The organism is Marinovum sp., from assembly GCF_048263515.1.
Classification (GTDB): domain Bacteria; phylum Pseudomonadota; class Alphaproteobacteria; order Rhodobacterales; family Rhodobacteraceae; genus Marinovum.
Window position 1 is genome coordinate 1 of record NZ_JBLXEC010000026.1, and the last position, 52,243, is coordinate 52,243.

The window sequence follows — 52,243 nt, forward strand, 5'->3', positions numbered from 1 at the left end:
CGAAGATGATCCGAACGATACGCCCGGGTCAGCCAAATCGCCGTGCCGGTGGGCGGCCCGGCGATGCGCGGCGGCCTCTGGCCGCTGTTAACGCGCTTGGGCTTCAGAGTGGCGGAGGACAAGTTTGACCCAACGTCCCGGGCTCGCCCCGGGACCTCACGGCCAGCCCAGCCGTACACCCGAGACGCTTCTACAGAGGCCCCAGCGCAGCGGCCGGGGGAACCTGCCGATATTCCCCGACCGGCCCTTGTCACAGGGGGGCGGTCCTTGTATAGGGCGCAGGTTCCCGACGGGAATGTGAGGGCGGGGTGATTCCCCGCCCTCAAGGTTCGATGAGGGTTTGCGATGGTCGCCGTCCTCCTCTCAACCTCAACGCCAATGAAGGCTAAGACCAATGCAAAGCCAAAACATTCGCATTCGGCTCAAGGCGTTTGACTATCGTGTGCTCGATGCCAGCACGCAAGAGATCGTCAACACCGCCAAGCGGACCGGCGCCAATGTGCGCGGACCGATTCCGCTGCCGAACAAGATCGAGAAATTCACCGTTCTGCGTGGCCCCCACGTGAACAAGAAGTCGCGCGACCAGTTCGAAATCCGGACCCACAAGCGCCTGCTCGACATCATTGATCCGACCCCCCAGACCGTGGACGCGCTGATGAAGCTCGACCTCGCCGCTGGTGTGGACGTCGAGATCAAGCTGCAAGCGTAAGGAGGGCATGAACATGATGCGCTCTGGTATCATTGCAAAGAAAGTCGGGATGACCCGCCTCTTCCAGGAAGACGGCAAACAGATCCCCGTGACCGTGCTGCAGCTCGACGGCCTTCAGGTCGTGGCGCAGCGGACCGCTGACGAGCACGGCTATACCGCCGTTCAGCTTGGCGCCGGTTCGGCCAAGACCCACCGGGTCTCCAAGGCGATGCGCGGCCACTTCTCGAAAGCCAACGTTGCGCCCAAGCGCAAGGTGGCCGAGTTCCGCGTGGCCCCCGAAGCCCTGATCAACGTCGGTGAGGAAATCACCGCCGATCATTACTTCGAAGGCCAGTTCGTCGACGTGTCGGGCACCTCGATCGGTAAGGGTTTTGCCGGTTCGATGAAGCGCCACAACTTCGGCGGCCTGCGGGCCACCCACGGTGTCTCGATCTCGCACCGGTCGCATGGTTCGACCGGTCAGTGTCAGGACCCGGGCAAGGTCTTCAAAGGCAAGAAGATGGCCGGTCACATGGGCGCCGTCCGTGTCACCACGCAGAACCTGCAGGTCGTCAAGACCGACGCCGACCGTGGCCTGATCATGGTCAAGGGCGCGGTTCCGGGCTCCAAGGGGGGCTGGGTCACCGTGCGCGACGCCGTCAAGAAACCGTTCCCCGAGAACGCGATCCTGCCTGCCGCGCTGAAGTCTGCTGCCGAAGAAGCTGCGAAAGCGGCTGAAGAGGCCGCCGCCGCCGCCGCCGCAGAAGCCGAAGCCGAGGCAAAGCGCCTGGCCGAGGAACAGGCCGCAGCCGAAGCCGAGGCTCTGAAATCCGCTGAAGCGGACATCGAAGCCGAGAAGAAGGAAGGCGAGGAATGAAACTCGACGTGATCAATCTCGACGGCGGTTCCGCCGGTTCGGTCGAGCTGGACGACGCGCTCTTCGGCCTCGAGCCCCGCGCCGACATCCTGCATCGTGTGGTCCGCTGGCAGCGTAACAACGCGCAGCAGGGGACCCACAAGGTCAAGACCCGTTCGGAAACCAGCTATTCGACCAAGAAGATCTATCGCCAGAAGGGCACCGGCGGCGCACGCCACGGTGACCGCAACGCGCCGATCTTCCGCAAAGGTGGTATCTACAAGGGCCCGACCCCGCGGTCGCACGGCCACGATCTGCCCAAGAAGGTCCGCAAGCTCGGCCTGATGCATGCCCTGTCGGCCAAGGCGAAAGCCGGCCAGCTGGTCGTCATCGAAAACGCCGCGTCCGAAGGCAAGACCAGCGCGCTGGCCAAGCAGGTCAAGAACCTGGGTTGGAAACGCGCGCTGATCATCGACGGTGCAGAGGTCAACGAAGGTTTCGCGCAGGCCGCGCGCAACATCGAAGGCCTCGACGTTCTGCCGTCGATGGGCGCAAACGTCTATGACATCCTCAAGCGTGACACCCTGGTGCTCACCAAAGCGGCTGTCGAAGCACTGGAGGCTCGTCTGAAATGAGCGCGAAAGCAGAACATTACGACGTGATCCGCAAGCCGATCATCACCGAGAAATCCACCATGGTGTCCGAAAACGGCGCAGTGGTCTTCGAAGTGGCGATCAACGCTGCCAAGCCGCAGATCAAGGAGGCCGTCGAGGCGCTCTTCGGTGTCAAGGTCAAGGCCGTGAACACCACGATCACCAAAGGCAAGGTCAAGCGTTTCAAAGGCCAGATCGGCAAGCGCAAAGACGTCAAGAAAGCCTATGTGATGCTCGAAGAGGGCAACACCATCGACGTGACCACCGGTCTGTAAGGACAGGGTCAGACGTCAGGACTACGCGACCCCGGCTGCGAGAGCGGCCGGGGTCTTTTCGTTTGGATGCGCGTCATCGTCCGGACGGTGGCGGTGGGTTGGAAACCCACCCTACGGGGCGGCAGGCGCCGGGGCATGAAAAAAGGGGCCCGAACCGGACCCCTTCACTCGTTAACCTACAGAGGGTAACTCTGCATCGGACCCTTGCGGAAAACTCAGTCCCACCAGCCTTCGTCGACTTCTTCCATCTGCTCGAGCTCTTCCTCGGTCTTCCGGGTCACGAGCACATAGGTCTTGTCGTCGACCGGCGTCAGGCGAACGTCGCTCATCGGGATCAGCACGTGCTTGTCACCGATGTCGAGGAAGCCACCGATCTCGGCCACCACGCCGACCATCTGGCCGTTGCGGTCAAGCACGATGTCTTCGATCTCGCCGATGTCGTTCCAGTCGGGGCCGACGCCTTCCGACTCCCAGTTGCCCCAGGTGTCGTCGTCCATCGGGCCGTTGATGGTGTAGATTTCGCCGCCGGTGATGTCACGCGAACGGATCAGCTGAGCGTAGTCCAGCGGCGCGTCAGCGGCAGCGTTCATGGTGCTGTCGGTCGCATCGGTGGTGGTCGTGGTCTCCGTCGCGGTGCCGGTTTCGGTCATGGTCTCGGTCTCGGTGGCCGCGGCGTGCGATTCAGCGAGGACGGGGCCAGCGGTCATGGCGGCAGCGAGGGCGATCATGCTCAGACGGGTCATATATAGTCTCCTTCAAGTTCATATTCACAAGGACTACGAACTCGACCGGTGGTTTGTTCCAAAAGGATTTGGGAAAGAAATCCGGAGGGAGGCTTCGTCCGACGATGTTAAGGGGGTTCGGTTTGTCCGCGCAGCGTCGGGCCGCGGTGCGGCGAACCGACCCCGGTTCTGCAGCGCTTTATCTCAGCCAAGTCCGGAAGAGATCGGATGGCCGCGCATGTGTCAGCCAAATCGCCGTGCCGGCGGGCGGCCCGGCGATGCGCGGCGGCTTACAGCCGCTGTTAACGCGCTGGGGCGAAATATCGTCGTTCAACGCAAGCCGCGCATGATCAGTGAGCGGTTGGGCGACGCAGGCCGACTCTGGTCGCTGATACCGCGCTGGAGCATCAGCCTGAGGTGGCGTAGAACCTGCATGGCCAGTCGCAGGGCCGGCGATGCACGGTGGCCTGCGCCCGCTGTTGACGCGTGGGCCCTAAGCCCGCAGTCACGCACCGCCCTACGCCCATCAGGCCCAGCCGCTCCAGCGCCACTTGACCCCACCCCTGCCATCCCCTATCAGACCCCATCCGCACCGCCCCAGATTCGTCTGGGGCTGTGTGTTTTTGTCGTCTCGGTGTTTCGCACAGGTCGGCAAAGCCAGCATTCCCCGTCCCGGGCTCGACCCGGGACCTCATGGGCCAGGAGGCTCCGGTATCCAAATCCGGGGCGCAACGGGCGGGGGCGAACGGCGCACGAACCGGGGACCTTCGGGGCCCTATACCCTGGCGCGCAAGCGCCCAAACATAGCGGGGCGGCACACGTCTCGCATTGCTAAACGGAAGACAGAAAGCATGGCACTCAAGTCGTATAAGCCGACGACGCCGGGCCAGCGCGGGCTGGTGCTGATCGACCGTTCGGAGCTGTGGAAAGGACGCCCCGTCAAAGCCCTCACCGAGGGTCTGACGAAGTCGGGCGGCCGGAACAACACCGGACGTATTACCTCGCGCCGCCGTGGTGGCGGGGCGAAACGCCTCTACCGGATCGTTGATTTCAAGCGCAACAAACATGACGTCGAAGCCGTCGTGATGCGCATCGAATACGACCCCAACCGCACCGCGTTCATTGCCCTCGTGCAATATGTCGACGGCGACCAGGCCTATATCCTGGCCCCGCAGCGCATTGCGATCGGCGACAAGGTCGTCGCCTCTGCGAAAGCCGACATCAAGCCGGGCAACGCGATGCCGTTCTCGGGCATGCCGATCGGTACCATCGTTCACAACATCGAGCTGAAGCCCGGCAAGGGCGGTCAGATCGCACGCGCCGCTGGCACCTATGCCCAGTTCGTCGGCCGTGACGGTGGCTACGCCCAGATCCGCCTGTCCTCGGGCGAGCTGCGCCTCGTGCGTCAGGAATGCATGGCCACCGTCGGTGCCGTGTCGAACCCCGACAACTCGAACCAGAACTTCGGTAAAGCCGGCCGCATGCGCCACAAGGGCATCCGCCCCTCCGTGCGTGGTGTCGTCATGAACCCGATCGACCACCCCCATGGTGGTGGTGAAGGCCGGACCTCGGGTGGTCGTCACCCGGTCACGCCCTGGGGCAAGCCGACCAAGGGTGCGCGCACCCGCAACAAGAACAAGGCGTCGCAGAAGCTCATCCTGCGCTCGCGTCACGCCAAGAAGAAGGGTCGCTAATTCATGTCGCGCTCTGTATGGAAAGGGCCTTTCGTCGATGCTTACGTGCTGAAAAAAGCCGAAGCGTCGCGCGAGTCGGGCCGCAACGAAGTCATCAAGATCTGGTCGCGCCGCTCGACGATCCTGCCCCAGTTCGTGGGCCTGACGTTCGGCGTCTACAACGGTCAGAAACATATCCCTGTCAACGTCAGCGAAGACATGATCGGTCAGAAGTTCGGTGAGTATTCGCCGACCCGGACCTATTATGGTCATGCCGCCGACAAAAAAGCGAAGCGGAAGTAAGTCATGGGCAAGGAAAAGAACCCCCGCCGCGTGGCCGACAACGAAGCAATGGCAAAACTGCGCATGCTTCGCACCAGCCCGCAAAAGCTCAACCTCGTCGCCGGTCTGATCCGCGGCAAGAAGGTGGAAAAGGCGCTGACCGACCTGGCGTTCTCGAAGAAGCGGATTGCCGCGGACGTGCGCAAGTGCCTCCAGTCGGCAATTGCCAACGCCGAGAACAACCACGGTCTTGACGTCGACGAGCTGATCGTTGCCGAAGCCTATGTCGGCAAGAACCTGATCATGAAGCGCGGTCGTCCGCGTGCCCGTGGCCGGTTCGGCAAGATTCACAAGCCGTTCTCGGAAATCACCATCAAGGTGCGTCAGATCGAGGAGCAAGCCTAATGGGTAACAAGACCAATCCGATCGGCATGCGCCTCCAGGTCAACCGCACCTGGGACAGCCGCTGGTACGCCGATACCAAGGATTACGGTGATCTTCTTCTCGAAGACCTGAAAATCCGCGACTTCATTCACGAAGAGTGCAAGCAGGCCGGCATCGCCCGTGTGATCATCGAACGTCCGCACAAGAAGTGCCGCGTCACGATCCACACCGCGCGCCCCGGCGTCATCATCGGCAAGAAAGGCGCGGACATCGAGACGCTGCGCAAGAAGATTGCCTCGATGACCGACAGCGAGCTGCACCTCAACATCGTGGAAGTGCGCAAGCCCGAGCTTGATGCCCGCCTGGTCGGCGAAAGCATCGCACAGCAGCTCGAGCGCCGCGTCTCCTTCCGTCGTGCAATGAAACGTGCGGTGCAGAACGCCATGCGCATGGGTGCCTTGGGCATCCGGGTCAACGTCGCGGGCCGCCTTGGCGGCGCCGAGATCGCCCGGACCGAATGGTACCGCGAAGGCCGCGTGCCGCTTCACACCCTGCGGGCCGATATCGACCACGCACATGTCGAGGCGACCACGCCCTACGGCATCATCGGGATCAAGGTCTGGATCTTCAAAGGCGAGATCATGGAACACGACCCGCAAGCGCGTGATCGCAAGGCCCAGGAAATCCAGGATGGCCCCGCCCCCCGCGGCGCCGGTGGCCGGAGGAACTAAGCCATGCTGCAACCCAAACGCACAAAATTCCGCAAGATGTTCAAGGGCCGGATTTCCGGCGAGGCAAAAGGCGGCAGCGATGTGAACTTCGGGACCTATGGCCTCAAGGCGCTTCAGCCTGAGCGTGTGACCGCACGCCAGATCGAAGCGGCGCGTCGTGCCATGACCCGTCACATGAAACGCCAGGGCCACGTCTGGATCCGGATCTTCCCGGACACCCCCGTGACCTCCAAACCCACCGAAGTCCGGATGGGTAAGGGTAAAGGTTCCGTGGATTTCTGGGCCGCCAAGGTCAAGCCGGGCCGCGTGATGTTCGAGATCGACGGCGTGTCGGAAGATGTGGCACGTGAAGCGCTGCGTCTCGCGGCGATGAAGCTGCCGATCAAGACCCGCGTCGTGGTTCGCGAAGACTGGTAAAGGTCGCGCGCGCACGACCAGTGCGCGCCGTCACTTGGTTGAGATAAAAAGGCCCCCGCCGAGACATCGGCGGGGGCCTTTTCATTTGCGGTGCCCATGGGTCAGTGAAACGTCATCCCGGGCTTGACCCGGGACCTCCTGAGGCCGGGCGCGGGGTTGGTGGCTGCGCTTGAGGAAGGAGTGGCCGGGAGATCCCGGGTCAAGCCCGGGATGACGGTCGCACCAGCGCTCCCGTAGGGTGGGGTTTCACCCCACCGCCGCTACAAGCCAGGCCCCGCAGGCTGGGCCAACCCTGCCCACCACCGGTCAATCGAATTTGCGCGACGGCGCCAGCACCTTGGCCTCGCCGATCAACACCTTCTTGCCGTCGACCGAGCAATGGCAGTCCAGCGTCACCCGGCGCTTGGCGTGGTCGATGTCGACCACCTTGACCTCGGCATAGACCATGTCGCCGGGGCGCACCGGGGCGAGGAACTTCAGCGTCTGCCCCATGTACACCGTGCCGTGGCCGGGTAGCTGCTCGCCGATCACGGCCGAGATCAGCCCGGCGGTCAGCATGCCGTGCGCAATGCGCCCCTCGAAAATCGTATCCTGCGCGTAGTCGTCATCCAGATGCACCGGGTTGCGATCGGTGGAGACCTGGGCAAAGAGCTCGATATCGAGGTCCGTCACCTGTTTGCGCAGGTGACGGGTCATGCCCATCTCGATGTCTTCGATGCAGATCGTGCCGCGGGGCATATTGTCCAACATGAGGCTCCCTTTCGAGGTCTTTGAGTAATTAAAGCGCGCCGCCGTGGCAACATTCGCAATATAATTACTTCGCAACCGCAGAAAATCAAGCCTTATTGGGTCAGCGAAGGCGACCTATTGTGTAGGTCGGATTGATGTTTTCCTTGGCGACATAAGCCTTTAGCGCCTCTGCCTCGGGGTCCTGCGACGTTTTGGTCTCTTGGGCGGCAAGGCCGCCAGAGATGAACAGGGAATCGAGGTCTTCGCCCATGGCGCCGTCGATATCGGTATGCGGCCCGTCACCGATGCAGAGGATCGCGGCGTCGGTGACACCGGGGCGCACCTCGGCCAGGCGGCGGCGGGCAAGGTCGTAGACCGGCGGATGCGGTTTGCCGAAATAGAGGCTGGTACCGCCCATCTCGGAATAAAGCGCGGCAATCGCGCCGGCGCAATATTCCCGGGTCTCGCCACGGTCGACCACGATATCGGGGTTGGCGCAGAGCAGCGGCAGGTCCTTCTGCTTGGCGAACAGCAAGTCCGGGCGTAGCTCGGCGGGGTCGGCATGGGCATCAAACGGACCGGTGCAGACGATGCCCTCGGCCTCTCTCAGCGGCACGCGGGTGATCTCGACCGGGTCCTCGATCAGATGCAGCGGCCCGAAGAAGCGTTTATCGCCGGGTGTGCCGATGTGATAGACCTTGGACCCCACGGCACCGGTGAACATCGCCGCGCGGGCGCTGTCGCCGGAGGTGGCGATGGTGTCCCAGGCGTCGTCGGGCACCTGCAGCTTGCGCAGCTGGTCGGCGACCTCGTCGCGCGGCCGGGGCGCATTGGTCAGCAGCACGACGGTGCCGCCGCTGGCGCGAAAGGCCTGCAGCGCGGCGACGGCCTCGGGAAAGGCCGCGATGCCATTGTGGACGCAGCCCCAGAGATCGACGAAGGCAGCGTCGTAGCGGTCGGAAATCTCGGAGAGCGTTTGGATGATCCGGGTCATGGGGGCCTCGTTTGAAAAGATGACCATGACTTAGGGCAGATCGTCCGGCCGGGCCAGCCCGGAGGCGCATGTCGCGGCAGGGGAGCGCCCGCGCAGGTGGCGGGCGCTCCTGTGTCAGGTGACAATTTCAGCGCGCGTAGGGGTCCTTGAGCGCCGGCAGGACACGCCCGGCGCATTCGCCGAAGCCTATGGTAAAGCCCTCGCCCCGGGCCACGCCGGTCAGGGTCAGCCGGTCACCGTCTTCGAGGAAGCTGCGGGTGTCGCCGCCGTCGAGGGTCAGAGGCTCCTTGCCACCCCAGCTCAGCTCCAGCAGCGAGCCGCGCTGATGCTTTTCAGGCCCGGAGATGGTGCCGGAGCCCAAGAGATCACCTGGGTTCATCGGGCAGCCCGAGGTGGTGTGATGCGCCAGCTGCTGCGCCGAGGAATAGTACATGAAGTTGTAATTCGCGGTGGCGATGGTGCTGGGCGTCTTGCCCTCGGGCGTCAGGGTCACCGTCAGGTCGATGTCATAGAGCATCGGACCGCAGTCGCGCAGATGCGGCAGCAGCTCCTTCTCCCGCGCCGGGGTGTCGCAGCGGAACGGCTCGAGCGCGGCGCGGGTGACGATCCACGGGCTGATGGTGGTGGCGGTGGCCTTGGCCTGGAAGGGCCCCAGCGGCTGGTATTCCCAAGCCTGGATATCGCGCGCCGACCAGTCGTTGAGCAGCACGTAGCCAAAGATCATCTCGTCGGCTTCCTTGACCGTCACCGGTCCGTCGGATTCGACACCGACGATGGCGCCCATCTCGAGCTCGAGGTCAAAGCGCGCACAGGGCGCAAAGCGCGGTGCGTCGTCGTTCGGGCCCTTGAGCTGCCCCCAGGGCCGGCGCACGTCGGTGCCCGAGACCACCACCGAAGAGCCACGGCCATTGTAGCCGATCGGGATATGCAGCCAGTTCGGCGGCAGCGCGTTCTCGGCGCCGCGGAACATGGTGCCGACATTGGTGGCGTGATGCCGGCCGGCGTAGAAATCGGTGTATTCCGAGACGAGGAAAGGCATGTGCATCCGCGCCATCGACTGGTCGACGAGGAACGGCTCGACAGAGGCCCGCGCCGAGCTGCCCTCGGCCAGAAGCCCGGTCAGCACGTTGCGCAGCCGGTCCCAGAGCTCGGGTCCCTGTTCCATCACCTCGTTCCAGAACGGCACGTCGAACAGCGGATCGGTGCCGAAGTTCAACAGGCCCACGGATTCGGCGGCGCGGCAGTCGAGGATCTGGCTGCCGATGGCCACGCCGCAGCGCGGTTCCTCGTCGCCGGTGGAAAAGACGCCATAGGGCAGGTTGTTCAGCGGAAAGGGGCAGTCGGGCGCATTGGCGCTCTCGACCCAGCTTCTCATCAGGGGCATGTTCGGTCCTTTGGTCTTCTGTCACGCTGCGCGCGGGGCGCAGCCTAGGGGGCGTCGGGTTGTTGATCGGGCATCGCGCTGGCGATGGCCGGGATCTGCTGGCATCTGGCGTCAATCTCGCCCAGCCGCGGGAACGCGGCAAGGTCGAAGTCCCAGCGGCGGGCATTGTAGACCTGGGCCACGAGGCAGAGATCGGCAAGGCCGGGTGTGTCGCCAAAGCAGAAGGGCGTGTCAGGGCGGATCAAGCGGTCAAAGGCGGTGAAGCCCTCGGACATCCAGTGTTTCATCCAGTCGACGGCGACGTCCTGATCATGGCCCAGCGCCTTGAGCCGGTTCACCACCTTGAGATTGTTGACCGGGTGCACATCCAGCGCGATCTGATGCGCCGCGGCCCGGGCCTGGGCGCGGGCGACGGCGCCCTCGGGCAGCAGCGGCGGCTCGGGGTACGTCTCGTCGAGGTAGTCGAGAATGGCGAGGCTCTGGGTCAGCACGGTGCCATCGTCGAGAACCAGCGCCGGCACGCCCTGGCCGGGGTTCACCGCGGTGTAATCGTCGCTGCGCTGCACGCCCGCGACCAGGTCGACCGGCACGATCTCGTAGTCCAGCCCCTTGAGGTTGAGCGCGGCGCGCACCCGGATCGAAGTGGTCGAGCGCCAGTAGGAATAGAGTTTCATGAACGGTCCACCAGGGTTTCAAAGCCGCCGAAGATGATGCGTTTGCCATCCATCGGCATGTCGTCGGTATTGCCCATGCGCGGGTCTTCGAAGGCGGCGGTCATGCCGGTGTCGCGGGTCTCCTTGTCGGGGAACTCCATCCACGAAAACACCGCCACCTCGTCGTCCTCGAGCATCACGGCGCGGGGAAAGGAGGTGAGCTTGCCTTGCTCCAGCCCGTGACCCACGCTTTCCACCACGCGCGTCGCCCCATGGTCGAGGAACACCTGCGCCAGCCGCTCGGCCCAGATGCGATAGTCCTCCAGCCGGTCCTTCTTGACCGGGATCACCAGCCCTTCGATATACATCGCCACTACCTTTCGTCGTTGCGCCGCTCGGCCCGGTTGCGTCGGTTGACGGCGTAGATCAGCGCCGCAAAGCCCGCAAGCACCGGCAGGATCAGCAGGAGTTTCAACAGCGCGCCATCCATCACCGGCCCTCCGCCGTCAGAGTGTCAGTCACCGCCGTCCCCTCCGCAACCGCCGCTGTCGTCCAGGTCGGTGGCCTCTGCCTGGCTGTCGACGCCGCCCTTATGGCCCCCGGCACACGCCCGCGCGGCGATGACCCAAAGGACCACCACCCCGGCACTCAGCCAGAGCAGGGTCTCGCCGTTCATTTGCGCCCCGGCGTGCCGTCGAACTTCTTCTCGAGCGAGGTCCAGCAGTCGATGTAATCGTCCTGCAGCGGCGCTTCCTTGGCGGCAAAGGCGGTCAGATGCTGCGGGAACCGGGTCTCGAACATGAAGGACATGGTGTTGTCGAGCTTCTCGGCCTTGAGCTCGGCATTGGACGCGCCTTCGAATGCATTCCGGTCGGGTCCGTGCGGCAGCATCATGTTGTGCAGCGACATGCCGCCGGGGACAAAGCCCTTGGGCTTGGCGTCGTACTGACCGTAGATGTTGCCCATCAGCTCAGACATGATGTTCTTGTGATACCACGGCGGACGGAAGGTGTCTTCCGCCACCATCCAGCGCTCGCGGAACAGTACGAAATCGATGTTCGCGGTGCCGGGCACGCCGGAGGGCGCGGTCAGCACGGTGAAGATCGACGGATCGGGGTGATCGAAGAGGATCGCGCCGACCGGGCAGTAATTGCGCATGTCGTATTTGTAGGGCGTGTAGTTGCCGTGCCAGGCCACGACGTCGAGCGGGCTCTGCCCGATCTCGGTCCGGTGGAACTGGCCGCACCACTTGACGGTGACGGTCGAGGGCACTTCGCGGTCTTCAAACGCTGCCACCGGCGCCTTGAAATCCCGCGGGTTGGCCAGGCAATTGGCGCCGATCGGGCCGCGGCCGGGCAGTTCGAACTTCTGACCGTAGTTCTCGCAGACAAAGCCGCGGCAGGGGCCTTCGAGCACTTCGACCCGGTAGACCAGTCCGCGCGGAATGATGGCGATTTCCTTGGGCTCGAGATCGATGATCCCCAGCTCGGTGGCAAAGCGCAGCCGGCCCTCCTGCGGCACCACCAGAAGCTCGCTGTCGGCGGAAAAGAAATACTCGTCGACCATCGATTCGGTGACGAGGTAGATGTGGCTCGCCATGCCGATCTGGGTGTTGACGTCGCCCGCCGTGGTCATCGTGTGCATGCCGGTAAGCCAGGTGTGTTCTGCGCCATGCGGCAGCGGATCCCAGCGGTACTGGCCCAGCGAGACGACATCGGGGTCGACATTGGGCGCGCTCTTCCAGTTGGGCAGGTCGATGCGGGTGTAGCGGTGCGAATGCTTCACCGAAGGGCGGATGCGATAGGTCCAGGTCCGCTCCGGCGGATCGGCGGTAAAGGCGGTGCCGGAAAGCTGCTCGCCATAAAGCCCGTAGTTGCATTTCTGCGGCGAGTTCATGCCTTGGGGCAGGGCGCCGGGCAGGGCCTCGGTCTCGAAGTCGTTGCCGAAGCCCGGCATGTAGCCCGGGGTGGTGCCGACCGGCGTGTCGGCCTGGGTCAGCGAAGAAGTCTGGGGGGTGTCTTTCATGGCGAGTCCTCCTGTCGCCCCGGAGATAATAGTTGAATTTGTAACTAACAACGCTTATTCGGCCCGGCATGGACAAAACCGACACTTTCGATCTGCAAGAGTTTCTGCCCTACCTGCTCAACCAAGCGGCCGAGACCGCCTCTGACGGCTTTCAGAAGATCTACAAGGACCGTTACGGCATGCTGCGCACCGATTGGCGGGTGCTGTTCCACCTCGGCATCTACGGCCGGATGACGGCGCGTGACATCGGGCGGACGGCGCAGGTGCACAAGACCAAGATCAGCCGGGCGGTGGCGCGGCTCGAGGCGCGGCGCTTCCTGCTGCGGCAGGAGGATGAGACCGACCGCCGGGTCGAGCACCTGACGCTGACACCGGCGGGGCAGGCGGCCTATCGCGACCTGCGCGGTGTGGCCGAGGCCTATGACGCCGAACTGGTCGCCAGCCTCGATCCCCAGGAGGTGGCGGTGCTGCGCAAGGCGCTGCTGCATCTCTCGCGGCGGTGATCAACTGGTCGGGGTGTAGCGCAGGATGCCGGCCACGCGTTCCTCGCCGCCCCGGTCCGAGGGATGCGCCTGACCGTCATGCACCGGCACTTCGGCGAAATCGAAGGGGCTGACGTCGGCGAGACAGGCGGCATTGACGGCAATCTCACCCTCGGGAAAGCGGCGCGCGTGATGGGTGTAGATGCCGCAGGTGGCGCAGAAATAGTGCCGGGCGGTCTGGCTGCCGAACTGGTAGAGCGTCAGCGCCTCCTGTCCAGCGTCGATCCGGACGCTCCGGGCGGTCAGCGCCACGGCCCCGCGCCGGCGGCAGAAGCTGCAATCGCAGCGGCTGGCGCTGGCCAGCCCATGGGCCAGCTGGACGGAAAAGCGCACTTTGCCGCAATGGCAGGCGCCGCTGTGGCTGGTCTCTGTCATGGCGGCAGGCTAGCCTTGGCCGAGGTCCCCCGGCAATCGGAAACCACCATGCTGCAAACCCCCGGCTTCCTGCGCGCGATGAAACCCGGCGAAGAGCCTTCGGTCGATGCGCTCTTGCGCGCGGCCTTTGGCGGCGAGGACGAGGTGCGGCTGGTGGCCAAGCTGCGCAAGGCCGGGGTCATGGCGGGTGAAAGCGTGCTGCCGGGGCCCGAGGGCAGTAACGGCCCGGTGGGCTATTTCGCCCTGTCGCAGATGCGCCAGCCCAAAGGCTGGCTCTGCCTCGCGCCGGTGGCGATCCATCCCGACTGGCAGAGGCGCGGCCAGGGCCGACGGATGATCCGCATGCTCACCGGCTGGGCCGAGGCCGCGGGGCAGACCATCGTCGTGCTGGGCGAGCCTGACTTCTACGAGAGCTGCGGCTTTTCCCGGGCGCGCGCAGCCGGGCTGACTTCGCCCTATCCGACTGATCACACGCTCCTTCTTGCCCCGGGCGGCGGGGTCCCGCGCGAAACGCTTGTCTACCCCGCGGCCTTTGGCTGAACGGCACGTCGGGGCTTGCCAAATCGGCACCGGCAGGCGCAACTGCGCACCATGTACAAAGCCAAGGCCGAAAATCCCCCCCTTGCCATCGCCCTGATGCTGCTTGCGACCGTGTTCATTGCCTCGGCCACCGCCTTTGCCAAGGCGCTGGGGTCTGGCACCCTGGGCGGCATCCTGCATCCGTTGCAGGTGACCTTCGGGCGGTTTCTCTTTGCCGGGTTGTTCTTTACCGGCATCGTCGCAGTGATGCGCCCGAGCTTTACCCGGGTGCACTGGGGCCTGCATGTGCAGCGGACGACCTGTGGCTGGGCCGGGGTGACGTTGATGTTTGCCGCGGTGGCGGCGATCCCGCTGGCGGATGCGACGGCGATCTCCTTCCTCAACCCGGTCTTCGCGATGATCCTCGCCATCCCGCTTCTGGGCGAAAGGGTCGGGCCGGTGCGCTGGGCCGCGGCTGCGCTGGCCTTCTGCGGCGCGCTGATCCTGCTGAGGCCGGGGACCGGCGCCTTTCAGTCCGGCGCGTTGCTGGCCTTGGGGGCGGCGCTGACGCTGGGGCTCGAGGTGGTCTTCATAAAGCGGCTGGCCGGGCGCGAGGCGCCGCTGCAGGTGCTTCTGATCAACAACCTGATCGGGCTGACCATCGCCACGGCGGTGATGCTGCCCTATTGGATCACACCCTCGCCGGCACAGTGGTTGGGCATGGCGGGCGTCGGCCTGTCGATGGCGCTGGCGCAGAGTTGCTTCTTCAATGCGGTGGCGCGGGCCGATGCCAGCCTCGTGGTGCCCTTCAGCTATGCCACGCTGATTTCGGCCGCGGTGATCGATTTCGCGGTCTTCGGGATGAAGCCGGTGCCGATCTCGATGCTGGGCGCGGCGGTGATCGTCGCTGGCGGCGTGCTGCTGGCCTGGCGCGAGGGGCTGGCGCGCAAACGTCCGACCGCGCCGCAGCCGGAGCTGCGCTGAGGCCTCAGTCCGGCACGTTGTCGATGCCGCCGCGGCCCCAGGGCTGACAGCGCAGCAGGCGACGGATCGTCAGCCAGCTGCCGCGCAGCGCGCCGTGCTTTTCCAGCGCTTCCAGCGCATAGGCGGAGCAGGTGGGGTGATAGCGGCAGTTGTGGCCGACCCAGGGCGAGAAGATCAGGCGATAGGCCCGCACCGGCAGCGACACCAGGTAGGCCAGCGGGCTCACGCGCCGCCTCCGTGGACCTTGCGCAGGGCATAGCGCAGGTCGTTCTGCAGATCGGTGAAATCCCGTTCGGCGGTGGCGCCGGCCTTGCCGATCAGCACGTAGTCCCAGCCGGGCTGGCCCTGATCGGGCAGGATCAGCCGCGCGATCTCTCGCAGCCGGCGTTTGGCGCGGTTGCGGGCGACGGCATTGCCGACCTTCTTGGAACAGGTGAAGCCGACGCCGATCGCCGGGTCATCGTCACCGCGGCGGCGCGCCTGCAAGAGAAACCCGCCGGTGCCCTGACGGCGCGCCCGCGCGGCCGCCAGAAAGGCGGCGCGTTTCCTCAGCACCCTGAGGTCAGGCGGGACGTCCGGACATGACAAAACCGCCGGGGCATGGTCTCCCCGGTCGGCATCGCTGCCAGGATCGGGGGCCTCCGACGGTGTCATCTTGTTCGCAGTCGACGAGCGCTTAGGCGCTCAGCGACTTCCGGCCACGGGCGCGGCGCGCGTTCAGGATCTTGCGGCCGGCTTTGGTGGCCATGCGCGCACGAAAGCCATGGCGCCGTTTGCGCACGAGGTTCGAGGGTTGATAGGTGCGTTTCATCGCTCCGTCTCCAAGTTCTGGGCCATCTCTGGCGATTCCGGGCCGCACACCATCACGGGCCACGCGGATTCGCGTGCGGCGGCAAACTGAAGCCCGTGCTATAGGGGGCACAGCCTGCCAAGTCAAACCCCGCATCGCCGGTTTCGCAGGGGGCTGCAACATTTTTTGTCGCAGGGGCAGCGAAATGTTTCAGTTCGGTCAGATCAGGGGTGAAACGCCCCCGATCCCGTCACCTTGCATCAAGCGACCGTGATTGCGCTGTCAGCGGGCTGGCCCCGGCCTCATGTTTCAGAGGACAAACAGCAGACCACATCCGGGAAACCCCAGCAGAATGACCGATATGACATCACCTTCGCCGACCTCCAAGGCCCGCCCCGCCGTTCTGCGGTACCTGCCGCTTATCGTGATCGCGCTGGTCGCGCTGATCGGCGCCCTGACCCTGCGGGATTACCTGACCTTCGAGACGCTGCGCGAGAATCGCGAGCTGCTGCTGGGCTGGCGGGACAACAACTATCTCTGGATGGCGCTGGGGTTCATCGCCGTCTACGTGGTGATCGTCGCCTTTTCGCTGCCCGGTGCGGCGGTGGCCTCGGTCACCGGCGGGTTTCTCTTCGGGCTCTTTGCCGGCACGCTGTTCAACGTGGCCGCCGCCACCACCGGCGCCATGGCGATCTTTCTCGCTGCGCGCTGGGGGTTGGGGCAGGCGCTGACCGCGAGGCTCGAAGCCTCTGACGGCACGCTTGGCCGGCTGAAGGAAGGGCTGCGCGAGAACGAGATCAGCGTGTTGCTGTTGCTGCGCCTGGTGCCGGCGGTGCCCTTCTTTGTCGCCAACCTGCTGCCGGCGCTGGTCGGCGTGAAGTTCCGCAACTTCGTCTGGACCACCGCCCTAGGCATCATCCCCGGCGCGGTTGTCTTTACCTGGATCGGCGTCGGCCTTGGCGCGGTGTTCGATCGCGGCGAAAGCCCCGACCTGAGCCTGCTGTGGGAGCCGCACATCCTCGGCCCGCTGCTCGGCCTCTCGGCGCTGGCGGCGCTGCCCATCCTGATCAAGGCCGTGCGCGGCAGGAAAGAGATCTGAGCCATGGAAAAGATCAAGACCGATATCCTGGTGATCGGCGGTGGCTCTGGCGGGCTCTCGGTGGCGGCGGGGGCGGCGCAGATGGGCGCCTCGGTGGTGCTGCTCGAAGGCCACAAGATGGGCGGCGACTGTCTGAACTATGGCTGCGTGCCGTCGAAGGCGCTGATTGCCAGCGGCAAGGCCGCCTATGGCCAGGCCCATGCTAGCCCTTACGGCGTCGCCGACGTGGTGCCCCAGGTGGATTACGCCGCCGCCAAGGACCATGTGCAGGGCGTGATCGCCCAGATCGCCCCGGTCGATTCGGTTGAACGCTTCGAAGGCTTCGGCGTGCGGGTGATCCAGGAATTCGGCCGCTTTGTCTCGAAAACCGAGGTGCAGGCTGGCGATCACCTGATCACCGCGCGACGCATCGTGATCGCCACCGGCTCTTCGCCGCTGGTGCCGCCGATCCCGGGGCTCGATGCCGTGCCCTACGAGACCAACGAGACGCTCTTTGACCTGCGCGAGCGGCCCGAGCACCTGCTGATCATCGGCGGCGGGCCGATCGGCATGGAGATGGCGCAGGCGCATCGCCGGCTGGGCTGCGACGTGACCGTGATCGAAGGCGCCAAGGCGCTGGGCAAGGACGACTCCGAGACCGCAACGATCGTGCTGGACCAGCTCCGCGCCGAGGGCATCGAGATCGCCGAAGACGCGCTGGCCGCCGAGGTGCGCGGTCAGGCCGGGGCCATCGAGGTCGAAGTCAAGGACGGCCGCGTCTTCAAGGGCTCGCACCTGCTGATGGCGGTGGGGCGCAAGCCCAATGTCGGCAGTCTCGACCTCGCAAAGGCGGGGATCGAGACCACGAAAGCGGGCATCAAGGTCGACGACAGCCTCAAGACCAGCAACGCCCGCGTCTATGCCATCGGTGACGTCGCCGGCGGGCTGCAGTTTACCCATATGGCGGGCTATCACGCCGGCGTGGTGATCCGCTCGGCGCTGTTTGGTCTGCCGGCCAAGGTCTCGACCGCTCATATCCCTTGGGCGACTTATACCGCGCCAGAGCTGGCGCAGGTCGGGCTGACCGAGGCGCAGGCGCGCGAGGAACACGGTGACAAGCTCGAAGTCACTCGATTCCACTTCGACCACAACGACCGGCTGATCGCGGAACGCAAGACCGCCGGCCTGATCAAGGTGATGGTGGTCAAGGGCCGGCCCGTCGGCGTCTCGATCGTCGGGCACCAGGCCGGCGAGCTGGCGAATCTCTGGTCGCTGGTGATCGCCAACAAGCTCAAGATGAAGCACGTGGCGGCCATGGTGTCGCCCTATCCGACCGTGGGAGAGATCAACAAACGCGCGGCGGGGGCCTATTTCTCACCCCGATTGTTTGATAACCCCACGGTCAAGCGCGTCGTTGGACTGGTCCAGCGCTGGGTGCCTTAAGGGGTTGGTCGCCAATGCTCAATTCGCTGTCCGGGCGGTTTCTGATCCTCACCACCGTCTTCGTGATGCTGGCGGAGGTGATGGTCTTTGTCCCCTCGGTGGCGCGGTTCCGGCAGGATTACCTGCTGGGCCATCTCGAGCGGGCGCAGATCGCCTCGCTGTCGCTTCTGGCCAACGACATGATCGATGCGGACCTCGAGGAAGAGCTCTTGCGCAATGCCGGCGTCTACAACGTCGTGCTGCGGCGCGACGAGGCGCGGCAGCTGATCCTGTCGTCGCCGATGCCGCAGCCGATCTCGGCCACCTATGACCTGCGCGATGCCCCGGCGCTGACGTTGATTCTCGACGGGCTGCGGCGGCTGGTTGACCCCGAGCCGCGCATTGTGCGGGTGATCGGCAACCCGCTGCGCGACGCCGGCCTGCTGATCGAGGTGTCGATGGACACCGCGCCGCTGCGCACCGCGATGATCGACTACGGTCTGCGCATCCTGTTCCTGTCGGCGGTGATCTCGGTGGCCACCGCATTCCTGCTCTTCCTTGCGGTCCGGGTGTTTCTGGTCAAGCCGATCAAGCGGGTGGTGGGCCAGATGAAGGCCTATGCCGCCGCGCCCGAGGATGGCCGCCGCATCATCCAGCCCTCTGCTGGCGTGCGCGAATTGCGCGAGGCCGAGGATGCGCTGAAGATGCTCGAGACCGAGCTGACCCATGCGCTCAAGCAGAAGGAGCGCCTGGCGCAGTTGGGCGGCGCGGTGGCGCGGGTCAGCCACGATCTGCGCAACATCCTGACCTCGGCGCAGCTGTTCACCGACCGGATCGAGATGTCCGAGGACCCCGGCGTCAAGCGGCTGGCGCCGAAGCTGGTCAATTCGATCACCCGGGCGGTCAACCTCTGCGAGGCGACCCTGGCTTTCGGCCGCGCCGAAGAGCCGGCGCCGGTGCTGTCCCGTATGCCGCTGGCCGAGCTGGTCTCAGACGTGGTCGAGAGCGAGCGACTGGCCACCGGCGACTATGACCTCAGCTATTCCGAGGACGTGCCCGCCACGCTGCATATCCGCGCCGACAGCGAGCAGCTTTACCGCGTGCTGTCGAACCTCGTGCGCAATGCGCGGCAGGCGATCATGGCCACCGGCAAACCCGGCGAGATCAACATCTGCGCCGAAGAGGGCGAGGACGTCTGGCTGATCCGCATCACCGACACCGGGCCCGGCCTGCCGCCCAAAGCGCAGGAGCATCTGTTCAAGGCTTTCCAGGGCGGCGCCCGCAAAGGCGGCAGCGGTCTGGGGCTGGCAATCTCGGCCGAATTGATCCGCGGGCATGGCGGCACGCTGGCGCTGGTGAGCACCGGGGCAGAGGGCTCGGTGTTCGAAATTCGCCTGCCGAGCGGAACTCTGTAAATTTCTTCAATTTCGCTCTTGCAGACCATTTGGCCCTGACTTATACCCCGCCTCCACGGACCGATAGCTCAGCTGGATAGAGTACCTGACTACGAATCAGGGGGTCGGGGGTTCGAATCCTCCTCGGTCCGCCACTTCACCCCGAAACGGGGTGAAACGCGGAAATTTCCGGAACATCTCGAAGATCGAAGCAGGCTTTGCCCGGTGGCGTTTTTGCGCGCCTGTGGTGGTTTGCAATGTCGTGCTTGTGGCCTCACGCGCCCTGCAAGGCGCGCGATTCCTTTGGTCTTCGCCGCGGTCGCGCGCTCAGCTTTCCTGCGCCTTCGGCGGGCAGGGCAGGGCGTAGGGGCGCAGTTTTTCATAGTAGGGCAGGGCGGCCTCGCAGACGGCCTGCAGGTGCTCTGACAGCGCCGGCAGCGGCCCCTCCGGCCCGGCAAAGCCGGTCGAGCGGTGCACGGCATCATACCAATGCGCGGCCCAGATGCCGTCACGCGCATGGCCGCCCTTGGGCCAGTGCAGCATGGCCGGATCAAACGGCAGGCCGAGGCCGTCACAAAGCTGGCGCAGCATTACTTCGGGCGCGCGGCGGATGTCGGCGCTGTCGATCACCAGCGCCGGTGCCCCCATGCCACGCACCTCGTCGAAGATCTCGGCCTGCTGGCGAAACCCGATGTCTTCGAGCCCCGGCCGTTCGAGCTTGCGGTCGAAGCTGGCCAGCACCCGGGCGGGGTGCCGGATCAGGAAGACATGCGTTACTTCGGCGAACCAGCTGCGGTCGATGCCGGGCAGCATGTGCTGGCTCATGTGCTTCTGATAAAAATGCGGCTGGCCGCCCGGCGTTGACGCAATACAGCGTCGCGCAACCACGGCGGGATTGACTTCCCCATGGTCAAGAATGGCGTCCCGCATTGGATGATCGCGGCCGCTGCGGTCGAGATAGGCGGCATAAAAAGGTTCGTCCCAGACATCGAAATCGCCACGGGCGCCAAAGGAATACATCAGCGCTGTCGAGAGATTACGCGGCCCCGACCACATCGCGATATTCATTACATCCCTCCCGGTTTTGCTTTGTTTCTAAGGCGCTATGATCATCCCTCCGCAACGGTGCGCGACATTCGCCCGATCTGCAATCACCAAATTCAACGCAGGGCGCGCCGGGTTGGTGTGCAGCAATTCCGGGCCGAGGCGCTTTGGCGCTGAATGGCGTCAATGGCAAGATTTGGCTGATTTTCCCCCTCCCCAAATCCGGGGATAACCTTTCACAGAGTAGTCGCCTATATGTTGTATCTGATCAGCGTCGGCCCATTTCGGGCATGGGACTGGTGCAATGAAAGGGTCTGGAAAGCCGCCGTTAACCATTTAATTATTGACGCCGTGTCACAAATATCGGAATTGACTGCCTATTCACGATGAATTAACGCTCACATATGTCGTTATGACAACTATCGGAGAGAACATGTCGGAAATCGATCTGGACGGAATGTCTCTGAAAGAACTGAAGCAGCTGCAAAAGCAGGTGAACAAGGCAATCAGTACTTTCGAGGACAGAAAGAAGAAAGAGGCGCTGGCTGCACTTGAGGCCAAGGCGGCGGAAATGGGCTTTTCCCTTTCCGATCTGACCACTGGCAAAGGCGGCAAGATCTCTGCGCCGAAGTACCAAAATCCCGATGATGTCTCGCAAACCTGGACCGGTCGCGGCCGCAAGCCCGGCTGGTTTTCCCAGGCGCTCGAGAACGGGACTTCGCCCGAAGACATGCTTATTTCCTGAGACCTTTTGTCGAAAGACAGGGCCCGGGAGTGAGACACGGGCATTTAACAAAGCAAAAAACCCCCGGTGCCAGGCACCGGGGGTTTTTGTTGATCGGGCGTCAATAAACCGCTCAGCCGATGGCAACGGCCTTTACGTCGTCATCGATGAAGGGCGTGTATTGCGCGAAGTTGTCGGCAAACATCTGCACCAGCTTCTGGGCCTGCGCGTCATAGGCGCCGGGATTGCCCCAGGTGCGGCGCGGATCCAGCAGCACCTCGGGCACGCCCGGCACGCCGGTGGGCACGTCGAAGCCGAAGTTCGGGTCCTTGCGGAACTGCGCATCGGCCAACGAACCGTCCAGCGCGGCGGTCAGCAGCGCGCGGGTCGCCTTGATCGGCATCCGCGAGCCTGTGCCATAGGCGCCGCCGGTCCAGCCGGTGTTGACCAGCCAGCAGGTCGCGCCGTGCTTGGCGATCTTCTCGCGCAGCAGGTTGCCGTAGGTCTCGGGGCGGCGCGGCATGAAGGGTGCACCGAAGCAGGTCGAAAAGGTGGGCTCGGGCTCGGTCACGCCCCGCTCGGTGCCCGCCACCTTGGAGGTGAAGCCCGACAGGAAGTGGTACATCGCCTGCGCCGGCGTCAGCCGCGCGATCGGCGGCAGCACGCCGAAGGCGTCGCAGGTCAGCATGATGATGTTCTTCGGGTGGCCACCAAGCGCGCTGGACGAGGCGTTGGAGATGTACTCCAGCGGGTAGGCGCAGCGCATGTTGGCGGTCAGGCTGTCGTCGTCGAAGTCCAGTTCCTTGGTCTCGTCGTCATAGACCATGTTCTCGATCACCGTGCCGAACTTGGACGTCGTGGCATAGATCTCGGGCTCGGCCTCCGGCGAGAGGTTGATGGTCTTGGCATAGCAGCCGCCTTCGAAGTTGAAGGTGCCGCGATCCGACCATCCGTGTTCGTCATCGCCGATCAGCACGCGCGCGGGATCGGCCGAGAGGGTGGTCTTGCCGGTGCCCGACAGGCCGAAGAAGATCGCGGTATCGACCGGGTTGCCCACGGCATGGTTGGCGGAGCAGTGCATCGGCATGATGCCCTTTTCCGGCAGCAGGTAGTTGAGCAGGGTGAAGACCGACTTCTTGTTCTCGCCCGCGTATTCGGTGCCGCCGATCAGGATCAGCTTGCGGTCGAAGTTCATCGCGATCACCGTGCCCGACCGGCAGTCGTGGCGTTCGGGGTCGGCGGTGAAGCTCGGGCAGTTGATGACGGTGAAATCGGCGGAGAATTCGTCGAGGTCCTCGCGCTCGGGGCGGCGCAGCATGTGGCGGATGAAAAGGCCATGCCAGGCCAGCTCGGTGACCATGCGCACATCGATGCAATGCGCCGGATCGGCACCGCCGACGAGGTCCTGGACGAAATAGTCACGGCCCTTCATGTGGGCCAGCATGTCCTCGTAGAGCGCGTCAAAGCCCTCGGGCGACATCGCGGCGTTGTTTTCCCACCAGATGGTGTCGGCCACGCTCTCGGTCTTGACCACGTGCTTGTCCTTGGGGGACCGGCCAGTGAATTTGCCGGTCGACACGAGAAAGGCACCGCCTTGCCCCAATGTCCCTTCCTCGCGCCGCAGAGCCTCTTCGATCAGCGCGGGTTCCATGAGGTTGTAATAGACATTGCCCAGACCTTCGATCCCTTGATCTTCGAGCCGGAACTGCGGGTTCACCCGTCCAAATGTCATTGTCTATCTCCATGTATCCGTGCGTCTCGCGCCGGAAAGTCCTGATGCTGACGGCAGAAAGGGCCGCCCCCGCGGCCCGTGTCATGGCCCCGGTCATACGGGTGTAACATGGGGGTTCTTCCGGTGAACAGGACGCAGGGACACAGTTAGCGCCACCAAGTTGCGGTTTAGCGCAATCATCTTTCGCGCATCCCGGACCACTTCCCCGAGGTGAGGCAATTTAGCCATTCCTTCGTACTTTTCGGGTCTGCTGGCGGCGGTCTGGTGGCCCGATTCGCAGTTAAGGATTGATTGCACCTCTGCAATCAAGGCATAATGGTGAAAAAAATTGGCACCGAGCAGTATAAGGACAGACAAATGTCTAAGATCGCCCTTGTGGACGACGACAGAAATATTCTGACATCCGTCTCGATGACCCTCGAGGCCGAGGGCTTCGAAGTCGAAACCTACAACGATGGCCAGACGGCGCTTGACGCCTTCAACAAGAAGATGCCCGACATGGCGGTGCTGGACATCAAGATGCCCCGCATGGACGGCATGGACCTGCTGCAGCGGCTGCGGCAGAAATCCACCATGCCGGTGATCTTCCTCACCTCCAAGGATGACGAGATCGACGAGGTTCTGGGCCTGCGCATGGGGGCCGACGACTACGTCAAGAAACCCTTCTCGCAGCGCCTGCTGGTCGAACGCATCCGCGCGCTTCTGCGCCGCCAGGACGCGGTCGAGACCGGTGCCGTTGGCGATACCGAGGAAACCAAGGTGATCGAGCGCGGCGACCTGCGGATGGACCCGCTGCGCCACGCGGTGTCCTGGAAGGGCAAGGATGTCTCGCTGACCGTGACCGAGTTCCTGCTGCTGCAGGCCCTGGCCCAGCGCCCCGGTTTCGTGAAGTCGCGCGATCAGCTGATGGACGTGGCCTATGACGATCAGGTCTATGTCGACGACCGCACAATCGACAGCCACATCAAGCGCTTGCGCAAGAAGATGCGCAGCGTCGACGATGATTTCTCGGCGATCGAGACGCTTTACGGCATTGGTTACCGGTACAACGAAGAGTAATGGCTCTGGTCGAGGAAATGGGCGTGCCCGAGACAGGCTCCAAGCGTCGGGGTGACGTGGTGCTGGGCGACGACTGGGTCGCGCCCGACGGCACCGTCGAGCAGGAGCTGCAGGACAGCCGCGCCCGGCGCGGGCTGTTCTCCTTGCGCAGCTCGCCGCTCACGCGCAAGATCATCATGTTCAACCTGATCGCACTCAACGTGCTGGTCGGTGGCATTCTCTACCTCAACTCCTCGCGCGACGGTCTGGCGGCACAGCGCGCCTCGGGCCTCGTCAGCGAGGCCGAGCTGATTGCCGATGTCTTCGAGGCGCAGCTGCCCGGCACCGCGCCGGTCAACCTCGTCACCGGCGACGGCGTCGATGTCGGCGCCACGCTCGAGGGGATCGACCTGCGCCGCGGCGCCGAGGTCTTTGTCTTCGATCCGGCACAGTCCGTCGTTGGCCGCTCTGCCTCGGACCGGGTGGCCCCGACCGAGGACGAGGGTCGCACCGTCATCACCGACATGCTTGGCACGATCTGGGATGCGGTGGCTCGACTGGTCACCGAATCGGAAGAAGAGCGCCTCGCCGCCTTTGAAGAGCATCTGGTCGACCTCGCAGGCCCGGCGCTGGACGGAAATACCACCGTCCGGACCACCGAAAGCACCGATGGCGGAACCGTCTTTACCGTCGGCACCCCGATTGAGCAGGACGGCGTGCCGATCGGCGCCATCGTCCTGGTCTCGGCCTCTGGCGAGATCGACAAGCTGGTCCGAACCGAGCGCGAGCGGGTGCTGCAGATGTTCCTCGTCGCCACCCTGGTCTCGATCGGCCTGTCGCTGGTGCTGGCCTCGACCATTTCCAACCCGATCTCCGACCTCGCCGAAGCCGCCGAACTGGGCCGTGACCGCGACCGGCGCAAGGACGCCAAGGGCCGCATCCGCATCCCCGACCTGACCGCGCGGCCGGACGAGATCGGCCGCCTGTCGGGTGCGCTGCGCGGCATGGTCACCGCGCTCTACGACCGGATCGATGCCAACGAACAGTTTGCCGCCGACGTGGCGCATGAGATCAAGAACCCGCTGGCCTCGCTGCGGTCTGCCGTGGGCAGCCTGCGGATGGTCAAGCGCGAGGATCACCGCGACAAGCTGCTCGACGTGATCGAACACGACGTGCGCCGGCTCGACCGGCTGGTCAGCGACATCTCCGATGCCTCGCGGCTCGACAGCGAGCTGGTCAAGGAAGAGCAGACCGCCTTCAACCTGCTCGACCTGCTGGGCAATCTTGGCGAATACCTGGGCAAGGAAGCGCAGGCCAAGGAGATCGAGTTCATCACCGATCTGCCGGACAAGCCGATCATGGTGCATGGCCTCGAGGCGCGGCTGGCGCAGGTCTTCGTCAACCTGATCACCAATGCCATCAGCTTCTGCGAGGCCGGCGATGCGATCCGCGTCTGGGCGCGGCAGCGCGAAAACCGGGTGCTGATCGTGGTCGAGGATACCGGCCCCGGCATTCCCGAAGAGGCGCTGACCAAGGTCTTCAAGCGGTTCTATTCGCACCGGCCCGAGCATGACTTCGGCAACAACTCCGGCCTTGGGCTCGCGATCTCCAAGCAGATCGTCGAGGCGCATGACGGCGTGATCTGGGCCGAGAACATCCGCCCGACCGAGGCCGACATCACCTCGGAACCGCTGGGCGCCCGCTTCGTGGTGGGGCTTCCGGTCTGAGCCATGTCCCTGATCCTGCATGCAAGCACCGTGGCCTTCGAGGGCCGCGGTGTTCTCATTCTGGGGGCCTCCGGCAGCGGCAAATCCGCCCTCGCGCTGGAACTGATGGCGGTGGGCGCAGGCCTCGTGGCCGATGACCGCACCGAGGTCACGGTGCAGGCGGGCCAGCTCATCGCCTCCTGCCCTCCGACAATCTCCGGCCGGATCGAGGCGCGCTTTGTCGGCCTCCTGAAGGCCGCGCCGCATCCGCCGGTGTCCCTGGCCCTCGCCGTCGATCTCGACCAGACAGAACGAGACCGTCTGCCACCGTTACGGCAGCGCGAGATCGCCGGCGTCCGGCTCTCGTTGCTTCACAAAATCGAAGAGGGCTATTTCCCTGCTGCAATCAGGCAGTATCTTGTGCATGGTCGCGCCGACTGATCCCCCGCGTCCCAGGAGACCCTGTTCCATGCCGTCCGATGCGCTCAATCGTCTCGTACTTCTGACCGGTCCGTCCGGCGCAGGACGGTCTACTGCGCTCAATGCACTGGAAGATCTGGGCTTCGAGACGATCGACAACCTGCCCTTGGCGCTGGCGCCGACGCTGCTCGATGGCGGGCTGGCCCGTGACATGGCACTGGGAATCGATGTGCGCACCCGGGACTTCTCGCCCGCCGCCCTGACCGCGCTGCTGGCGAATATCGCCAATCTCACCGGCCAGAGCGCCGAGCTTGTGGTGCTCGAGGCCGAGGCCGGGGTGCTGGCCAACCGCTACAACGAGACCCGCCGCCGCCATCCGCTGTCGCCCGACGGCACGCCCGAGACCGGCATCGCCAAGGAGCTCGAGCTGCTGGTGCCGCTGCGTGACCAGGCCACCGTGCTGATCGACACCTCGGCCCTGTCGCCGCATGACCTGCGCGCCGAGATGCAGCGCATCTTCGGCCGCAGCGGCAGTCATGACCTCGCCATTTCGGTACAGTCGTTTTCCTACAAGCGGGGGTTGCCGCTGGCGGCCGACGTGGTCTTTGACTGCCGCTTTCTCAAGAACCCGCACTGGCAGCCCGACCTGCGGCCGTTGACCGGCCAGGACAGTCGCGTGGCCGAGCATATCGCCACCGATCCGCGCTTCGCGGTGTTCCGCGACAAGGTCTTCGATCTGCTGATTTTCCAGCTGCCGGCAGCGCGTGACGAAGGCAAGGCGCATTTCACCGTGGCCTTCGGCTGCAGCGGCGGCAAGCACCGTTCCGTTGCCCTCGCGGAAAGCATTGCCCGAGGGCTTGCAACGGCGGGCTGGCGGGTGTCAATTAGGCACCGAGAGCTTGAGCGGCGCGCGCTGGCGCCGCTGGACCCTGTCCACAGATGACAGGGAAATGAACGGGAGACCGGCGAACTTGATCGGCATCGTGATCGTGGCGCATGGCGGTTTGGCCAGGGAATACCTGGCCGCAATCGAACACGTGGTCGGAGAGCAGCCCGGGATCCGCGCGATCTCGATCGAGCCCGACCATGTCCGTGACGACAAGCAGATGGAAATCTGCCGGGCCGCCGATTCCGTCGACCAGGGTGGCGGTGTCGTCATCGTGACCGACATGTTCGGCGGTTCGCCCTCCAACCTCTCGCTCATGGCCTGCGCGCCGGAGAACCGCCGCATTCTCTACGGCGCAAATCTGCCGATGCTGATCAAGCTGGCCAAGAGCCGCGATCTGGGTGTCGCCGATGCCGTCAGGCGCGCGACCGAGGCGGGACGCAAATATATCGACAGTCAGAATATCTCATCGGATCAGCCTATATGACACAGACCGTGACCCGCAGCCTGAAGATCGTCAACGAGAAGGGGCTGCATGCCCGTGCCTCGGCCAAGCTGGTCGAGGTCGTCGAAGGCTTCGACGCCAGTGCCGAGGTGTCGCGCGACGGCATGGGCGCCTCGGGGGATTCGATCATGGGGCTTTTGATGTTGGCAGCCTCCAAGGGAAGCACTATTGAGGTCCAGACCTCCGGCCCGGACGCCGAGGCCCTGGCCGATGCGGTCGAGGCCCTGGTGGCGGACCGCTTCGGAGAGGACTGCTAGGGCCGGCTCACGGCCTCGCGGGAAGGACGCTGGACGCAACCATGGTGGAAACTGCGCAATCCTCGGCCGGGCCCAAGGCGCCTGCGGCGGCCCCGCCGGTGCCGTATGACAAGCGCAAACTGTCCTATGCCAATACCTTCACCAACCCCTGGAAGGCCAATACCATCCGCACGATGGAATGGCTGACCGGCAAGCTGCCCTTGCTGCGCCTGGTGCGCCGGTTCGAGCGCGAGGGACCCAAGGAAGGCCCGGCCTTCTTCAGCCAGGCGCTGGCGCTGATGGGGATCGAGTTGCAGACCCCGCCAGAGCAGATCGCCCGCATTCCCGCCACCGGCCCGGTGATCATCGTCGCCAACCACCCGCACGGCCTGGTCGACGGCATGGTGCTGGCCGACCTGGTGGGCCGGGTGCGCACCGACTACAAGATCCTGACGCGCAACCTGCTCTCCGGTGTCACCGAGATCGAAGACCTGATGATCCCGGTGCCCTTCCCGCATGAGGAAAATGCCCGCGTCGAGAGCCTCGAGATGCGCAAGGCGGCGATGGATCACCTGCGCCAGGGCGGGGTGATCATCCTCTTCCCCTCGGGCGTGGTGGCCGCCAGCGAGACGATGTTCGGCAAGGCGGTCGAGGCGGTCTGGAACCCCTTCACCGCCAAGATGATCACCCGCTCCGGCGCCACCGTGGTGCCCATCCATTTCCCCGGCCAGAACTCCCGCGCCTATCAGATCGCCAACCGGATCTCCCCCACGCTGCGTCAGGGCCTGCTCATCCACGAGGTCATGCATGCCTGCAACCGCCCGCAGGCCCCGATCATCGGCAGGCCGATCTCGCCCGAGGAAATCCGCAACTGGGACAGCAAGCCCCGCCGCATGATGGCCTGGCTCCGCGACCATACCATGCGCCTCGGCGACAGCCCGGACTGAGCCGTCAGCCCAGGCCAGAGCCGGCCGCCGTCTCAGGCGCTCCGTCCCCATCTTCTTCTGTTTGAAAATACCCTCGGGGGGGGCCGGGGGGCTGGCCCCCCGGTGCAACCTGAAACCCAGGAACGACCCCCGCAAGCCTGGCGCATTCAGCGCGTCGGTACCGGGCTCTCACCGCGATAATCGTAGAAGCCGCGCTTGGTCTTGCGCCCCAGCCAGCCGGCCTCGACGTATTTGGTCAAGAGCGGGCAGGGCCGGTACTTGGTGTCGGCCAGCCCGTCGTGCAGCACGTTCATGATCGCAAGGCAGGTGTCGAGCCCGATGAAATCCGCCAGCTCCAGCGGCCCCATCGGGTGGTTGGTGCCCAGCTTCATCGCCATGTCGATCGAGGTGACGTTGCCGACGCCTTCATAGAGCGTATAGACCGCCTCGTTGACCATCGGCATCAGGATGCGGTTGACGATGAAGGCCGGGAAATCCTCGGCCGAGGCGGCAGTCTTGCCCAGGCGATCGACGACCGCAAGGCAGGACTCATAGGTGTCCTTGTCGGTGGCAATGCCGCGGATCAGCTCGACCAGCTGCATCACCGGCACCGGGTTCATGAAGTGGAAGCCCATGAACTTTTCCGGCCGGTCGGTGCGGCTGGCCAGCCGGGTGATCGAGATCGACGAGGTGTTCGAGGTCAGGATCGTCTCGGGCTTGAGGTGCGGCAGCAGGCTGTCGAAGATCTTCTGCTTGACCTCCTCGCGCTCGGTCGCCGCTTCGATCACCAGGTCGGTCTGCGCGACCTCCGGCGTTTCCAGCGTGGTGCTGATCCGGGCCATGGCCGCGGCCTTGTCGTCGGCGCTCAGCGCGCCCTTGGCGACCTGCCGTCCGAGGTTCTTGTCGATCCGCGACACCGCCGCATCCAGCGCATCCTGCGAGATATCCGTCATCACGACGTCATAGCCCGCAACCGCCATCACATGGGCAATGCCGTTGCCCATCTGGCCCGCGCCGATCACGCCGATCGATTGAATGTCCATGAACTGCCCTCGTTTTGCTCGCCAGACAATAGGCAGCAACACTGACCAAGGGCAAGGGGAGGCGGGGCGGGCTGACTGGTTAAACATCGCCTCAAATCCACCGTTTAGGCATTTCGAAATCGAATCGGGCGATGTTGTGTGTGGGTGAGAAAATTTGAGGTGGGTGTGATGACCTATGAACTGAACGGGGGCCCGGCCCCCGACTATCTTCCGTGTCGCTATGGGGCCTCGCGGCTGATGTTTCGCGGACCGCGTCGCCAGCTTGACGGCGACTATGTCGCCTTCTTCGGCGGCACCGAGACCTATGGAAAATTCATCGAGACGCCCTATCCGGCGCTGACCGAAGAGGCGCTGGGTCTGACCTGCGTAAATTTCGGCTGTGTCAATGCCGGTGTGGATGCCTTCGTTAACGACACCGCCCTGCTCGAGGCGGCGGGCCAGGCGCGCGCCACCGTGGTGCAGATCATGGGCGCGCAGAACATGTCGAACCGGCTCTACAGCGTGCATCCGCGGCGCAACGACCGCTTCGTCAATGCCTCGGCGATGCTCAAGGCGGTCTACCGCGAGGTGGATTTCACCGAATTCCACTTCACCCGCCATCTGCTGGGCGAGCTCGAGGCGATCAGCCCCGACCGTTTCCGCATGGTGCGCGAAGAACTGCAGCAGGCCTGGCTGGCGCGGATGACCCTGCTGCTCAGCCGGATCAAGGGCCCGGTGGTGCTGCTCTGGCTGGCCGAGCGGGCGCCGTCGAACGACGACACCGATGGCAGCGATCCGATGTTCGTCACCGCCGGCATGCTCGACGTGCTGCGCGACCGGGTGGCGGGGGTGGTCGAGGTTGGCGCCTCGGATGCGGCCCGGGCCAGGGGCACCGAGGGCATGCTCTTCGGCCCCACCGAGGAAGCCGCGGCGCGCGAGCTTCTGAACCCGGCGGCGCATGACGAAGCGGCCTCGGCGCTTTCGGGCACCCTGGCCGCGGTGCTGAACCGCCGCCACTGACGCGCAGGATGTCCCAGGTGACAGGCCCGGCCGCAAGGCCGGGCCTTTGTCATGTCGCACAGCCGACCCCCCGGAAAAGCCCAGCGCGGTCATTGCCGGGGGAATGGCTTTGTGGCAAGAAGAACTGACGTTCCTGAACCGACGAGTTTAGACATGACCGACTATGCCCAGCGCCGGACCTTCATGGTCGATACCCAGATCCGCCCCTCCGACGTGACCAAGTTCCCGATCATCGATGCGATGCTCTCTGTCCCGCGCGAGGTCTATACCCCGCGTGACAAGCGCGAGGCGGCCTATGTCGGCGAAAACCTCGAGTTCGCGCCGGGCCGGGTGATGCTGGAGCCGAGGACCCTGGCCAAGATGCTGGACGGCCTGGCCATTTCCGGCGGCGAGCTGGTGCTCGATATCGGCGCGGGCTACGGCTATGCCGCCGCGGTGATCGCCCGCATGGCCGAGGCGGTGGTCGCGGTCGAGGATGATGCCGACCGGGTGTCCGAGGCACAGGGCGCGTTGTCCGACCAGGGCGCCGACGGGGTGATCATGCACGAGGCGCCGCTCGATGAAGGCGCGCCGGAGCATGGGCCTTATGATGTGATCGTGATCGAAGGCGGGATCGAGCAATTGCCAGACGCAATTGCCGCCCAGCTCAAGGAAGGCGGCCGGATTGCCGCGCTCTTCATGGAGGGCGCACTGGGCACCGTGCGGCTCGGATACAAGCAGAACGGCGAGATCTCGTGGCGGTTTGCCTTCAATGCCGCCGCCCCGGTGTTGCCGGGATACCAGAAAGCCGCAGAATTCGCGCTGTGATCGCGGATCACGGCCCATGAAGCGACGGAAGTTTCGTCAGGGGTCGTTATAGTGGCGGGCAAGAGCAGGAGACAGGTGATGATCCGCAATGCAATGGGGCGGGCCGCACGACGCGGTGCCCTGACCTTGGCACTGGTGCTCGGCCCGGTGGCCGCGACCGCAGACACGCTGGCCGACGCCCTGGCCGCGGCCTACACCAATTCCGGCCTTCTGCAGCAGAACCGCGCGCTTCTGCGCGCCGCCGACGAAGATGTCGCCGTGGCTGTCGCAGCCCTGCGCCCGATCGTCGGCTGGACCTCGTCGTTCTCGCGCAGTTTCGGCTACAGCCACAGCGGCACCACCGGCGTCGGCACCGGCTTTCAGGACGACACCGCCAGCTTTGCCGTCTCGGCCGAGCTGCTGCTCTATGATTTCGGCTCCACCCAGCTGCAGGTCGATGCCGCCAAGGAGGCGGTTCTGGCCGCCCGCGAGGGTCTCCTGGTGATCGAGCAGCAGGTGCTTCTGCGCGCCGCCACGGCTTATGTCTCGGTGCGCAAGGCCTCCGAGACCGTGGCCCTGCGACAGAACAACGTGCGGCTGGTGCAGCAGGAATTGCGCGCGGCCCGCGACCGGTTCGAGGTGGGCGAGGTGACCCGCACCGACGTCTCGCTGGCCGAGGCGCGGCTGGCCGCCAGCCGGGCCAACCTTGCCGCCGCCGAGGGCGACCTGCTGCGCGCAATCGAGGAATATCGCGCCGCGGTCGGTGGCAAGCCCGACAACCTCGCCGTGGTGTCGCGGCTGCCGGATGTCGAACGCAACGAAGACGCGGCCAAGGCCATCGCCGTGCGCACCCATCCGGCAATGCGGCAGGCACAATACCAGGTCTCGACCGCCGATCTCAACCTGCGCCGCGCCCAGGTGGCGATCAAGCCGCAGGTCTCGCTGACCGGCCGGCTGGGAAAGACCGCCCAGATCGGTGGCGACGATTTCACCAACAGCGGCTCGGTCTCGCTCGATTTCGGCGGGCCGATCTATCGCGGCGGCCAGCTTTCGGCGCTGGAGCGTCAGGCCAGGGCGCGCGTCGATGCCGCCCGCGCCAACCTCTATGTCACCCAGCAGGCGGTGCAGCAGGACGTCGGCACCGCGCTGGCGACGTTGCGCGTGGCCAATGCCACGATCGAGGCCACCGAGCGGCAAATCCGCGCCGCCCGCGTCGCCTTTCAAGGCGTGCGCGAAGAGGCGACGCTGGGTCAGCGGACCACGCTGGACGTGCTGACCGCCGAGCAGGACCTGCTTGATGCCGAGGTGGCCTATACCGCCGCCGTGGCCGACCGTGCGGTCGCCGCCTATCAGGTGCTCTCGGCCATGGGGCTGATGACGGCCAAGCACCTCGGGCTCAACGTGCAGCTCTATGATCCGGCGGAATACTATCGTCTGATCAAGAATGCCCCGATCAAGAGCCTGCAGGGGGACAAGCTCGACCGGGTGCTGCGCCGCATCGGCGACTGAGGTCGACCCGCCACAAAGCGCGTACAATTGTTGCTATCGGTTGTGCGGTTCGCCCCGCCGGGTTATCCTCCCGGCGAGGCAAAGTGGTGAATAATAATGTCAGATCCTGTCAAATCCTCGGAAATCGAGGATGTCCTGTCGTCTATTCGCAGGCTGGTGTCCGAAGAGGCACGTCATGAAATGCAGGCACGGCGCGCGGAGGCCGAGAAGGCCATCCCGCCAGAGGCCAAGGCTCCCCAGGAACCCGATGCTCTGGTGCTGACACCGGCCCTGCGGGTGCACGAGGGCGGTCGGACACGGCCCGAATCGACGGATGCCGCGCTGGAGGCCGTGAACCCGGACGCTGTCGAGGCAGCGCCAGAGCCGGAGGCCGTGGAAGCGGCGCCAGAAGGTCTGTACCATGACGCGGAAGCCGTCGAAGAGGCCCCCTATGAAGAGGCTGTCGACGAGGCCGAGGATGTGCTTGTCGCGCTCGACGCCGTGGTCGATGCCGCGGAAGAGCGCGCCGACCTTGATCCCGTGGACGAACTGCCAGAGGCCCCGGCCGAACCCGAAACGCTGGAAGCCAAGATCGCCGCTCTGGAAGCGCTGATCTCCGGCAGCAACGACAGTGTAAGGCAGGCCCCGGCCGAGCCCGAGCCGGTCGAGGAAGAGCAGGCCAGGACAACGGCGCCCGCCGAGGAGCTCTCGGCACCTGCGCCCGTCGAAGAGGACCTCGCCGCCGAAGCCGTCGAGGACGACCTTGGCGAGGATACCGCGGAAGAGGCCATCGCCTGGGAAGATCACCTCGACGCGCCCGAGGACAGCGCCGAGGCGGATCAGCCGCAAGAGGCCGAGGACCCCCTCGCCATGCCCGAGCCGGTCGAAATCGAACCCGGCCAGCCGGCCGAGCCCGAGCCGGAAGAGAGCCGCGCTTCCGATCCCTTCGTCTTCGTCTCACGCCACAGTACGCCCGGCCCCGAGGCCCAGCCGGTGGAAGAGGCCGCGGCAAAAGAGACCCGCGTCAGCGACGACGAGGACAGCGCAGCCACGCTGCTGGCCGATGGCGCCCCCGCCGCCTTGATCGACGAAGAGGCGCTGCGCGACATGGTTGTCGAGATCGTGCGCGAAGAGCTTCAGGGTGCTCTGGGCGAGCGGATCACTCGCAATGTCCGCCGCCTGGTCCGGCGCGAGATACACCGCGCTTTGGCCAGTCAGGAACTCGACTGACCCCGAAAACGCAAACGCGCCCCGAAGTCGGGGCGCGTCAGCAAACTTGGAAAAGATGGTAGATCAGGCGGCTTCGCGTTCCGCAGCAGCGGCAGCATTGCGACGTTCGCTTTCCTCGCGCGAGAGGGCGACCGAAGTCCGCACACCCTTGCCGACGAATTCCATCAGACCCTGAACGACACGTTCGTTCGGGTCGATACCGGCGCAGGACAGCACTTCCCGGCCGTCGCGCGAACGCGCCCAGCGGGCAATCTGTTCGGGGCCGTTGCCGTACTTCTTGTCATCGGCAATGGCGTCGTCGAGTGCAGCCAGAACCACCGCGGCGAACAGCTTGCGGGCACGGCTGCCCTGTTCGCTGTTAAAGGCTGTACCATCAACGAAATCGGTCATGTATCGTCCTTTATTCTTGCTCTTGCGTTTCAGGCGTGAAGGCCCTTATGGCCGCTTTTCTGCGATTCGGATACCCCGCAAGTGCATACCGCTTATGCGATGTTTGCATAGCTTGCTGCATCTGCAGCACAGGATATGGTAAGCTTGCTCTGGGCATGAACGCGATATATAGGTCGCGTCAAATCTTCTTCAACCTCTCGACAAGGTTTCGCCACAATGCCCAAGATCAACGGTAACGAAATCCGCCCCGGCAACGTCCTCGAGCACGACGGTCATCTCTGGGCCGCCGTCAAGGTCGATCATGTCAAACCCGGCAAGGGTGGTGCATTTGCGCAGGTCGAGATGAAAAACCTCCGCAACGGCTCGAAATTGAACGAGCGTTTCCGCTCTGCCGACAAGGTCGAGCGCGTGCGGCTCGAGCAGAAGGACATGCAGTTCCTCTACGAGGACGGCGGCCAGCTGATCTTCATGGACACCGAGACCTACGACCAGGTGCAGCTCGATGCCGAGATTCTCGGCGAGCGTCGCCCCTTCCTGCAGGACGGCATGACCATCGTGGTGGAATTCCACGAGGAAGAGGCGCTGAACGCCTCGCTGCCGCAAAAGGTCACCTGCAAGGTGGTCGAGACCGAGCCGGTGGTCAAAGGCCAGACCGCCGCCAACAGCTTCAAGCCCGCGATCCTCGATTGCGGCGTCAAGGTCATGGTGCCGCCCTTCGTGGGCCAAGACGAAGACATCATCGTCAATACCGAGACCATGGAGTATTCCGAGCGCGCCTGACCTCGGGGCCCGCGCGCATATCCCCCGGACAGCCGGGGGCGCGCCATCTCACAGATCAAAGGCCTCCGGCACAACGCCAAGGAGGCCTTTTTCATGTCCAGTCCCCATCCCGACCTGCCTGACATCGCCGCGCTGCACCACGGTGCCCCGGCCCGGATCGACCGCATCGCGCATCTGCTGCACAATGGCGCGGGCCTCGTGACCTATCGCACCGAGGGCGTGCTTCGCGGCTATCTGCTCTGGCAACCCGGGGCAGGGGGCATTGTAGAAACGTCGCTCTACGTCGCCCCCGGTTGGCGCCGCCGCGGCATCGAGGCACGCCTGCGCCGCCGGTTGCCGCAACCCACCGATGCACCATGATTGAACCCGCAGGCCGGGCCTCAGCCCGGCCGCGCCACCAGCGCCGCCCGCGCCGCGCCTGCCTGCATCTCGCCTTCGGCCCGGTCGAACCGCAAGTAGGCCAGCGCCCGGTCGCCCGCACAGGTCCCGAGCACCCCCACCGGCTTGCCACCGGCGGTGATCTCGTCACCCTGTGCCGCGACACCATCAAGCGCCACCTGCGCCAGGCCCTTGCGCAGCTCGGTCTTGTGCTTCATCCGCGCGGTCACCTCCTGGCCGACGTAACAGCCCTTGCGGAAATCCACCCCCGCCAGCCGTTCAAAGCCCATCTCCAGCACGTAGCTGTCAGGCCCGAGCTCACGCCCCCAGCGCGGCACCATGGTCTCCACATGCAGCGCATCCCAGTCGGTGCCGTCCTCGGCCAAAGCCTCCGGTCCGATCAATCGCCAGCCCAGCCGCGCATCCCGCGGATCGGGCAGGGCACCTTCCGGCACCGCCCCGGTCCCCCGCGAGACCTGCAGATCGGTCATCTCGATCGCCACATCCGCGCGGAGCTTGTACATCCCCAGCCGTTTCGCCAGCCCCTCGGCCAGCGCGGCATCGACGTCCAGCAGCACGGCAGCGCCTTCGGCCTGCAGAAAGAAGTCGGCAATCAGCTTGCCCTGCGGCGTCAGCATCGCGGCATAGACCAGCCCGGCGTCGATCCGCGCCACGTCATTGGTGACCAGCCCCTGCAGAAAGTCCCTGGTGTCGCCGCCAGTCAGGCGCAGAACCCGGCGGTTCCCGGCATAAGTGTCCATTTCACAATTCCTTCCGGCTCTGACGTCCCATATAGACACCGGCAGAGCAAGCAGAAGAGGCAAAATGCGCGCCCCGATCTCGGTCATCATCCCGACGCTGAACGCAGGCGATGCCCTGCCGGCCTGCCTCATGGCACTGGGCGAAGGCCTGCAGGAGGGGCTGATCCGCGAGCTGATCATCAGCGATGGCGGCTCCGACGACAGCACGCTCAGGACCGCCCAGGCCGCCGGCGCCGAGATTGTCACCGGCCCGCCCTCCCGCGGCGGCCAGCTGCGCCGCGGTGCGGCCAGGGCGCAGGGCGACTGGCTCCTGTTTCTGCACGCCGACACGCGGCTTGCACAAGGCTGGACCGCCCCGGTGCTCGCACATCTGCCGTCCGAAACCCCCGCCGCCTTCCGCCTCGCCTTCGACAGCCGCCACCCGATGGCGCGGGTCACCGCCGCCTGGGCCAACCTGCGCAGCCGAGCCTTCAACCTGCCCTACGGCGATCAGGGTCTGCTCCTGCCCCGCAAACTCTACGATGTGGCAGGCGGCTACCCCGACCAGCCGCTGATGGAGGACGTGGCCCTCGCCCGCGCCCTTGGCCCCATCACCCTGCTCCCCGCCACGGCCCTCACCTCGGCCGAGCGCTACGAACGCGACGGCTGGCTCCGCCGTGGCAGCCGCAACCTGCTGACCCTCGCCCGCTACGCCGCGGGCACACCTCCAGAGACCCTGGCAAAGACCTACCAGAAGAAACCCTGATCTTCCTCTTGCTGAAAATACCCTCGGGGGAGGCCACAGGCCGGGGGCAGAGCCCCCAAATCCGCAGCCAGACCTAAAGCCCGTCCTGCATCCGGTAAAGCCCGGCATAGACGCCGCCCTGGTCCAGCAGCGCCTCGTGAGTGCCTTCCTCGACAACCCGCCCCTGGTCCATGACGACGATCTTGTCGGCATTGCGCACGGTCGACAGCCGATGCGCGATCACCAGCGTGGTGCGCCCGCGCGCCAGCCGGTCGAGCGCCTCCTGAACCAGCGCTTCTGATGCCGTATCCAGCGCCGAGGTCGCCTCGTCGAGCAGCAGGATCGGCCGGTCGCGCAGCACCGCGCGGGCAATCGCCACCCGCTGCCGCTGGCCACCGGACAGGTTCGAGCCGCGGGGTCCCGCCGGGCTGTCGAGCCCATCGGCCAGCCGCGGCAGGAAATCCGCCACATGGGCCGCCTCGAGCGCCGCGTTCAGCCGGTCCTCGCTGACTTCGCGGCCGTCGAGCACGATATTGTCGCGCAGGCTCTCATCAAACAGCAGCGCCTCCTGGCTCACCACCGAGAACAGCCCGCGCACCGCCGCCACGTCCATCTCGCGCACGTCGGTGCCGCCGATGGTGACCCGACCGGTCTGCACGTCGACCAGCCGGGTGATCAGGTTGAAGACGGTGGACTTGCCAGCGCCGGAAGCCCCGACCAGCGCCGTGGTCTTGCCCGCCTCGGCCACCAGCGAGGCGCCGCGCAATACCGGCGCATCGCCGTAGGCCAGGTGCACGTCTTCCAGCACGATCTCCGGCGCGCCCTGCGGCGCCGGCTTGGGGTTCGCGGGCGAGGTCAGGCCGGGCTTGGTCTCCATCAGCTCGCGCAAACGCTCGATCGCCGCCGCCGCCACCTGCCAGACGCCCGACACTGCACCCAAACGCCGCAGCGGCTCGAAGGCCAGGCCCAGCGCGGTGAAATAGGCCATGAAATCGCCCACGGTCTTGGTGCCGTCGATGATCTCGCGGCCGCCATAGAGCAGCACGCCGAAAAACCCGACACCGGCCATCAGGTCGACCATGCCGGGGATCAGCGCCTGACCCAGCGCCGACTTGATCTCGACCTTGATCCGCGTGTCGGTCAGCTTGGAATAGCGCTGCGACTGGTACTTTTCGAGCCGGTTGAGCTTGATCGGCACGATGCCGTGAAAGATCTCGTTGAGCCGCACCGAGAGGCTGGCCGCCACGTCGCGCGCCTTGCGGGCGTGGTGGCGGACATAGCGCTGCAGCACCACCACCGGCACCACCATGATCGGCACGCCGATCAGAGCCAGAAGCGTCCAGCGCCAGTCGATCGCCAGGGCCACGCCGAAGAGCGAGACCAGCGCGATCACGTCGCGCCCGGCGCCGGTGACCAGCGTCCGCCAGACCTTGTTGATCGAGCCGACGTCGCCCTCGATCCGCTGCATCAGGTAGCCCGGCGAATGGCTCTGGTGAAAGCGGCCCTCCAGCGTCATCAGATGGTCCACGAGGTCGGTGCGGATGTCGCCGGCGGTGACCTGCGACAGCCGTGTCAGCACCACCTTCTGCACCACCGAGGCCGCTGCGCGCAGGGCAAAGATGCCGAGGATCACCAGCCCCACGAGGATCAGCTTGTCACCCTCGCCGCCGATGAAGACCACGTCGAACATCGGCTTCATCATGTAGCTGATGGCGCCATACATGCCGCCTTCGATCGCCATGAAGACCAGCGCCAGCGCCATGAGCCAGGTGTGCTTGCGCAGGTAGCGCCGCCAGAGCCAGAGCAGCAAGCCGCGCGAATTTGGCGGGGCCTCGCTCACGCGTCGTCTTTCCGGTCGCGCAGCATCTGCGCGGTCTCGGCGGGCGTCTTTTTCGCGTCCCAGGCCTCGTTCAGCCGAGCGGCGCGGTATTCGGTGCGCAGCCAGTCTTCAAAGCCGATCGGTTCGGCATTCTTGCGCGCCTCGTAGACCGAGAGGATGTAGTCCTGCACCCCGGTCTTGGTCCATTTCATGTGCAGATAGCGCATCGACAGCTGCTTGCGCGCCTCTTCCACCGGCACGCCTTCGAACACCATCAGGTACATCGCCGCAACAATGCCGGCGCGGTCGGCACCGGATTTGCAGTGAAAGACAAAGGGTTTCTCGATATCGCGAAACGTGTCGAGCACGGCCAGCAGCCGGTCGCGCTTGGTGGCATTGCGGGCCCAGAGCTTGGTGACGCGGAAATCCATGCCCAGAGCTTCACAGGTCTCTTTCTCGAAAAGGTAGTGCGCGAACTTCTCCTCGCCGCGCAGGGTCACCACCGTCTTGATGCCCAGATCCTTGTAGCGTTTCAAACGCCGCGGGCCGGGGTGGTTCGAGCGATAGACGCCGGGGGCGATCTCGAAGAAGTTGGTCCAGAGGACGCGCAGGAAGGCATGGTCGACAACGTGGGAATGCACATTGCCCCAGAACCGCCCTTCGGGGGTCGAGATATCCTTGCCGAAAGACCGGCTGAACTTGCGGTTGCGGTCCTCCAACCAGGTCATCATCTTCTTGATCATCGACAATCCGGCCCTGTGCCGCCCCAAGGGTTTCACTGGCGCGGGTTTAGGCGACAGCCGCCGCGCTGGCAAGCATGGCGGTCGCGATTGACGGCGGTGGCTTGCCGGGGTTAGCTGCGGCTCGATCCACGGAGACGCCTACATGACCCTCGCAAACGGCCGCAGCTATCGGGCCATTCCCGGCCCCTCGGAAACGCCTGACGCGGTGCAGCGCGCCATGCACCGCTCTTCGGTCAATATCTACGAAGGCGAGATCGTCGATCTGACCCGTGGCCTCGTGACCGACCTGCGCCGCGTCGCCCGGACCGAGCATCACCTTGCGATGTATATCTGCAACGGCCACGGCGCTTGGGAAGCGGCGCTGGCCAATGTGGTGGCGCCCGGCGATCTGGTGCTGGTGCCGGCGACGGGGCGGTTCTCGCACGGCTGGGCCGAGATGGCCGAGGGGCTGGGCATCGAGGTCGAGATCATCGACTTCGGCCTGCAGAGCCCCTTCGACCTGACCCGCATCGAAGACCGGCTGCGCGACGACCCGCACGGCCGCATCAAGGCGGTGCTGGCGGTGCATGTCGACACCGCCACCTCGGTGCGCAACGACATCCCCGGCCTGCGTGCCGCGATGGATGCCGCCGGGCACCCGGCGCTCCTGATGGCCGATTGCGTGGCCTCGCTGGGCTGCGACCGCTTCGAGATGGACGCCTGGGGCGTCGACGTGATGGTCACCGGCAGCCAGAAGGGACTGATGGTGCCGCCGGGCATGGGGTTCGTCTTTTTCTCGCCCAAGGCCGCGGCGCATCGGCCCGAGCGTGTGTCGCGCTACTGGGACTGGGCGCCGCGCGCCAATCCGGAGCAATATTACCAGTATTTCGGCGGCACCGCCCCGACGCTGCATCTCTACGGGCTGCGGGTGGCGCTCGACATGATGATGGCAGAGGGGATGGAGGCGATCTGGCACCGCCATGCCACCCTGGCCCGGGCGATCTGGGCCGCGGTCGAACATTGGGGGCAGGAGGGGCCGCTGCGGCTCAACATCGCCGATCCGGCGCATCGCAGCCACGCGGTCACGGCGCTTGCCCTGACTTCGCCGCAGGGCCAGCGATTGCGTGACTGGTGCGAGCAGAACGCCGGGGTGACCCTGGGCATCGGCCTCGGCATGGCGCCGCCCGACAGCGAGGAACGCCACGGCTTCTTCCGCATCGGCCACATGGGCCACGTCAATTCTCACATGGTGCTGGGCGTTCTGGGGGCGATCGAGGCCGGCCTCGCGGCGCTGGCGATCCCGCACCGCCCCGGCGGCATCCAGGCCGCAACGCAGGTGATCAGCGCCGCCGCGCCGCCAGCCAGCTGATCCAGCCGTTCAGCGCCAGCCCGGCTAGCAGTACCGCCGCCAGTCCAAAGGCCGCCAGCAGCGCCACCAGCACCCAGATCAGGTTGACGCCGAACATCACCACGCAGGCGGCGGTGTAATTTGGCGCGCGGCCGACGGGGCGGTCGTGGGATCGGTGATACATCGGGCCCCCAACAGAGGTAGCGGTTTCCCTGCAGGATAGGCCGCTCCGTGCATCTGTCAGGTAAAGATTTCGCCAGCACGGCCCGGACCCGCGCGTCCCGGCCCCCGCGCCGGGACCTCCCCGGGTGGACGTTGGCGGTGAGGCCCCGGCGCGGAGGCCGGGGTAGCGGTGCGCGCAATCAAGCGGGGGCGAGATGCCCGTCGGTCATCCGCACCTGCCGGTCCATCCGCGCCGCGAGCTCCAGATTGTGCGTGGCGATCAGCGCCGACAGCCCGGTCTCCCGCACCAGCCGCATCAGGGCGTCGAACACCGTGTCGGAGGTGGCGGGATCGAGGTTGCCGGTGGGCTCATCCGCCAGCAGAAGCCGCGGCTGGTTGGCCAGTGCCCGGCAGAAGGCCACCCGTTGCTGCTCGCCACCCGAGAGCGCGCCGGGACGGTGATCGGCCCGCCCGGTCAGCCCGACCGAACCCAGCAGCTCTGCCGCGCGCGCATCGGCCTCGCCCCGCGGCACGCCGTTGGCCAGCTGCGGCAGGACGACGTTCTCTTGCGCGGTGAACTCCGGCAGCAGGTGGTGGAACTGGTAGACAAACCCCACGTCGCGCCGCCGCGCGGCGGTGCGCCTGCGGTCACTCAGACGGGTCATCTCCTGCCCGGCGATCCTGACCGAGCCGGCATCGGCCACATCCAGCAGCCCCGCGATGTGCAGCAGCGTCGACTTGCCCGCCCCCGAGGGCGCCACCAGCGCCACGATCTCTCCGGGGGCGAGGCTCAGGTCGATGCCCTTGAGCACCGCGACCTCGGTCTCGCGGCCCTTGTTGTAGGTCTTTTCGACGCCTTCGAGCGCCAGCACCGGGTCACTCATAACGCAGCGCCTCCACCGGGTTGAGCCGCGCCGCGCGGCGGGCGGGGAAGATGGTGACCACGAAGGACAGCCCCAACGACAGGGTCACCGCCGAGATCACGTCGGAAAGCTCGAGCTTGGCCGGGACCGAATAGAGCCCGCGGATCGACGGATCCCAGACGCCGCCGCCGGCGACGTAATTCACCACGGAAAAGATCGTGTCGACGTAGACCGCAAACAGGCTGCCGAGGATCACCCCCAGCACCGTGCCGATCAGTCCGGTAAAGGCGCCGCAGATGAAGAAAACGCGCAGCACCGAGCCCTCTGACAGGCCCATGGTGCGCAGGATGCCGATGTCGCGGCCCTTGTTCTTGACCAGCATGATCAGCCCCGAGACGATGTTCATCGCGGCGATCAGCACGAGGATGGCGAGGATCACGAACATGACGTTGTCCTCTATCTCCAGCGCGCGCAGGAAGGCGCCGCTGGCGTCGCGCCAGGTCCAGACCAGCGCCCGGTCGCCGGCGGCTTCCAGCAGCGGCAGCGCGTGGGTGTCGACCTCGTCGGGGTCCTTGACCATGACCTCGAGCTCGTCGGCCACGCCCTCGCGGTTGAAATAGCTCTGCGCCTCGGCAAAGGGCATGTAGATGCGGGTGCGGTCGATGTCATAGCGCCCGGCGGTGAAGACATAGGCGATTTCATAGGCCTGAACCCGGGGCGAGGTGCCGAAGGGCGTCTTGACCCCGTCTGGCGAGATCAGCTTGAGCCGGTCGCCCACGGTGACCCCGAGCTCGCGCGCCACGCCGGAACCGATGGCGATCCCGCTGCCGAAGTCAGCGATGTCGCCCTGGCTGGCCTCGGGATTGGCGATGCGGGGGATGGTGGCGAGATCGGAGGCGGTGATGCCGAAAACCTCGACCCCGGAATTGCGGCCATTGGCGGTCGCCATGACCTGGCCCTTGATCAGCGGCGCGGCGCGGGTGACGAAATCGAGCTTGGCGACGCGCGCCTGCAGGGCCTCGTAATCCGAGATCGTGCGTTCGATCTGGCCGAACTCGTTGACCTCCTGCTGGTAGTAGACGGTCACATGGGCATTGGTGCCGACGATGGTGTCGACGAATTCCTCGCGGAAGCCCGAGCGCACGGCGAGGGTGGCGATCAGGGCAAAGACCGCGAGGGTGATGCCGATCAGGCTGATCCAGGTCATCACGCTGACCCCGCCTTCGGCGCGCTTGGCGCGCAGGTAGCGCCAGGCGATCATCCACTCGAAGGCCGCAAAGGGCGCCGGGGTTCTGGTTTTCTGGCTTGGGCTGTCTCTGCGCATCGGGGTTCCTCGTTTCGCGCGGAAAGTGGTCAAAGGGGCGGTGAGGGTCAAGCGCCCTTTGCCACATTGCCGTGAACGGTGCGGCCGGGCCCGTCTTCGATCCGGCCTCTCCCCACCGCGCCTGTTCAAAATGAGCGCTTCCGCGCGCCCATTTTCCGCCAAGGACCGACGTGACGCCCTCTGACCGTGGTATGTGCGCCTTGTCCGGCGTCGTGCGGCGTATTTGCCAAAGAGAAGAAGCGACAGGGTCTTCTTCTCTTTCCAAAATACGCCGCCTTTCGGATGCGGCTTGGTGCATCGCCGGGTTGGCGCGCTCTTGCATCGGGTCGTCCCTCTGCGATACGTCTGACGCCATGAGAGGCCCGCGTTTCACCCCGATTGTCGATGCCCTGCCGCCCACCGTGCCTTTTGTCGGGCCGGAACAGATGGAGCGTGACCGGGGGGCGCCCTTTGTTGCCAGGCTGGGCGCGAACGAGAGTGTCTTTGGACCCTCGCCCGAGGCGGTGGCGGCGATGCAGGCGGCAGCAAGTGAGACCTGGAAATACGGTGACAGCACCAGCTACGATTTGCGGCATGCGCTGGCCGAGGATCTGGGGGTCGGGCCGGGGAATATCGTCATCGGTGCCGGGATCGACGGGCTCCTCGATTCCACTGTCAGGCTGATGGTGGGGGCTGGGGATCAGGTGGTGACCTCCGAGGGGGCCTATCCGACCTTCAACTATCATGTGGCGGGCTATGGCGGCACCCTGCACAAGGTGCCTTATCGCGACGATCACGAGGACCCCGAGGCGCTGGTGGCCAAGGCGCGCGAGGTCGGCGCCAAGCTGATCTACCTGGCCAATCCGGACAATCCTATGGGCACCTGGCTCGAGGCCGGCCGGGTCGAGGAAATGATCGCGGCGCTGCCGGAGGGCTGTGTGCTGGTGCTGGACGAGGCCTATGTCGAGTTTGCGCCGGAGGGGTCGGTGCCGGATGCCGACATCGAGGATCCGGCGGTGCTGCGGTTCAGGACCTTTTCCAAGGCGCATGGCATGGCCGGCGCAAGGGTGGGCTATGCGCTCGGGCCCGCCGAGGTGATTGCCGCCTACGAGAAAGTGCGCAACCATTTCGGGATGAACCGGACCGCACAGATCGGCGCGCTGGCGGCGTTGCGGGACCGCGACTGGCTGGCGCATGTGCAGGGCGAGGTGGCCGCAGCACGTGACAGGATCGCAGCGATTGCAAGGGACAATGCGCTGGAGCCGCTGGCCTCGGCCACCAATTTCGTGACAGTGGATTGCGGGGCCGACGGGGTGTTCGCCCGCAAGGTGCTGGCGGCGCTACTGGCGCGGGGCATCTTCGTGCGCATGCCCTTCGTGGCGCCCGAGGATCGATGCATCAGGATCAGCGCCGGCACGCCGGAGATGCTCGATGCCCTGGCCTCGGCCCTGCCCGAGGCGCTGGCCGAGGCGCGCGGGAGCTAGCGCACTGGTCATTGCCGCCGCGCGGCCTATCTTCGCCGCATGCAGATGCTCATTCTTTATCTCTCGACCGCCCTGGTCTTTCTCGGTCTCGATGTCATCGGGCTGCGGTTTCTAATCCGGCCGGTGTTCGAACGCCATGTCGGCGATCTGCTGGTCGAGAGCTTTCGCTTCGTGCCGGCGCTGGTCTTCTACCTGTTCTACGTCGCCGGGGTGCTCTGGTTCGTGAGCCTGCCGGCGCTGCGCGACAATGCGCCGGGGCAGGCGGCGCTGGGCGGGGCGTTTCTGGGGGCGCTGGCTTATGGCACCTATGAATTCACCAATCTCGCCACGCTCAAGGGCTGGTCCTGGCCGATGGTGCTGACCGATCTGAGCTGGGGCATCTTCCTGACCGGCTTTGCCGCCTGGGCCGGGGTGATGATCACCCGCGCGCTGACCTGATCAGCGCTTGCGCCCGGCGCGGGGGATCGAGCTGCGCGACAGCGGGTATGTCGCATCCGGGTGCGGCGGGTGGCCCTCGGTTCTGGCCCAGTAGCGCGGCCCGCCAAGGCGCATCCACAGTGGCAGGCAGAGCAGCGCGCCGGCGATGAAGCCGCCGGCATGGGCCCAATAGGCCACGCCGCCTTCGTCGCCCGGGGTGCCGAAGCCGCCGAACAGCTGCAGCGCGAACCACAGGCTCAGGATGATCCAGGCGGGCAGGGGGAAGACCTTGAAGAAGATCACGAAGATGATCAGGATGTCGACCTTGGCCTTGGGGTAGAGCAGGAGATATCCGCCCATCACCCCGGCAATCGCCCCCGAGGCACCGACGACCGGCACCATGGATTGCGGCGCGCTGGCCCATTGCAGGGCCGAGGCCGCCAACCCGCAGACCAGATAGAAGACGAGGTAGGGGAAATGCCCCATCTCGTCTTCGATATTGTCACCGAAGATGAAGAGAAACAGCATGTTGCCGGCCAGGTGCAGAAAGCCGCCGTGCAGGAACATCGAGCTGACCAGCCCCAGCATGCCCTCCCCGGCGCTGACCCGGGCGGGGATCAGCGCGTATTCCCAGTAGAAGAACGACAGGGTCCGGTCGTCCATGTCGACGTAATGCAGATAGACAAGGATGTTCAGCGCCATCAACCCATAGGTGACAAATGGCGTGCGGCCGGAAGGGTTGTGATCACGGATCGGGAACATGGGGGGAAGCTTGTGGCTTTCCCCCCGAAGGTCAAGGCTTTACGCGCCGCTCATGACATTCCCGAGAGCAGTGCCGCATTGCCGCCCGACGCGGTGGTGTCGACGCAGACATGGCGTTCATGCGCCACATGCCCCTTGTCCGGCATTCCGGTGATCAGCGGCAGGATCGGACCGTCGCGCCGCGACAGGGCCCGGGCATAGGCGCGGGCCGTTTCGCCCGCGCCCCACCAGAGCGCGCCGGAGATCCCGGCGAGCGTGGTCAGTGCCTCTGGCTGCAGCGCGCCGCCGACGCGGATGCCGACACCGCCAAGCGCCTCGACCGCTTCCTTCTGCGCCCGGGCGGCCGCGTCCCCCGGCCCGAGGCAGAGCAGCGGCGGGCGAGGCAGGGCGGTCAGCCGGTTCGATTCGCCGGTGGGGCCCGGCAGTGACAGCGGCGTTTCCGGGGCGGGCAGGTCCCGCGCCTTGAGCGCCTCCTGCAGGGCCAGGGGATCGACCTGCGCGCCGGGCTCTGCTGCGGTCTGTGGTGCCGGGTGGCGGGTGTAGCGGGTGAGGTAGTTCGGCCCGCCGGCCTTGGGGCCGGTGCCGGACATTCCCTCGCCGCCAAAGGGTTGCGAGCCGACGATGGCGCCGATCTGGTTGCGGTTGACGTAGATGTTGCCGGCGTGGATGCGCTCGGACACATGCTGCACCCGGTCGTCGATGCGGGTGTGCAGGCCGAAGGTCAGGCCGTAGCCGGTGGCATTGATCGTGTCGATCACCCGGTCGAGCTCATCCGCCTCGAAGGTGGCGAAATGCAGCACCGGGCCGAAGATCTCGCGCTGCATCTCTTCGATGCCGTTCACCCGCAGCAGGGTGGGGGCGATGAAATGGCCGGTCTTGGGCACGGTGATCTGCTTGATCACCCGGCCGTCGGCTTTGGCCTTGGCGATGTAGTCGGCGATACCGCTTTGTGCCTCGGTGTCGATCACCGGGCCGAGATCGGTCGACGGGTCCCAGGGCAGTCCCGGCCTCAGGGCCTCCATCGCGCCGGTCAGCATCTCGATGAAGGGGCCGGCGATGTCGCGCTGCACATAGAGGCAGCGCAGCGCCGAGCAGCGCTGGCCGGCGGATTGAAAGGCGCTTTCGATGATCGCCTGCACCGCCTGTTCGGGCAGGGCGGTCGAGTCGACGATCATCGCATTGAGCCCGCCGGTCTCGGCGATCAGCGGCGCGCCGGGGGCGAGGTTTTCCGCCATGGCCCGGCGGATCTTCAGCGCGGTATCGGTCGAGCCGGTAAAGGCCACGCCGCCGACGCGTGCGTCGGATGTCAGCGCTGCGCCGACGTCACCGGCGCCCGGCAGATATTGCAGCACCTCGCGCGGCACGCCCGCCTCGTGCAGCAGCGCCACGGCGCGGGCGGCGATCAGCGGCGTCTGTTCGGCGGGTTTCGCCAGCACCGCGTTGCCGGCGGCAAGCGCGGCCGAGACCTGGCCGGTGAAGATCGCCAGCGGGAAGTTCCACGGGCTGATGCAGGTGAAGGTGCCGACGGGCGGCGCTTCGGGCGCATTGGCGGCGTAGTAGCGCAGGAAATCCACCGCTTCGCGCAGCTCGGCCACGGCGTCGGGCAGGGTCTTGCCGGCCTCGCGGGCGACCAGCGCGAAGAGCTCGCCGAAGTTGGCCTCGTAGAGGTCGGCGGCCTTGTTCAGCACCCCGGCGCGCTCGGCCGGCGAGGCATCCCAAGGCCTTGCACCGGCCAGCGCCGTCTCGCAGTCGTCCTTGCTGGCAAAGCGGACCTCGCCCACGGTTTCTGACGGTTGCGCCGGGTTGGTGACGGCTGCGGCGTCCTGCGGTTTGGCCTCGCCCGCCAGCAGCGGGGCGGCCTGCCATTGGTGGGTCCTGAAGGGGTCGCGGGCCGCGTCGATGGCGGCGAGCGTCGGGCGATGCGCCAGGTCCCAGCCGCGCGAGTTGACGCGCTCTGGCTGATAAAGCTCGGGCCCGCGCGGCAGATGCGGCTGCGGCTCGCCAAGCGCGTTAAAGGGATCGCGGGCGACCACCTCTGGCGGCACGCTCTCGTCGACGATCTGGTTGACGAAGGACGAGTTGGCGCCGTTTTCCAGCAGACGACGCACCAGATAGGCCAGCAGGTCCTTGTGCGCGCCGACCGGGGCATAGACCCGGCAGCGCGTGCCCTCGGCCTTGAGCACGATGTCATGCATCGCCTCGCCCATGCCGTGCAGGCGCTGGAATTCGAAGGCATCCTTGTCCTCGGCCATGTCGAGCACGGCAGCCACGGTATGCGCATTGTGAGTGGCGAACTGCGGATAGATCCGGTCGGTCATGCCCAGCAGGCGGCAGGCGTTGGCAATGTAGCTCACGTCGGTGGCGGGTTTGGAGGTAAAGACCGGGAAACCGCCCAGCCCCTCGACCTGCGCCAGCTTGATCTCGCTGTCCCAATAGGCGCCTTTCACCAGCCGCACCATGATCCGGCGGTCGGTCTCTTCGGCGAGGGCATAGAGGTATTCCAGCACCGCGCCGCAGCGCTGGCCGAAGGCCTGTACCACGATGCCCAGACCGTCCCAGCCGGCAAGGCCGGGGTCACGCATCAGCCGTTCGACAAGGTCCATCGACAGCGACAGGCGGTCGGCCTCTTCGGCATCGATGTTGAGCCCCATCTTGCGGGCCCGCGCCATCAGCGCCAGGTCGCGCAGGCGGGGGTAGAGTTCGGCGGCAACCCGGTCCTTCTGCGCCTCTTCGTAGCGGGGATGCAGGGCCGAGAGCTTGACCGAGATGCCGGGGTTCTGGCGCACGTCGTCATGCACGCAGCCCTTGGCAATCGCCTCGATCGCGCGGCCATAGGCGGCGTGATAGCGCATGGCATCGGCGTCGGTGCGCGCGGACTCGCCCAGCATGTCGTAGGAATAGGTATAGCCCTTCTGCTCCATGGCAGAGGCGCGTTTCATCGCGGCGCGAATATCCTCGCCCAGCACGAACTGTCGGCCCATTTCCTTCATCGCGCGACCGACGGCGGTGCGGATCACCGGCTCGCCCAGGCGTTTGACGGCGGCGCGCAGGTGGCCCACCGGGCCGGGCTCGGCATCCTCGCGCAGCACCCGACCGGTCAGCATCAGCGCCCAGGTGGACGCATTGACCAGCGGCGAGGTCGAATGGCCCATGTGCCGACCCCAGTCAGACGGCGCGATCTTGTCCTCGATCAGCGCGTCGATGGTCTCGGGGTCGGGCACCCGCAAGAGCGCCTCGGCCAGACACATCAACGCCACGCCTTCGTCGGTCGACAGACCGTATTCGGCAAGGAACACTTCCATCATGCCGGGGTCAGAACTGTCGCGGATTCGTCGCACCAGCGACGCACCGGCCGCCGAGATGCGCGCGCGGTCTTCGGGCGACAGCGCGGCGGTCTCGACCAGCCGTGCAATCATCTCGCCCTCGTCGGCATAGGTCAGATCGTCGATGCGCGCCCGCAGCGCGGCAAGATCGGTATTGGTCATGCGAATCCCCGGTTGTCTATGTGGGCAAGTTATCGCCTTTGCGCTGGCCATTCTTCCCGATATTTGCTTTATTGGCGGTGATAAAGGTTGATTTTCAGGGTGATTGCAGTGCAAACCGATCAGATAGAGCTCGACCGCTTCGACCGGTCCATTGTAACCGTTCTGGCCGAGGATGGCCGGATTTCGATCACCGATCTCGCCAAGCGCATCGGGCTGTCGAAATCGCCCACCCAGGCGCGGCTCCGGCGGCTGGAAGAGGCCGGGGTGATCCGCGGCTACCGCGCGCTTCTGGACCCGATCCGGCTGGGGCTCGACCATGTGGCCTTTGTCGAGGTCCGGCTCGAGGATACGCGCGAGGCGGCGCTGGCGGCCTTTGCGGCGGCGGTGGCGAAGATCCCCGAGATCGAGCAATGTCACCTGATCGCCGGCAATTTCGACTATCTGATGAAGGTGCGCACCTCTGACATGCGGGCTTATCGCAAGGTGCTGGCCGAAAAGATCTCGACCCTGCCGCATGTCTCGAACACCTCGACCTATGTTGCGATGCAGGCGATCAAGGAAAGCGGTCTCGGCGATGTGACTTGATCGACGGCGCGTCCGTGGCACCATGGGGCCATGTTGCGCCTGATCCTGACCGCGCTTGTCCTGCTGCCACTCACGGCCCGGGCCGAGACCTGCCCCGCCCCGCCGAACCACGGCGACAGCCTCGATGCCCTGTACCAGGAGGTGCAGGCCGCGCCGAGCGAGGCCGCCGCGCAGAGGGTGGTCAACCGGATGTGGGAGCTGTGGGCCGATGCGCCGGATGCCCGCGCGCAGGAGATCCTCGATCGCGGGCTGCGGCGGCGGGCGTCGTTCGATTATCTGGGGGCGGTGCAGGATTTCGACCGGCTGATCGCCTATTGCCCGGACTATGCCGAGGGCTACAACCAGCGCGGTTTCATCAGCTTCATCCGGCGGGATTATCCGGCGGCGCTGGTCGATCTCGACCGGGTGATCGCCCTGAGCCCGCGCCACATGGGCGCGCTGACCGGTCGGGCGCTGACGTTGATGGCCCTCGGCCGGACCGAGGCGGCGCGGGCCGATCTGCTGCGCGCTCTGGCGCTCAATCCCTGGCTGCCCGAGCGGCGGTTTCTCGACCAGTTGCCGCCCTTGGACGACGAAACCGATCTCTAGGTGAATTTAGCGGTTTTCCCTTGTGCGGGCTGGCATTATGGTCGGCCGCGCTAGCCCGCGTGGTGGAATGGTAGACACAGGAGACTTAAAATCTCCAGGCCCCTGGGCCGTGCCGGTTCGAGTCCGGCCGCGGGTACCAGCATATCCGGGGAGATCTGTGACTATTCTCCGAAACCTTCCGCAGAATTTTCGGCAACTTGGCGCGAAGTCAGGAGGTCAACCCGCCCCGGGGCTCCATGACGCTGGCCCAGCGCACCGAAGTGCGGGCTTCGCCGCCGGCCTCGAGCGCGTCGCTCAGCCAGAGCCGCAGCCAGGCGAGGGTCACCGCGCCGAACATCATGCATCCGCCCGCCATCAGGCCTTCGACCCGGGCTTGCGCCACGCCGGCCAGAAGATGCCAGCTCGCGGTGCAGAAGAGCGCAATCATTGCGGCCATCAGCAGCCAGGATCCCGCGGTCTTGAGTGCGAATTTCGGCATTGTGTCCTCCGGCATATCTCTGCCCCCTGAATGCCAGCTTTGCGCCGAAATGCGGCGGAACTGCGGCCAAGATGGGGAAATGCCGGGTGCGACGTGCCTAATTGTCCTTGCGGCGCAGGCGGATCACCACGTCGACGCTGGCAATCTCGGCGCCCTCGGGGGCGTCTGGCAGGGCCACGATCTTGAGCTGGTCGGCGGGTGCATCGGTCAGCAGACCGTCGTCTTCCCAGAAGAAATGCGGGTGGTCATGGGTGTTGGTATCGAAATAGCTTTTCTGGCCATCGACCGTCACCTCCTGCATCAGCCCGGCGTCGCAGAAGGCGCGCAGGGTGTTGTAGACGGTGGCGAGCGAAACGCTTTCACCGCAGTCCTGCACCTTGGCAAACAGGCTCTCGGCGGTGACATGGCGATTCTTGCCGTCGCCCACCAGAAGCTGGGCCAGTGTCAGCCGCTGCCGCGTCGGGCGCAGGCCCGCCCCGGACAGCCACGCGGCGCCTCGGTCGATCGCTGGGGACGTCATACACATGCCTCGCTTGCTTGCTCCGCTTCAATATAGAGGCGTTCGTGGCGGCTTTTCAATGTCTGCCTGCTCTCATCGCCCCCGGATTGCCGGTCAAGCCGCTGAAAAAGCGGCGGCCTTGATGGGCTGCGGAGGGGATGCTAGACCGGATCAACGATGTGATGACCCTTCGAGAAAGGCGCCTGAATGGCTGATTATCCCAGCAGCTTCGACAAAGACGATCTCCTGAAATGCGCGCGGGGCGAGCTCTTTGGCCCCGGCAATGCGCAATTGCCGGAACCGCCGATGCTGATGATGGACCGGATCACCGAGATCTCGGCCGATGGCGGCGCCCATGGCAA

Annotated in this window: 62 protein-coding genes and 2 tRNA genes (1 of these 64 cut by a window edge); 38 read left to right on the plus strand and 26 right to left on the minus strand. The window is 65.6% G+C overall.

Going from position 1 to position 52,243, the window contains the following annotated elements; translation table 11 throughout:
* The first annotated feature begins 394 nt into the window (after positions 1–394).
* The 4 genes from rpsJ to ACN0SE_RS18055 are packed head-to-tail and all read left to right on the plus strand — an operon-like array spanning position 395 to position 2,472.
* Positions 395–709 carry a 30S ribosomal protein S10 gene (rpsJ, locus tag ACN0SE_RS18040; RefSeq protein ID WP_417525925.1) on the plus strand — a complete coding sequence of 105 codons (315 nt, stop codon included), beginning with the start codon at positions 395–397 and terminating at the stop codon, positions 707–709.
* A gap of 13 nt (positions 710–722) precedes the next feature.
* A complete protein-coding gene (gene rplC / locus ACN0SE_RS18045) occupies positions 723–1,565 on the plus strand; it encodes a 50S ribosomal protein L3 (protein WP_417525926.1) in 843 nt (280 codons plus the stop codon).
* Positions 1,562–2,179 carry a 50S ribosomal protein L4 gene (gene rplD / locus ACN0SE_RS18050; RefSeq protein ID WP_417525927.1) on the plus strand — a complete coding sequence of 206 codons (618 nt, stop codon included), beginning with the start codon at positions 1,562–1,564 and terminating at the stop codon, positions 2,177–2,179. Before rplC ends, rplD begins: the two co-directional genes overlap by 4 nt.
* The gene (locus ACN0SE_RS18055; protein ID WP_417525928.1) at positions 2,176–2,472 is read left to right on the plus strand and encodes a 50S ribosomal protein L23; all 297 of its coding nucleotides are present in this window, start codon (positions 2,176–2,178) and stop codon (positions 2,470–2,472) included. Before rplD ends, ACN0SE_RS18055 begins: the two co-directional genes overlap by 4 nt.
* A gap of 215 nt (positions 2,473–2,687) precedes the next feature.
* Here the strand turns inward: ACN0SE_RS18055 and ACN0SE_RS18060 are convergent, their stop codons facing one another.
* Positions 2,688–3,215: a PRC-barrel domain-containing protein gene (locus ACN0SE_RS18060; protein WP_417525929.1), complete on the minus strand. Its 528-nt coding sequence runs from the start codon at positions 3,213–3,215 to the stop codon at positions 2,688–2,690.
* Between the two features lie 830 nt (positions 3,216–4,045).
* On the opposite strand from ACN0SE_RS18060, the gene rplB reads away from it, so the two are divergent.
* From rplB to rplP, 5 genes are read left to right on the plus strand one after another with little or no spacing between them, the layout of a single operon-like run.
* A complete protein-coding gene (gene rplB, locus ACN0SE_RS18065; protein ID WP_417525930.1) occupies positions 4,046–4,888 on the plus strand; it encodes a 50S ribosomal protein L2 in 843 nt (280 codons plus the stop codon).
* Between the two features lie 3 nt (positions 4,889–4,891).
* The gene (gene rpsS / locus ACN0SE_RS18070) at positions 4,892–5,170 is read left to right on the plus strand and encodes a 30S ribosomal protein S19 (RefSeq protein WP_048532936.1); all 279 of its coding nucleotides are present in this window, start codon (positions 4,892–4,894) and stop codon (positions 5,168–5,170) included.
* Positions 5,171–5,173: 3 nt separating this feature from the next.
* The gene (rplV, locus tag ACN0SE_RS18075) at positions 5,174–5,554 is read left to right on the plus strand and encodes a 50S ribosomal protein L22 (RefSeq protein ID WP_417525931.1); all 381 of its coding nucleotides are present in this window, start codon (positions 5,174–5,176) and stop codon (positions 5,552–5,554) included.
* On the plus strand, positions 5,554–6,264 hold the full coding sequence (gene rpsC / locus ACN0SE_RS18080) for a 30S ribosomal protein S3 (RefSeq protein WP_323768112.1): 711 nt from the start codon (positions 5,554–5,556) through the stop codon (positions 6,262–6,264). Before rplV ends, rpsC begins: the two co-directional genes overlap by 1 nt.
* 3 nt (positions 6,265–6,267) lie before the next feature.
* Positions 6,268–6,681, plus strand: coding sequence for a 50S ribosomal protein L16 (gene rplP / locus ACN0SE_RS18085; protein ID WP_417525932.1), 414 nt, complete (start codon positions 6,268–6,270; stop codon positions 6,679–6,681).
* A gap of 306 nt (positions 6,682–6,987) precedes the next feature.
* On the opposite strand, the gene ACN0SE_RS18090 is transcribed toward rplP, so the two are convergent.
* From ACN0SE_RS18090 to hmgA, 7 genes are all read right to left on the minus strand, one after another.
* The gene (locus ACN0SE_RS18090) at positions 6,988–7,431 is read right to left on the minus strand and encodes a MaoC family dehydratase (RefSeq protein ID WP_417525933.1); all 444 of its coding nucleotides are present in this window, start codon (positions 7,429–7,431) and stop codon (positions 6,988–6,990) included.
* Positions 7,432–7,531: 100 nt separating this feature from the next.
* Positions 7,532–8,404: a TIGR01459 family HAD-type hydrolase gene (locus tag ACN0SE_RS18095; protein WP_417525934.1), complete on the minus strand. Its 873-nt coding sequence runs from the start codon at positions 8,402–8,404 to the stop codon at positions 7,532–7,534.
* 127 nt (positions 8,405–8,531) lie between these two features.
* Positions 8,532–9,788: a fumarylacetoacetase gene (fahA, locus tag ACN0SE_RS18100; RefSeq protein ID WP_417525935.1), complete on the minus strand. Its 1,257-nt coding sequence runs from the start codon at positions 9,786–9,788 to the stop codon at positions 8,532–8,534.
* A gap of 44 nt (positions 9,789–9,832) precedes the next feature.
* The gene (gene maiA, locus ACN0SE_RS18105; protein ID WP_417525936.1) at positions 9,833–10,462 is read right to left on the minus strand and encodes a maleylacetoacetate isomerase; all 630 of its coding nucleotides are present in this window, start codon (positions 10,460–10,462) and stop codon (positions 9,833–9,835) included.
* Entirely contained in the window at positions 10,459–10,809 is a 351-nt protein-coding gene (locus ACN0SE_RS18110) for a DUF1428 domain-containing protein (protein ID WP_417525937.1), read from the minus strand. Before ACN0SE_RS18110 ends, maiA begins: the two co-directional genes overlap by 4 nt.
* Before the next feature lie 146 nt (positions 10,810–10,955).
* The gene (locus ACN0SE_RS18115) at positions 10,956–11,117 is read right to left on the minus strand and encodes a hypothetical protein (RefSeq protein ID WP_417525938.1); all 162 of its coding nucleotides are present in this window, start codon (positions 11,115–11,117) and stop codon (positions 10,956–10,958) included.
* Positions 11,114–12,466, minus strand: a complete 1,353-nt coding sequence (gene hmgA / locus ACN0SE_RS18120) for a homogentisate 1,2-dioxygenase (protein WP_417525939.1) — start codon at positions 12,464–12,466, stop codon at positions 11,114–11,116. Before hmgA ends, ACN0SE_RS18115 begins: the two co-directional genes overlap by 4 nt.
* A 68-nt stretch (positions 12,467–12,534) precedes the next feature.
* Between hmgA and ACN0SE_RS18125 the strand changes: the two genes are divergently transcribed.
* Positions 12,535–12,969 (plus strand): MarR family winged helix-turn-helix transcriptional regulator, encoded by a 435-nt coding sequence (locus ACN0SE_RS18125; protein ID WP_417525940.1) that lies wholly within the window; start codon positions 12,535–12,537, stop codon positions 12,967–12,969.
* Here the strand turns inward: ACN0SE_RS18125 and ACN0SE_RS18130 are convergent, their stop codons facing one another.
* Positions 12,970–13,383 (minus strand): GFA family protein, encoded by a 414-nt coding sequence (locus ACN0SE_RS18130; RefSeq protein ID WP_417525941.1) that lies wholly within the window; start codon positions 13,381–13,383, stop codon positions 12,970–12,972.
* A 48-nt stretch (positions 13,384–13,431) separates the two neighbouring features.
* Between ACN0SE_RS18130 and ACN0SE_RS18135 the strand changes: the two genes are divergently transcribed.
* Positions 13,432–13,923, plus strand: coding sequence for a GNAT family N-acetyltransferase (locus ACN0SE_RS18135; protein ID WP_417525942.1), 492 nt, complete (start codon positions 13,432–13,434; stop codon positions 13,921–13,923).
* 51 nt (positions 13,924–13,974) lie between these two features.
* Positions 13,975–14,886, plus strand: coding sequence for a DMT family transporter (locus tag ACN0SE_RS18140; protein WP_417525943.1), 912 nt, complete (start codon positions 13,975–13,977; stop codon positions 14,884–14,886).
* 4 nt (positions 14,887–14,890) lie between these two features.
* Here ACN0SE_RS18140 and yidD read toward each other — a convergent pair whose 3' ends face one another.
* Genes yidD through rpmH form a run of 3 tightly spaced genes read right to left on the minus strand, consistent with a single transcriptional unit; the run spans position 14,891 to position 15,697 of the window.
* A complete protein-coding gene (yidD, locus tag ACN0SE_RS18145; protein WP_417525944.1) occupies positions 14,891–15,112 on the minus strand; it encodes a membrane protein insertion efficiency factor YidD in 222 nt (73 codons plus the stop codon).
* Positions 15,109–15,540: a ribonuclease P protein component gene (rnpA, locus tag ACN0SE_RS18150; protein WP_417525945.1), complete on the minus strand. Its 432-nt coding sequence runs from the start codon at positions 15,538–15,540 to the stop codon at positions 15,109–15,111. Before rnpA ends, yidD begins: the two co-directional genes overlap by 4 nt.
* Before the next feature lie 22 nt (positions 15,541–15,562).
* Entirely contained in the window at positions 15,563–15,697 is a 135-nt protein-coding gene (rpmH, locus tag ACN0SE_RS18155) for a 50S ribosomal protein L34 (RefSeq protein WP_005980833.1), read from the minus strand.
* A 340-nt stretch (positions 15,698–16,037) separates the two neighbouring features.
* Here rpmH and ACN0SE_RS18160 point away from each other — a divergent pair, with 340 nt between their 5' ends.
* The 4 genes from ACN0SE_RS18160 (at position 16,038) to ACN0SE_RS18175 (ending at position 19,725) form a co-directional block, all read left to right on the plus strand.
* Positions 16,038–16,775, plus strand: a complete 738-nt coding sequence (locus ACN0SE_RS18160) for a TVP38/TMEM64 family protein (RefSeq protein WP_417525980.1) — start codon at positions 16,038–16,040, stop codon at positions 16,773–16,775.
* 3 nt (positions 16,776–16,778) lie between these two features.
* Positions 16,779–18,197 (plus strand): dihydrolipoyl dehydrogenase family protein, encoded by a 1,419-nt coding sequence (locus ACN0SE_RS18165; protein WP_417525946.1) that lies wholly within the window; start codon positions 16,779–16,781, stop codon positions 18,195–18,197.
* A gap of 14 nt (positions 18,198–18,211) precedes the next feature.
* On the plus strand, positions 18,212–19,591 hold the full coding sequence (locus tag ACN0SE_RS18170) for a sensor histidine kinase (RefSeq protein WP_417525947.1): 1,380 nt from the start codon (positions 18,212–18,214) through the stop codon (positions 19,589–19,591).
* 57 nt (positions 19,592–19,648) lie between these two features.
* Positions 19,649–19,725, plus strand: a tRNA-Arg gene (locus tag ACN0SE_RS18175).
* Between the two features lie 172 nt (positions 19,726–19,897).
* Here the strand turns inward: ACN0SE_RS18175 and ACN0SE_RS18180 are convergent.
* On the minus strand, positions 19,898–20,638 hold the full coding sequence (locus ACN0SE_RS18180) for an HAD family hydrolase (protein ID WP_417525948.1): 741 nt from the start codon (positions 20,636–20,638) through the stop codon (positions 19,898–19,900).
* A 409-nt stretch (positions 20,639–21,047) separates the two neighbouring features.
* Here ACN0SE_RS18180 and ACN0SE_RS18185 point away from each other — a divergent pair, with 409 nt between their 5' ends.
* Positions 21,048–21,359 (plus strand): H-NS family nucleoid-associated regulatory protein, encoded by a 312-nt coding sequence (locus tag ACN0SE_RS18185; protein ID WP_417525949.1) that lies wholly within the window; start codon positions 21,048–21,050, stop codon positions 21,357–21,359.
* A gap of 112 nt (positions 21,360–21,471) precedes the next feature.
* On the opposite strand, the gene ACN0SE_RS18190 is transcribed toward ACN0SE_RS18185, so the two are convergent.
* Positions 21,472–23,070 (minus strand): phosphoenolpyruvate carboxykinase, encoded by a 1,599-nt coding sequence (locus ACN0SE_RS18190; RefSeq protein WP_417525950.1) that lies wholly within the window; start codon positions 23,068–23,070, stop codon positions 21,472–21,474.
* 357 nt (positions 23,071–23,427) lie between these two features.
* Between ACN0SE_RS18190 and ACN0SE_RS18195 the strand changes: the two genes are divergently transcribed.
* The 7 genes from ACN0SE_RS18195 to ACN0SE_RS18225 are packed head-to-tail and all read left to right on the plus strand — an operon-like array spanning position 23,428 to position 28,808.
* Positions 23,428–24,129 carry a response regulator transcription factor gene (locus ACN0SE_RS18195; protein WP_417525951.1) on the plus strand — a complete coding sequence of 234 codons (702 nt, stop codon included), beginning with the start codon at positions 23,428–23,430 and terminating at the stop codon, positions 24,127–24,129.
* Positions 24,129–25,835, plus strand: coding sequence for a sensor histidine kinase (locus tag ACN0SE_RS18200; protein WP_417525952.1), 1,707 nt, complete (start codon positions 24,129–24,131; stop codon positions 25,833–25,835). Before ACN0SE_RS18195 ends, ACN0SE_RS18200 begins: the two co-directional genes overlap by 1 nt.
* 3 nt (positions 25,836–25,838) lie before the next feature.
* Positions 25,839–26,255: an HPr kinase/phosphorylase gene (locus ACN0SE_RS18205; protein WP_417525953.1), complete on the plus strand. Its 417-nt coding sequence runs from the start codon at positions 25,839–25,841 to the stop codon at positions 26,253–26,255.
* Between the two features lie 28 nt (positions 26,256–26,283).
* Positions 26,284–27,177, plus strand: a complete 894-nt coding sequence (rapZ, locus tag ACN0SE_RS18210; protein WP_417525954.1) for an RNase adapter RapZ — start codon at positions 26,284–26,286, stop codon at positions 27,175–27,177.
* A gap of 28 nt (positions 27,178–27,205) precedes the next feature.
* Positions 27,206–27,607 (plus strand): PTS sugar transporter subunit IIA, encoded by a 402-nt coding sequence (locus tag ACN0SE_RS18215; protein ID WP_417525981.1) that lies wholly within the window; start codon positions 27,206–27,208, stop codon positions 27,605–27,607.
* The gene (locus ACN0SE_RS18220) at positions 27,604–27,882 is read left to right on the plus strand and encodes an HPr family phosphocarrier protein (protein ID WP_417525955.1); all 279 of its coding nucleotides are present in this window, start codon (positions 27,604–27,606) and stop codon (positions 27,880–27,882) included. Before ACN0SE_RS18215 ends, ACN0SE_RS18220 begins: the two co-directional genes overlap by 4 nt.
* 41 nt (positions 27,883–27,923) lie before the next feature.
* A complete protein-coding gene (locus ACN0SE_RS18225) occupies positions 27,924–28,808 on the plus strand; it encodes a lysophospholipid acyltransferase family protein (RefSeq protein WP_417525956.1) in 885 nt (294 codons plus the stop codon).
* A gap of 146 nt (positions 28,809–28,954) precedes the next feature.
* Here ACN0SE_RS18225 and ACN0SE_RS18230 read toward each other — a convergent pair whose 3' ends face one another.
* Complete coding sequence (locus ACN0SE_RS18230) at positions 28,955–29,830, minus strand: 3-hydroxybutyryl-CoA dehydrogenase (protein ID WP_417525957.1); 876 nt, start codon at positions 29,828–29,830, stop codon at positions 28,955–28,957.
* A gap of 168 nt (positions 29,831–29,998) precedes the next feature.
* Here ACN0SE_RS18230 and ACN0SE_RS18235 point away from each other — a divergent pair, with 168 nt between their 5' ends.
* From ACN0SE_RS18235 to ACN0SE_RS18250, 4 genes are all read left to right on the plus strand, one after another.
* Positions 29,999–30,829 carry a DUF6473 family protein gene (locus tag ACN0SE_RS18235; protein ID WP_417525958.1) on the plus strand — a complete coding sequence of 277 codons (831 nt, stop codon included), beginning with the start codon at positions 29,999–30,001 and terminating at the stop codon, positions 30,827–30,829.
* 153 nt (positions 30,830–30,982) lie between these two features.
* Positions 30,983–31,636, plus strand: a complete 654-nt coding sequence (locus tag ACN0SE_RS18240) for a protein-L-isoaspartate O-methyltransferase family protein (RefSeq protein WP_417525959.1) — start codon at positions 30,983–30,985, stop codon at positions 31,634–31,636.
* 78 nt (positions 31,637–31,714) lie between these two features.
* Positions 31,715–33,124: a TolC family outer membrane protein gene (locus tag ACN0SE_RS18245; protein ID WP_417525960.1), complete on the plus strand. Its 1,410-nt coding sequence runs from the start codon at positions 31,715–31,717 to the stop codon at positions 33,122–33,124.
* Between the two features lie 96 nt (positions 33,125–33,220).
* Complete coding sequence (locus ACN0SE_RS18250; protein WP_417525961.1) at positions 33,221–34,333, plus strand: hypothetical protein; 1,113 nt, start codon at positions 33,221–33,223, stop codon at positions 34,331–34,333.
* A 63-nt stretch (positions 34,334–34,396) separates the two neighbouring features.
* Here the strand turns inward: ACN0SE_RS18250 and ACN0SE_RS18255 are convergent, their stop codons facing one another.
* Positions 34,397–34,723: a DUF6280 family protein gene (locus tag ACN0SE_RS18255; protein ID WP_048532900.1), complete on the minus strand. Its 327-nt coding sequence runs from the start codon at positions 34,721–34,723 to the stop codon at positions 34,397–34,399.
* A 216-nt stretch (positions 34,724–34,939) separates the two neighbouring features.
* Here ACN0SE_RS18255 and efp point away from each other — a divergent pair, with 216 nt between their 5' ends.
* Complete coding sequence (gene efp, locus ACN0SE_RS18260) at positions 34,940–35,503, plus strand: elongation factor P (RefSeq protein WP_417525962.1); 564 nt, start codon at positions 34,940–34,942, stop codon at positions 35,501–35,503.
* 93 nt (positions 35,504–35,596) lie between these two features.
* Positions 35,597–35,863 (plus strand): hypothetical protein, encoded by a 267-nt coding sequence (locus ACN0SE_RS18265; protein WP_417525963.1) that lies wholly within the window; start codon positions 35,597–35,599, stop codon positions 35,861–35,863.
* A gap of 20 nt (positions 35,864–35,883) precedes the next feature.
* On the opposite strand, the gene ACN0SE_RS18270 is transcribed toward ACN0SE_RS18265, so the two are convergent.
* Positions 35,884–36,642: a YgfZ/GcvT domain-containing protein gene (locus ACN0SE_RS18270; protein ID WP_417525964.1), complete on the minus strand. Its 759-nt coding sequence runs from the start codon at positions 36,640–36,642 to the stop codon at positions 35,884–35,886.
* Positions 36,643–36,706: 64 nt separating this feature from the next.
* On the opposite strand from ACN0SE_RS18270, the gene ACN0SE_RS18275 reads away from it, so the two are divergent.
* Positions 36,707–37,387: a TIGR04283 family arsenosugar biosynthesis glycosyltransferase gene (locus ACN0SE_RS18275; RefSeq protein WP_417525965.1), complete on the plus strand. Its 681-nt coding sequence runs from the start codon at positions 36,707–36,709 to the stop codon at positions 37,385–37,387.
* 73 nt (positions 37,388–37,460) lie between these two features.
* On the opposite strand, the gene ACN0SE_RS18280 is transcribed toward ACN0SE_RS18275, so the two are convergent.
* Both ACN0SE_RS18280 and ACN0SE_RS18285 read right to left on the minus strand, forming a co-directional pair.
* Complete coding sequence (locus ACN0SE_RS18280) at positions 37,461–39,206, minus strand: ABC transporter ATP-binding protein (protein WP_417525966.1); 1,746 nt, start codon at positions 39,204–39,206, stop codon at positions 37,461–37,463.
* Complete coding sequence (locus ACN0SE_RS18285) at positions 39,203–39,928, minus strand: tyrosine-protein phosphatase (protein WP_417525967.1); 726 nt, start codon at positions 39,926–39,928, stop codon at positions 39,203–39,205. The genes ACN0SE_RS18280 and ACN0SE_RS18285 overlap by 4 nt, the downstream gene beginning before the upstream one ends.
* Before the next feature lie 142 nt (positions 39,929–40,070).
* Between ACN0SE_RS18285 and ACN0SE_RS18290 the strand changes: the two genes are divergently transcribed.
* A complete protein-coding gene (locus tag ACN0SE_RS18290) occupies positions 40,071–41,276 on the plus strand; it encodes a pyridoxal-phosphate-dependent aminotransferase family protein (protein ID WP_417525968.1) in 1,206 nt (401 codons plus the stop codon).
* Here ACN0SE_RS18290 and ACN0SE_RS18295 read toward each other — a convergent pair.
* From ACN0SE_RS18295 to ACN0SE_RS18305, 3 genes are all read right to left on the minus strand, one after another.
* The gene (locus ACN0SE_RS18295) at positions 41,248–41,439 is read right to left on the minus strand and encodes a hypothetical protein (RefSeq protein WP_417525969.1); all 192 of its coding nucleotides are present in this window, start codon (positions 41,437–41,439) and stop codon (positions 41,248–41,250) included. The two genes, ACN0SE_RS18290 and ACN0SE_RS18295, sit on opposite strands and share 29 nt — an antisense overlap.
* Before the next feature lie 178 nt (positions 41,440–41,617).
* Positions 41,618–42,301, minus strand: coding sequence for an ABC transporter ATP-binding protein (locus ACN0SE_RS18300; RefSeq protein WP_417525970.1), 684 nt, complete (start codon positions 42,299–42,301; stop codon positions 41,618–41,620).
* Positions 42,294–43,604, minus strand: coding sequence for a lipoprotein-releasing ABC transporter permease subunit (locus tag ACN0SE_RS18305; RefSeq protein WP_417525971.1), 1,311 nt, complete (start codon positions 43,602–43,604; stop codon positions 42,294–42,296). Before ACN0SE_RS18305 ends, ACN0SE_RS18300 begins: the two co-directional genes overlap by 8 nt.
* Positions 43,605–43,957: 353 nt before the next feature.
* On the opposite strand from ACN0SE_RS18305, the gene ACN0SE_RS18310 reads away from it, so the two are divergent.
* A complete protein-coding gene (locus ACN0SE_RS18310) occupies positions 43,958–45,067 on the plus strand; it encodes a pyridoxal phosphate-dependent aminotransferase (protein ID WP_417525972.1) in 1,110 nt (369 codons plus the stop codon).
* Between the two features lie 39 nt (positions 45,068–45,106).
* Positions 45,107–45,505 carry a DUF2177 family protein gene (locus ACN0SE_RS18315; RefSeq protein ID WP_417525973.1) on the plus strand — a complete coding sequence of 133 codons (399 nt, stop codon included), beginning with the start codon at positions 45,107–45,109 and terminating at the stop codon, positions 45,503–45,505.
* On the opposite strand, the gene ACN0SE_RS18320 is transcribed toward ACN0SE_RS18315, so the two are convergent.
* Both ACN0SE_RS18320 and putA read right to left on the minus strand, forming a co-directional pair.
* Positions 45,506–46,246 (minus strand): rhomboid family intramembrane serine protease, encoded by a 741-nt coding sequence (locus ACN0SE_RS18320; RefSeq protein ID WP_417525974.1) that lies wholly within the window; start codon positions 46,244–46,246, stop codon positions 45,506–45,508. It abuts the gene before it with no gap.
* A gap of 50 nt (positions 46,247–46,296) precedes the next feature.
* The gene (gene putA, locus ACN0SE_RS18325; RefSeq protein ID WP_417525975.1) at positions 46,297–49,731 is read right to left on the minus strand and encodes a bifunctional proline dehydrogenase/L-glutamate gamma-semialdehyde dehydrogenase PutA; all 3,435 of its coding nucleotides are present in this window, start codon (positions 49,729–49,731) and stop codon (positions 46,297–46,299) included.
* Between the two features lie 108 nt (positions 49,732–49,839).
* On the opposite strand from putA, the gene ACN0SE_RS18330 reads away from it, so the two are divergent.
* The 3 genes from ACN0SE_RS18330 to ACN0SE_RS18340 all read left to right on the plus strand — a co-directional run bounded on the left by ACN0SE_RS18330 (position 49,840) and on the right by ACN0SE_RS18340 (position 51,043).
* A complete protein-coding gene (locus ACN0SE_RS18330) occupies positions 49,840–50,316 on the plus strand; it encodes an Lrp/AsnC family transcriptional regulator (RefSeq protein ID WP_417525976.1) in 477 nt (158 codons plus the stop codon).
* Between the two features lie 30 nt (positions 50,317–50,346).
* Positions 50,347–50,904 carry a tetratricopeptide repeat protein gene (locus ACN0SE_RS18335; RefSeq protein WP_417525977.1) on the plus strand — a complete coding sequence of 186 codons (558 nt, stop codon included), beginning with the start codon at positions 50,347–50,349 and terminating at the stop codon, positions 50,902–50,904.
* A 53-nt stretch (positions 50,905–50,957) separates the two neighbouring features.
* Positions 50,958–51,043: transfer RNA gene (locus tag ACN0SE_RS18340), tRNA-Leu, on the plus strand.
* Positions 51,044–51,112: 69 nt separating this feature from the next.
* Here the strand turns inward: ACN0SE_RS18340 and ACN0SE_RS18345 are convergent.
* Together ACN0SE_RS18345 and irrA are read right to left on the minus strand one after the other, a co-directional pair.
* A complete protein-coding gene (locus tag ACN0SE_RS18345) occupies positions 51,113–51,382 on the minus strand; it encodes a hypothetical protein (protein WP_417525978.1) in 270 nt (89 codons plus the stop codon).
* A gap of 97 nt (positions 51,383–51,479) precedes the next feature.
* Positions 51,480–51,902, minus strand: a complete 423-nt coding sequence (irrA, locus tag ACN0SE_RS18350) for an iron response transcriptional regulator IrrA (protein ID WP_417525982.1) — start codon at positions 51,900–51,902, stop codon at positions 51,480–51,482.
* 186 nt (positions 51,903–52,088) lie between these two features.
* Here irrA and fabA point away from each other — a divergent pair, with 186 nt between their 5' ends.
* Positions 52,089–52,243 carry the beginning of a bifunctional 3-hydroxydecanoyl-ACP dehydratase/trans-2-decenoyl-ACP isomerase gene (gene fabA / locus ACN0SE_RS18355; RefSeq protein ID WP_417525979.1) on the plus strand. The gene runs 355 nt beyond the window's last position, so the window shows 155 of its 510 coding nt (coding positions 1–155); the start codon lies at positions 52,089–52,091; its stop codon lies off the right edge, out of view.

What these genes read in the sequence shown, in the direction of transcription:
- rpsJ (WP_417525925.1), top strand. Translation starts at nt 395, where the DNA reads ATGCAAAGCCAAAACATTCGCATTCGGCTCAAGGCGTTTGACTATCGT.
- rplC (WP_417525926.1), top strand. Translation starts at nt 723, where the DNA reads ATGATGCGCTCTGGTATCATTGCAAAGAAAGTCGGGATGACCCGCCTC.
- rplD (WP_417525927.1), top strand. Translation starts at nt 1,562, where the DNA reads ATGAAACTCGACGTGATCAATCTCGACGGCGGTTCCGCCGGTTCGGTC.
- ACN0SE_RS18055 (WP_417525928.1), top strand. Translation starts at nt 2,176, where the DNA reads ATGAGCGCGAAAGCAGAACATTACGACGTGATCCGCAAGCCGATCATC.
- ACN0SE_RS18060 (WP_417525929.1), bottom strand. Translation starts at nt 3,215, where the DNA reads ATGACCCGTCTGAGCATGATCGCCCTCGCTGCCGCCATGACCGCTGGC.
- rplB (WP_417525930.1), top strand. Translation starts at nt 4,046, where the DNA reads ATGGCACTCAAGTCGTATAAGCCGACGACGCCGGGCCAGCGCGGGCTG.
- rpsS (WP_048532936.1), top strand. Translation starts at nt 4,892, where the DNA reads ATGTCGCGCTCTGTATGGAAAGGGCCTTTCGTCGATGCTTACGTGCTG.
- rplV (WP_417525931.1), top strand. Translation starts at nt 5,174, where the DNA reads ATGGGCAAGGAAAAGAACCCCCGCCGCGTGGCCGACAACGAAGCAATG.
- rpsC (WP_323768112.1), top strand. Translation starts at nt 5,554, where the DNA reads ATGGGTAACAAGACCAATCCGATCGGCATGCGCCTCCAGGTCAACCGC.
- rplP (WP_417525932.1), top strand. Translation starts at nt 6,268, where the DNA reads ATGCTGCAACCCAAACGCACAAAATTCCGCAAGATGTTCAAGGGCCGG.
- ACN0SE_RS18090 (WP_417525933.1), bottom strand. Translation starts at nt 7,431, where the DNA reads ATGTTGGACAATATGCCCCGCGGCACGATCTGCATCGAAGACATCGAG.
- ACN0SE_RS18095 (WP_417525934.1), bottom strand. Translation starts at nt 8,404, where the DNA reads ATGACCCGGATCATCCAAACGCTCTCCGAGATTTCCGACCGCTACGAC.
- fahA (WP_417525935.1), bottom strand. Translation starts at nt 9,788, where the DNA reads ATGCCCCTGATGAGAAGCTGGGTCGAGAGCGCCAATGCGCCCGACTGC.
- maiA (WP_417525936.1), bottom strand. Translation starts at nt 10,462, where the DNA reads ATGAAACTCTATTCCTACTGGCGCTCGACCACTTCGATCCGGGTGCGC.
- ACN0SE_RS18110 (WP_417525937.1), bottom strand. Translation starts at nt 10,809, where the DNA reads ATGTATATCGAAGGGCTGGTGATCCCGGTCAAGAAGGACCGGCTGGAG.
- ACN0SE_RS18115 (WP_417525938.1), bottom strand. Translation starts at nt 11,117, where the DNA reads ATGAACGGCGAGACCCTGCTCTGGCTGAGTGCCGGGGTGGTGGTCCTT.
- hmgA (WP_417525939.1), bottom strand. Translation starts at nt 12,466, where the DNA reads ATGAAAGACACCCCCCAGACTTCTTCGCTGACCCAGGCCGACACGCCG.
- ACN0SE_RS18125 (WP_417525940.1), top strand. Translation starts at nt 12,535, where the DNA reads ATGGACAAAACCGACACTTTCGATCTGCAAGAGTTTCTGCCCTACCTG.
- ACN0SE_RS18130 (WP_417525941.1), bottom strand. Translation starts at nt 13,383, where the DNA reads ATGACAGAGACCAGCCACAGCGGCGCCTGCCATTGCGGCAAAGTGCGC.
- ACN0SE_RS18135 (WP_417525942.1), top strand. Translation starts at nt 13,432, where the DNA reads ATGCTGCAAACCCCCGGCTTCCTGCGCGCGATGAAACCCGGCGAAGAG.
- ACN0SE_RS18140 (WP_417525943.1), top strand. Translation starts at nt 13,975, where the DNA reads ATGTACAAAGCCAAGGCCGAAAATCCCCCCCTTGCCATCGCCCTGATG.
- rnpA (WP_417525945.1), bottom strand. Translation starts at nt 15,540, where the DNA reads ATGACACCGTCGGAGGCCCCCGATCCTGGCAGCGATGCCGACCGGGGA.
- rpmH (WP_005980833.1), bottom strand. Translation starts at nt 15,697, where the DNA reads ATGAAACGCACCTATCAACCCTCGAACCTCGTGCGCAAACGGCGCCAT.
- ACN0SE_RS18160 (WP_417525980.1), top strand. Translation starts at nt 16,038, where the DNA reads ATGACATCACCTTCGCCGACCTCCAAGGCCCGCCCCGCCGTTCTGCGG.
- ACN0SE_RS18165 (WP_417525946.1), top strand. Translation starts at nt 16,779, where the DNA reads ATGGAAAAGATCAAGACCGATATCCTGGTGATCGGCGGTGGCTCTGGC.
- ACN0SE_RS18170 (WP_417525947.1), top strand. Translation starts at nt 18,212, where the DNA reads ATGCTCAATTCGCTGTCCGGGCGGTTTCTGATCCTCACCACCGTCTTC.
- ACN0SE_RS18180 (WP_417525948.1), bottom strand. Translation starts at nt 20,638, where the DNA reads ATGAATATCGCGATGTGGTCGGGGCCGCGTAATCTCTCGACAGCGCTG.
- ACN0SE_RS18185 (WP_417525949.1), top strand. Translation starts at nt 21,048, where the DNA reads ATGTCGGAAATCGATCTGGACGGAATGTCTCTGAAAGAACTGAAGCAG.
- ACN0SE_RS18190 (WP_417525950.1), bottom strand. Translation starts at nt 23,070, where the DNA reads ATGACATTTGGACGGGTGAACCCGCAGTTCCGGCTCGAAGATCAAGGG.
- ACN0SE_RS18195 (WP_417525951.1), top strand. Translation starts at nt 23,428, where the DNA reads ATGTCTAAGATCGCCCTTGTGGACGACGACAGAAATATTCTGACATCC.
- ACN0SE_RS18200 (WP_417525952.1), top strand. Translation starts at nt 24,129, where the DNA reads ATGGCTCTGGTCGAGGAAATGGGCGTGCCCGAGACAGGCTCCAAGCGT.
- ACN0SE_RS18205 (WP_417525953.1), top strand. Translation starts at nt 25,839, where the DNA reads ATGTCCCTGATCCTGCATGCAAGCACCGTGGCCTTCGAGGGCCGCGGT.
- rapZ (WP_417525954.1), top strand. Translation starts at nt 26,284, where the DNA reads ATGCCGTCCGATGCGCTCAATCGTCTCGTACTTCTGACCGGTCCGTCC.
- ACN0SE_RS18220 (WP_417525955.1), top strand. Translation starts at nt 27,604, where the DNA reads ATGACACAGACCGTGACCCGCAGCCTGAAGATCGTCAACGAGAAGGGG.
- ACN0SE_RS18225 (WP_417525956.1), top strand. Translation starts at nt 27,924, where the DNA reads ATGGTGGAAACTGCGCAATCCTCGGCCGGGCCCAAGGCGCCTGCGGCG.
- ACN0SE_RS18230 (WP_417525957.1), bottom strand. Translation starts at nt 29,830, where the DNA reads ATGGACATTCAATCGATCGGCGTGATCGGCGCGGGCCAGATGGGCAAC.
- ACN0SE_RS18235 (WP_417525958.1), top strand. Translation starts at nt 29,999, where the DNA reads ATGACCTATGAACTGAACGGGGGCCCGGCCCCCGACTATCTTCCGTGT.
- ACN0SE_RS18240 (WP_417525959.1), top strand. Translation starts at nt 30,983, where the DNA reads ATGACCGACTATGCCCAGCGCCGGACCTTCATGGTCGATACCCAGATC.
- ACN0SE_RS18245 (WP_417525960.1), top strand. Translation starts at nt 31,715, where the DNA reads ATGATCCGCAATGCAATGGGGCGGGCCGCACGACGCGGTGCCCTGACC.
- ACN0SE_RS18250 (WP_417525961.1), top strand. Translation starts at nt 33,221, where the DNA reads ATGTCAGATCCTGTCAAATCCTCGGAAATCGAGGATGTCCTGTCGTCT.
- ACN0SE_RS18255 (WP_048532900.1), bottom strand. Translation starts at nt 34,723, where the DNA reads ATGACCGATTTCGTTGATGGTACAGCCTTTAACAGCGAACAGGGCAGC.
- efp (WP_417525962.1), top strand. Translation starts at nt 34,940, where the DNA reads ATGCCCAAGATCAACGGTAACGAAATCCGCCCCGGCAACGTCCTCGAG.
- ACN0SE_RS18265 (WP_417525963.1), top strand. Translation starts at nt 35,597, where the DNA reads ATGTCCAGTCCCCATCCCGACCTGCCTGACATCGCCGCGCTGCACCAC.
- ACN0SE_RS18270 (WP_417525964.1), bottom strand. Translation starts at nt 36,642, where the DNA reads ATGGACACTTATGCCGGGAACCGCCGGGTTCTGCGCCTGACTGGCGGC.
- ACN0SE_RS18275 (WP_417525965.1), top strand. Translation starts at nt 36,707, where the DNA reads ATGCGCGCCCCGATCTCGGTCATCATCCCGACGCTGAACGCAGGCGAT.
- ACN0SE_RS18285 (WP_417525967.1), bottom strand. Translation starts at nt 39,928, where the DNA reads ATGATCAAGAAGATGATGACCTGGTTGGAGGACCGCAACCGCAAGTTC.
- ACN0SE_RS18290 (WP_417525968.1), top strand. Translation starts at nt 40,071, where the DNA reads ATGACCCTCGCAAACGGCCGCAGCTATCGGGCCATTCCCGGCCCCTCG.
- ACN0SE_RS18295 (WP_417525969.1), bottom strand. Translation starts at nt 41,439, where the DNA reads ATGTATCACCGATCCCACGACCGCCCCGTCGGCCGCGCGCCAAATTAC.
- ACN0SE_RS18300 (WP_417525970.1), bottom strand. Translation starts at nt 42,301, where the DNA reads ATGAGTGACCCGGTGCTGGCGCTCGAAGGCGTCGAAAAGACCTACAAC.
- ACN0SE_RS18305 (WP_417525971.1), bottom strand. Translation starts at nt 43,604, where the DNA reads ATGCGCAGAGACAGCCCAAGCCAGAAAACCAGAACCCCGGCGCCCTTT.
- ACN0SE_RS18310 (WP_417525972.1), top strand. Translation starts at nt 43,958, where the DNA reads ATGAGAGGCCCGCGTTTCACCCCGATTGTCGATGCCCTGCCGCCCACC.
- ACN0SE_RS18315 (WP_417525973.1), top strand. Translation starts at nt 45,107, where the DNA reads ATGCAGATGCTCATTCTTTATCTCTCGACCGCCCTGGTCTTTCTCGGT.
- ACN0SE_RS18320 (WP_417525974.1), bottom strand. Translation starts at nt 46,246, where the DNA reads ATGTTCCCGATCCGTGATCACAACCCTTCCGGCCGCACGCCATTTGTC.
- putA (WP_417525975.1), bottom strand. Translation starts at nt 49,731, where the DNA reads ATGACCAATACCGATCTTGCCGCGCTGCGGGCGCGCATCGACGATCTG.
- ACN0SE_RS18335 (WP_417525977.1), top strand. Translation starts at nt 50,347, where the DNA reads ATGTTGCGCCTGATCCTGACCGCGCTTGTCCTGCTGCCACTCACGGCC.
- ACN0SE_RS18345 (WP_417525978.1), bottom strand. Translation starts at nt 51,382, where the DNA reads ATGCCGAAATTCGCACTCAAGACCGCGGGATCCTGGCTGCTGATGGCC.
- irrA (WP_417525982.1), bottom strand. Translation starts at nt 51,902, where the DNA reads ATGACGTCCCCAGCGATCGACCGAGGCGCCGCGTGGCTGTCCGGGGCG.